At 63.2% G+C, this 57,295-nt stretch carries 50 protein-coding genes (1 of these 50 only partly in view); 29 read left to right on the forward strand and 21 right to left on the reverse strand.

Annotated elements, in window-relative coordinates; translation table 11 throughout:
* Positions 1 to 155: 155 nt before the first annotated feature.
* From NKJ08_RS06195 to ppa, 5 genes are all read left to right on the forward strand, one after another.
* Complete coding sequence (locus NKJ08_RS06195) at positions 156 to 947, forward strand: TPM domain-containing protein (RefSeq protein WP_352523069.1); 792 nt, start codon at positions 156 to 158, stop codon at positions 945 to 947.
* Positions 948 to 999: 52 nt separating this feature from the next.
* Entirely contained in the window at positions 1,000 to 1,842 is an 843-nt protein-coding gene (locus NKJ08_RS06200) for a TPM domain-containing protein (protein WP_352523068.1), read from the forward strand.
* A 10-nt stretch (positions 1,843 to 1,852) separates the two neighbouring features.
* Entirely contained in the window at positions 1,853 to 2,491 is a 639-nt protein-coding gene (locus tag NKJ08_RS06205) for a TPM domain-containing protein (RefSeq protein WP_352522990.1), read from the forward strand.
* 117 nt (positions 2,492 to 2,608) lie between these two features.
* Positions 2,609 to 3,115, forward strand: coding sequence for a GNAT family N-acetyltransferase (locus tag NKJ08_RS06210; protein ID WP_352522989.1), 507 nt, complete (start codon positions 2,609 to 2,611; stop codon positions 3,113 to 3,115).
* Between the two features lie 115 nt (positions 3,116 to 3,230).
* Entirely contained in the window at positions 3,231 to 3,761 is a 531-nt protein-coding gene (gene ppa, locus NKJ08_RS06215) for an inorganic diphosphatase (RefSeq protein ID WP_352522988.1), read from the forward strand.
* 17 nt (positions 3,762 to 3,778) lie between these two features.
* Here ppa and NKJ08_RS06220 read toward each other — a convergent pair whose 3' ends face one another.
* Both NKJ08_RS06220 and NKJ08_RS06225 read right to left on the reverse strand, forming a co-directional pair.
* On the reverse strand, positions 3,779 to 4,372 hold the full coding sequence (locus NKJ08_RS06220) for a hypothetical protein (protein WP_352781534.1): 594 nt from the start codon (positions 4,370 to 4,372) through the stop codon (positions 3,779 to 3,781).
* A 529-nt stretch (positions 4,373 to 4,901) separates the two neighbouring features.
* A complete protein-coding gene (locus NKJ08_RS06225) occupies positions 4,902 to 5,507 on the reverse strand; it encodes a TetR/AcrR family transcriptional regulator (protein WP_352781535.1) in 606 nt (201 codons plus the stop codon).
* A gap of 82 nt (positions 5,508 to 5,589) precedes the next feature.
* On the opposite strand from NKJ08_RS06225, the gene NKJ08_RS06230 reads away from it, so the two are divergent.
* Both NKJ08_RS06230 and NKJ08_RS06235 read left to right on the forward strand, forming a co-directional pair.
* On the forward strand, positions 5,590 to 6,873 hold the full coding sequence (locus NKJ08_RS06230; protein ID WP_352781536.1) for an MFS transporter: 1,284 nt from the start codon (positions 5,590 to 5,592) through the stop codon (positions 6,871 to 6,873).
* Between the two features lie 176 nt (positions 6,874 to 7,049).
* Positions 7,050 to 8,624 (forward strand): alkaline phosphatase D family protein, encoded by a 1,575-nt coding sequence (locus NKJ08_RS06235; RefSeq protein WP_352522984.1) that lies wholly within the window; start codon positions 7,050 to 7,052, stop codon positions 8,622 to 8,624.
* A gap of 57 nt (positions 8,625 to 8,681) precedes the next feature.
* Here NKJ08_RS06235 and NKJ08_RS06240 read toward each other — a convergent pair whose 3' ends face one another.
* Positions 8,682 to 8,963, reverse strand: a complete 282-nt coding sequence (locus tag NKJ08_RS06240) for a hypothetical protein (protein WP_352775159.1) — start codon at positions 8,961 to 8,963, stop codon at positions 8,682 to 8,684.
* A 198-nt stretch (positions 8,964 to 9,161) separates the two neighbouring features.
* Here NKJ08_RS06240 and typA point away from each other — a divergent pair, with 198 nt between their 5' ends.
* Both typA and NKJ08_RS06250 read left to right on the forward strand, forming a co-directional pair.
* Positions 9,162 to 10,991, forward strand: a complete 1,830-nt coding sequence (gene typA, locus NKJ08_RS06245; RefSeq protein ID WP_352522982.1) for a translational GTPase TypA — start codon at positions 9,162 to 9,164, stop codon at positions 10,989 to 10,991.
* 16 nt (positions 10,992 to 11,007) lie between these two features.
* Complete coding sequence (locus tag NKJ08_RS06250) at positions 11,008 to 11,217, forward strand: hypothetical protein (RefSeq protein WP_352522981.1); 210 nt, start codon at positions 11,008 to 11,010, stop codon at positions 11,215 to 11,217.
* Positions 11,218 to 11,263: 46 nt separating this feature from the next.
* Here the strand turns inward: NKJ08_RS06250 and NKJ08_RS06255 are convergent, their stop codons facing one another.
* The gene (locus tag NKJ08_RS06255) at positions 11,264 to 11,935 is read right to left on the reverse strand and encodes a DUF1062 domain-containing protein (protein WP_352781566.1); all 672 of its coding nucleotides are present in this window, start codon (positions 11,933 to 11,935) and stop codon (positions 11,264 to 11,266) included.
* A 350-nt stretch (positions 11,936 to 12,285) separates the two neighbouring features.
* Here NKJ08_RS06255 and NKJ08_RS06260 point away from each other — a divergent pair, with 350 nt between their 5' ends.
* Positions 12,286 to 12,900, forward strand: coding sequence for a LysE family translocator (locus tag NKJ08_RS06260; RefSeq protein WP_352522979.1), 615 nt, complete (start codon positions 12,286 to 12,288; stop codon positions 12,898 to 12,900).
* A gap of 9 nt (positions 12,901 to 12,909) precedes the next feature.
* Here the strand turns inward: NKJ08_RS06260 and NKJ08_RS06265 are convergent, their stop codons facing one another.
* Complete coding sequence (locus NKJ08_RS06265; protein ID WP_352522978.1) at positions 12,910 to 13,233, reverse strand: YciI family protein; 324 nt, start codon at positions 13,231 to 13,233, stop codon at positions 12,910 to 12,912.
* A gap of 137 nt (positions 13,234 to 13,370) precedes the next feature.
* Positions 13,371 to 13,934 carry a peroxidase-related enzyme gene (locus NKJ08_RS06270; RefSeq protein WP_352781537.1) on the reverse strand — a complete coding sequence of 188 codons (564 nt, stop codon included), beginning with the start codon at positions 13,932 to 13,934 and terminating at the stop codon, positions 13,371 to 13,373.
* A gap of 134 nt (positions 13,935 to 14,068) precedes the next feature.
* On the opposite strand from NKJ08_RS06270, the gene NKJ08_RS06275 reads away from it, so the two are divergent.
* Both NKJ08_RS06275 and NKJ08_RS06280 read left to right on the forward strand, forming a co-directional pair.
* Positions 14,069 to 18,853, forward strand: coding sequence for an NAD-glutamate dehydrogenase (locus tag NKJ08_RS06275; RefSeq protein ID WP_352781538.1), 4,785 nt, complete (start codon positions 14,069 to 14,071; stop codon positions 18,851 to 18,853).
* Positions 18,854 to 19,034: 181 nt separating this feature from the next.
* Positions 19,035 to 20,411 (forward strand): MFS transporter, encoded by a 1,377-nt coding sequence (locus tag NKJ08_RS06280; protein ID WP_352522975.1) that lies wholly within the window; start codon positions 19,035 to 19,037, stop codon positions 20,409 to 20,411.
* A 27-nt stretch (positions 20,412 to 20,438) separates the two neighbouring features.
* Here the strand turns inward: NKJ08_RS06280 and purH are convergent, their stop codons facing one another.
* The 5 genes from purH to htpX all read right to left on the reverse strand — a co-directional run bounded on the left by purH (position 20,439) and on the right by htpX (position 26,719).
* Positions 20,439 to 22,055: a bifunctional phosphoribosylaminoimidazolecarboxamide formyltransferase/IMP cyclohydrolase gene (gene purH, locus NKJ08_RS06285; RefSeq protein WP_352522974.1), complete on the reverse strand. Its 1,617-nt coding sequence runs from the start codon at positions 22,053 to 22,055 to the stop codon at positions 20,439 to 20,441.
* An 84-nt stretch (positions 22,056 to 22,139) separates the two neighbouring features.
* Positions 22,140 to 23,888, reverse strand: a complete 1,749-nt coding sequence (locus NKJ08_RS06290; protein WP_352522973.1) for a heparinase II/III family protein — start codon at positions 23,886 to 23,888, stop codon at positions 22,140 to 22,142.
* A gap of 148 nt (positions 23,889 to 24,036) precedes the next feature.
* A complete protein-coding gene (locus NKJ08_RS06295) occupies positions 24,037 to 25,383 on the reverse strand; it encodes an RsmB/NOP family class I SAM-dependent RNA methyltransferase (protein WP_352522972.1) in 1,347 nt (448 codons plus the stop codon).
* The gene (locus NKJ08_RS06300; RefSeq protein WP_352455023.1) at positions 25,380 to 25,676 is read right to left on the reverse strand and encodes a hypothetical protein; all 297 of its coding nucleotides are present in this window, start codon (positions 25,674 to 25,676) and stop codon (positions 25,380 to 25,382) included. Before NKJ08_RS06300 ends, NKJ08_RS06295 begins: the two co-directional genes overlap by 4 nt.
* Positions 25,677 to 25,702: 26 nt before the next feature.
* Positions 25,703 to 26,719 (reverse strand): zinc metalloprotease HtpX, encoded by a 1,017-nt coding sequence (gene htpX, locus NKJ08_RS06305; protein WP_352522970.1) that lies wholly within the window; start codon positions 26,717 to 26,719, stop codon positions 25,703 to 25,705.
* A 117-nt stretch (positions 26,720 to 26,836) separates the two neighbouring features.
* Between htpX and NKJ08_RS06310 the strand changes: the two genes are divergently transcribed.
* Positions 26,837 to 27,049 (forward strand): DUF1674 domain-containing protein, encoded by a 213-nt coding sequence (locus tag NKJ08_RS06310; protein WP_352522969.1) that lies wholly within the window; start codon positions 26,837 to 26,839, stop codon positions 27,047 to 27,049.
* Positions 27,050 to 27,066: 17 nt separating this feature from the next.
* On the opposite strand, the gene NKJ08_RS06315 is transcribed toward NKJ08_RS06310, so the two are convergent.
* A complete protein-coding gene (locus NKJ08_RS06315) occupies positions 27,067 to 27,738 on the reverse strand; it encodes an HAD-IA family hydrolase (RefSeq protein ID WP_352781539.1) in 672 nt (223 codons plus the stop codon).
* Between the two features lie 179 nt (positions 27,739 to 27,917).
* Between NKJ08_RS06315 and NKJ08_RS06320 the strand changes: the two genes are divergently transcribed.
* The 3 genes from NKJ08_RS06320 (at position 27,918) to NKJ08_RS06330 (ending at position 32,124) form a co-directional block, all read left to right on the forward strand.
* Entirely contained in the window at positions 27,918 to 28,787 is an 870-nt protein-coding gene (locus NKJ08_RS06320) for a transglutaminase-like domain-containing protein (RefSeq protein ID WP_352522967.1), read from the forward strand.
* Positions 28,788 to 29,106: 319 nt separating this feature from the next.
* On the forward strand, positions 29,107 to 30,468 hold the full coding sequence (locus NKJ08_RS06325; RefSeq protein ID WP_352522966.1) for a pilus assembly protein TadG-related protein: 1,362 nt from the start codon (positions 29,107 to 29,109) through the stop codon (positions 30,466 to 30,468).
* Between the two features lie 387 nt (positions 30,469 to 30,855).
* Positions 30,856 to 32,124, forward strand: coding sequence for a class I SAM-dependent methyltransferase (locus tag NKJ08_RS06330; protein ID WP_352775183.1), 1,269 nt, complete (start codon positions 30,856 to 30,858; stop codon positions 32,122 to 32,124).
* Between the two features lies 1 nt (position 32,125).
* Here NKJ08_RS06330 and NKJ08_RS06335 read toward each other — a convergent pair whose 3' ends face one another.
* Together NKJ08_RS06335 and acs are read right to left on the reverse strand one after the other, a co-directional pair.
* Positions 32,126 to 32,869: an MOSC domain-containing protein gene (locus NKJ08_RS06335; protein ID WP_352522964.1), complete on the reverse strand. Its 744-nt coding sequence runs from the start codon at positions 32,867 to 32,869 to the stop codon at positions 32,126 to 32,128.
* Positions 32,869 to 34,824 carry an acetate--CoA ligase gene (acs, locus tag NKJ08_RS06340; RefSeq protein WP_352781540.1) on the reverse strand — a complete coding sequence of 652 codons (1,956 nt, stop codon included), beginning with the start codon at positions 34,822 to 34,824 and terminating at the stop codon, positions 32,869 to 32,871. The genes NKJ08_RS06335 and acs overlap by 1 nt, the downstream gene beginning before the upstream one ends.
* A 304-nt stretch (positions 34,825 to 35,128) precedes the next feature.
* Here acs and NKJ08_RS06345 point away from each other — a divergent pair, with 304 nt between their 5' ends.
* The gene (locus NKJ08_RS06345) at positions 35,129 to 35,401 is read left to right on the forward strand and encodes an usg protein (RefSeq protein WP_352522962.1); all 273 of its coding nucleotides are present in this window, start codon (positions 35,129 to 35,131) and stop codon (positions 35,399 to 35,401) included.
* 47 nt (positions 35,402 to 35,448) lie between these two features.
* Here NKJ08_RS06345 and NKJ08_RS06350 read toward each other — a convergent pair whose 3' ends face one another.
* A complete protein-coding gene (locus NKJ08_RS06350) occupies positions 35,449 to 36,483 on the reverse strand; it encodes an aldo/keto reductase (protein ID WP_352522961.1) in 1,035 nt (344 codons plus the stop codon).
* Between the two features lie 51 nt (positions 36,484 to 36,534).
* Positions 36,535 to 37,716, reverse strand: a complete 1,182-nt coding sequence (locus NKJ08_RS06355) for an MFS transporter (RefSeq protein ID WP_352522960.1) — start codon at positions 37,714 to 37,716, stop codon at positions 36,535 to 36,537.
* A gap of 137 nt (positions 37,717 to 37,853) precedes the next feature.
* Here NKJ08_RS06355 and NKJ08_RS06360 point away from each other — a divergent pair, with 137 nt between their 5' ends.
* Complete coding sequence (locus NKJ08_RS06360) at positions 37,854 to 38,762, forward strand: LysR family transcriptional regulator (protein ID WP_352522959.1); 909 nt, start codon at positions 37,854 to 37,856, stop codon at positions 38,760 to 38,762.
* 68 nt (positions 38,763 to 38,830) lie between these two features.
* Here NKJ08_RS06360 and NKJ08_RS06365 read toward each other — a convergent pair whose 3' ends face one another.
* Together NKJ08_RS06365 and NKJ08_RS06375 are read right to left on the reverse strand one after the other, a co-directional pair.
* Positions 38,831 to 39,880, reverse strand: a complete 1,050-nt coding sequence (locus tag NKJ08_RS06365) for an aldo/keto reductase (protein WP_352522958.1) — start codon at positions 39,878 to 39,880, stop codon at positions 38,831 to 38,833.
* A gap of 258 nt (positions 39,881 to 40,138) precedes the next feature.
* Positions 40,139 to 40,801 carry a YggS family pyridoxal phosphate-dependent enzyme gene (locus NKJ08_RS06375; RefSeq protein ID WP_352522957.1) on the reverse strand — a complete coding sequence of 221 codons (663 nt, stop codon included), beginning with the start codon at positions 40,799 to 40,801 and terminating at the stop codon, positions 40,139 to 40,141.
* Positions 40,802 to 40,947: 146 nt separating this feature from the next.
* On the opposite strand from NKJ08_RS06375, the gene leuS reads away from it, so the two are divergent.
* Together leuS and NKJ08_RS06385 are read left to right on the forward strand one after the other, a co-directional pair.
* On the forward strand, positions 40,948 to 43,572 hold the full coding sequence (leuS, locus tag NKJ08_RS06380) for a leucine--tRNA ligase (protein WP_352522956.1): 2,625 nt from the start codon (positions 40,948 to 40,950) through the stop codon (positions 43,570 to 43,572).
* Positions 43,559 to 44,140: an LPS assembly lipoprotein LptE gene (locus NKJ08_RS06385; RefSeq protein ID WP_352522955.1), complete on the forward strand. Its 582-nt coding sequence runs from the start codon at positions 43,559 to 43,561 to the stop codon at positions 44,138 to 44,140. Before leuS ends, NKJ08_RS06385 begins: the two co-directional genes overlap by 14 nt.
* 101 nt (positions 44,141 to 44,241) lie before the next feature.
* Here the strand turns inward: NKJ08_RS06385 and fsa are convergent, their stop codons facing one another.
* A complete protein-coding gene (fsa, locus tag NKJ08_RS06390; protein ID WP_352522954.1) occupies positions 44,242 to 44,895 on the reverse strand; it encodes a fructose-6-phosphate aldolase in 654 nt (217 codons plus the stop codon).
* Positions 44,896 to 44,985: 90 nt separating this feature from the next.
* Between fsa and NKJ08_RS06395 the strand changes: the two genes are divergently transcribed.
* The 8 genes from NKJ08_RS06395 to lepB all read left to right on the forward strand — a co-directional run bounded on the left by NKJ08_RS06395 (position 44,986) and on the right by lepB (position 54,160).
* Positions 44,986 to 47,169: a primosomal protein N' gene (locus tag NKJ08_RS06395; RefSeq protein WP_352781541.1), complete on the forward strand. Its 2,184-nt coding sequence runs from the start codon at positions 44,986 to 44,988 to the stop codon at positions 47,167 to 47,169.
* A 107-nt stretch (positions 47,170 to 47,276) separates the two neighbouring features.
* Complete coding sequence (locus NKJ08_RS06400; protein ID WP_352522952.1) at positions 47,277 to 47,675, forward strand: AGROH133_08824 family phage infection protein; 399 nt, start codon at positions 47,277 to 47,279, stop codon at positions 47,673 to 47,675.
* A 246-nt stretch (positions 47,676 to 47,921) separates the two neighbouring features.
* On the forward strand, positions 47,922 to 48,482 hold the full coding sequence (locus NKJ08_RS06405) for a F0F1 ATP synthase subunit delta (protein WP_352522951.1): 561 nt from the start codon (positions 47,922 to 47,924) through the stop codon (positions 48,480 to 48,482).
* Entirely contained in the window at positions 48,482 to 50,011 is a 1,530-nt protein-coding gene (gene atpA, locus NKJ08_RS06410) for a F0F1 ATP synthase subunit alpha (protein ID WP_352522950.1), read from the forward strand. Before NKJ08_RS06405 ends, atpA begins: the two co-directional genes overlap by 1 nt.
* Positions 50,012 to 50,044: 33 nt before the next feature.
* Complete coding sequence (locus tag NKJ08_RS06415; protein WP_352522949.1) at positions 50,045 to 50,929, forward strand: F0F1 ATP synthase subunit gamma; 885 nt, start codon at positions 50,045 to 50,047, stop codon at positions 50,927 to 50,929.
* Positions 50,930 to 50,996: 67 nt separating this feature from the next.
* Positions 50,997 to 52,565, forward strand: a complete 1,569-nt coding sequence (atpD, locus tag NKJ08_RS06420; protein ID WP_352522948.1) for a F0F1 ATP synthase subunit beta — start codon at positions 50,997 to 50,999, stop codon at positions 52,563 to 52,565.
* Positions 52,566 to 52,676: 111 nt separating this feature from the next.
* A complete protein-coding gene (locus NKJ08_RS06425; protein ID WP_352522947.1) occupies positions 52,677 to 53,084 on the forward strand; it encodes a F0F1 ATP synthase subunit epsilon in 408 nt (135 codons plus the stop codon).
* A 98-nt stretch (positions 53,085 to 53,182) separates the two neighbouring features.
* Positions 53,183 to 54,160, forward strand: a complete 978-nt coding sequence (lepB, locus tag NKJ08_RS06430; RefSeq protein WP_502900635.1) for a signal peptidase I — start codon at positions 53,183 to 53,185, stop codon at positions 54,158 to 54,160.
* 2 nt (positions 54,161 to 54,162) lie between these two features.
* On the opposite strand, the gene uxuA is transcribed toward lepB, so the two are convergent.
* Positions 54,163 to 55,341, reverse strand: a complete 1,179-nt coding sequence (gene uxuA, locus NKJ08_RS06435) for a mannonate dehydratase (RefSeq protein ID WP_352522946.1) — start codon at positions 55,339 to 55,341, stop codon at positions 54,163 to 54,165.
* Positions 55,338 to 56,810, reverse strand: a complete 1,473-nt coding sequence (locus NKJ08_RS06440) for a mannitol dehydrogenase family protein (protein WP_352781542.1) — start codon at positions 56,808 to 56,810, stop codon at positions 55,338 to 55,340. The genes uxuA and NKJ08_RS06440 overlap by 4 nt, the downstream gene beginning before the upstream one ends.
* A gap of 175 nt (positions 56,811 to 56,985) precedes the next feature.
* Here NKJ08_RS06440 and uxaC point away from each other — a divergent pair, with 175 nt between their 5' ends.
* Positions 56,986 to 57,295: the beginning of a glucuronate isomerase gene (gene uxaC, locus NKJ08_RS06445; RefSeq protein ID WP_352522944.1), read on the forward strand. Its footprint extends 1,100 nt past the window's final position; the window shows 310 of its 1,410 coding nt (coding positions 1–310); it begins with the start codon at positions 56,986 to 56,988; its stop codon lies beyond the right edge, outside the window.

A 57,295-nucleotide genomic window follows, 5' to 3' on the forward strand; every position in this document is an offset into this window, starting at 1 on the left:
CGGACATCTCCCCCACAAGGGGGGAGATTGGCAGTTCTTGCGAAGGCGGCCAATCACCACCTTTGAGAGTTGGCGAAAGCGGTCGTAACGGGCGATCTCCCCCCTCGTGGGGGAGATGTCCGGCAGGACAGAGGGGGGCGCGACGGAGTGCCAGCCTGGCATTTCTACTCGCCATTTTAAGCCTCCTCTTCCTCCCACTCAGCGCGTTGGCCGCCGAATTGCCGGCGCTGACCGGACGGGTCGTCGACAATGCCGGCATCATCGATGCCGCGACCAAGGCGGCGCTGACGCAGAAGCTTGCCGATTTCGAGGCAAAAGGTTCGGACCAAATCGTCGTCGCAACCATTCCCAGCCTCGACGGCGAGGAGATCGAGCCCTACGCCAACCGGCTGTTCCGCGCCTGGAAACTCGGCCAGGCGAAAGAGAACAACGGCGTCCTGCTTCTGGTGGCACCGAACGACCGCAAGATGCGCATCGAGGTCGGCTATGGGCTGGAAGGCACGCTGACCGACCTGCACACCAAGCTGATCATCGAAAACGACATGGTGCCGGCCTTCCGTGCCGGCGATTTCTCCGGCGGCATCAGCAAGGCCGTCGATGACATGATCATGGTGCTGGAAGGCAATCCCGAAGAGCTGGAGGCGCGCGGCGAACGCAACCAGCAGCCGCCGTTCAACAGCGACGATCTGTTCTTCACCATCTTCATCGGCATCTGGGCAATCATCTTTTTCGGCGGCCTCGCTGCCTCCATCCTGCCGCCGATCTTCGGACAGAAGATCGGTCCCGGCCGCTATCGTTGGCTCGGCATGACCTTCGAACCCAGCCGGCGGTCTTCCGGCGGCTGGTCGGGCGGCTCCGGCGGGGGATGGTCGTCGGGTTCAAGTGGTGGCGGGTTTTCCGGTGGCGGCGGTTCGTCCGGTGGCGGCGGCTCCTCGGGAAGCTGGTGACGAAATGACAAGACACGCCGTCAGCCTGAAGAGACCCGGCTGCTCCATCAGAATGATCGGCACTGCGTTGACGGCCATGGCGGTGCTGCTGGTCGGCTTCGCGGCCTTCGCCGCCGAACTGCCGGCGCTGACCGGACAGGTCGTCGACAATGCCGGCATCATCGATGCGGCGACCAAGACGGCGCTGACGCAGAAGCTCGCCGATTTCGAGACCAAAGGTTCGGACCAGATCGTCGTCGCGACCATCCCCAGCCTCGACGGTGAGGAGATCGAGCCCTACGCCAACCGGCTGTTCCGCGCCTGGAAGCTCGGCCAGGCGAAGGAGAACAACGGCGTCCTGCTTCTGGTGGCGCCGAACGACCGCAAGATGCGCATCGAGGTCGGCTATGGGCTGGAAGGCACGCTGACCGACCTGCACACCAAGCTGATCATCGAAAACGACATGGTGCCGGCCTTCCGCGCCGGCAATTTCTCGGGCGGCATCAGCAAGGCCGTCGACGACATGATCATGGTGCTGGAAGGCAACCCGGAGGAGCTGGAGGCGCGCGGCAAGCGCAATCCGGCGAATGACAATCCTGTCGATCCCATCTTCATGCTGTTTATCGTCCTGTGGGCGACGATGTTCTTCGGCGGCTTGGCAATGGCGTTCCTGCCGCCGATCTTTGGCACGAAAGTGTCGCCGGGCGTGTACAAATGGCTGGGCATGACGTTCCGCTACGGCCGCGGGCCAGGTTCGTCATCCTCCGGTGGTGGTGTCTGGACGTCCGGGACCTCGTCCGGCAGTGGCTGGTCGTCGGGAAGTTCCGGCAGCGGTTGGTCTTCTGGAAGTTCCGGCGGCGGGTTTTCAGGCGGCGGCGGTTCGTCCGGCGGCGGCGGTTCTTCAGGAAGCTGGTGAGACATCAATCATGGCAACACGACCGATCAGCCCCGAGGATCACGAGCGCATCGCCGCGGCGATCCGCGTTGCCGAATCAAAGACCGACGGCGAGATCTACTGCGTCGTGGCGCATGCCAGCGACGGCTATTTCTTCCCGGCTGCTTTCATGTCGATGCTCGGCATGCTCGTCGTCAGCCTCGCCGTCGGTTACGGGCTGGAAGCCTGGTGGCTGTCGATCCGCTTGCCGCATTTCGTCATCGCCGAGCTTCTAGCGCTTGCCAGTGTGCTTATCCTGTTGTGGGCATTGCCCGCATTGCGCATCCACCTGGTGCCGAGGCGGCTGCGCTACCAGGCCGCCCACGCCAATGCGATGAAGCAGTTCCTCGCCCGCAACGTCCATCGCACCACGGCGCGCACCGGCGTGCTGGTGTTCGTCTCGATCGCCGAGCGCTATGCCGAGGTGGTCGCCGACAGCGGCATTAATTCTCGTGTCGGCCAGCATGTCTGGGACGGCGTCGTCCGCGACCTTACGGCGCATGCCGGCGACGATCGGCTTGCCGACGGCTTCGTCAAGGCGATCGAATCGGTCGGTGCCGTACTGGCCGAGCATTTTCCGGTCTCGACCGGCGACAGCAACGAGCTGGACGACCATCTGGTCGAGATTTGATCTCGCTAAATGCGGTTTTGCAGCGTCTCAAGGACGCACCGTTCGGCTGTGCGAAAGCATCGCGGCGGCTGACCGGACTCTTGCAATCGGGCGCTGCGGGTTTATGGTTAACCAATCATGAATACGCTGAGCATCGACATCAGGAAAGCCGAACCGCGCGATGCAGCCGCTATCGCCGACGTGCATCTTGAGGCTTGGCGCGGCGCCTATGCCGGTATTATCCCGCACCGCACGCTGACATCGATGATCAACCGCCGCGGTCCTGACTGGTGGGCGAACGCCATTCGTCGTGCTGCCACCGTCCTGGTCGTCGAAATCGGCGGCAAAATTGCCGGCTATGCGACGATCGGCAAGAACCGCGCCCGCGAACTCAGGCAGCAGGGCGAGATCTACGAGCTTTACCTGCGGCCGGAATATCAAGGCATCGGGCTCGGCAGCCGGCTTTTCTCGGCCGCACGGGCACGGCTGGCCGACCATGGCCTGAAAGGCATGGTGGTGTGGGCGCTGGAAGACAATCAGAACGCACTTGCCTTCTATGCCGGCGCCGGTGGCCGCGATGTTGCCGAGGGCGTCGAGATCTTCGAGCAGAAGGCGCTGAAGAAGGTCGCTTTCGTCTGGGAATGACGGCCAGCGCATGATCCGACCGGTTTCGGTTCGGACGATCTCCCCAGTACCATTCGCCGCATTGCACCATGCGCCGTCGCCCGCTATCGATCTTCAATCGAGAGAGGGATAAACGATGCGTATCGAAGCGATTGCCAGCGGAAAGAACCCGCCCGAGGACGTCAACGTCATTATCGAGGTGCCGATCGGCGGCGAACCGATCAAGTACGAGATGGACAAGGAGGCCGGCACGCTGTTCGTCGACCGCTTCCTGCACACTTCAATGCGCTATCCCGGCAATTACGGTTTCGTGCCGCACACGCTGTCGGGCGACGGCGACCCGATCGATGTGCTGGTCTGCAACACGCGCGCGCTGGTGCCGGGCTGTGTCATCAATGTGCGGCCGATCGGCGTGCTGGTGATGGAGGACAATGCCGGCCAGGACGAGAAGGTTATTGCCGTGCCTTCGCCCAAGCTGACGCTGCGCTACGAGAACGTCACCGAGTACACGCAACTGCCTGATATCACCCGCCAGCAGGTGCAGCACTTTTTCGAGCACTACAAGGATCTCGAACCCGGCAAGTGGGTCAAGATCGAGGGCTGGTACGACGCTGCCTACGCCAAGAAGATGATCGTCGAGGCAATCGAGCGCGCCAAGCGCAAGTAATTACCGGGCGCAAATAATCAGTTGTCGACGCGGCCGAAATCGGGCGCGTTGCCAAGCACCACACGCTTGTCCTTGCCGCAGGCAAATGTCTTCGCCTTCTCGTCGGCAAGCTTGCGCGCCTGATCGTTGGCGGCGGGATTGCCGGTGGCGAGCACGAGAGCGATCGTGCAGCCTTCGTGGGCGTCCGGTTGGGCAACCTTGGCGACGATCAGCACTTCCGTCGACTTGTTCTCGCCCTCGGTATCGCTGATCGAGCGACGATGGATGACTGCGAAAGGAACGGCAGTTTTGCCGTTGGCTTCGATACGCCACTCGACTTTGGGTCCAGCCGAATTGAGGCCGGAAAAGCTTTCCCAGACCGTGGTCATGTTGCTAGGCGGAAAGCCGTAGAACAGCGATTCCCGCGCGTCATCGTAGGAAACCAGCACCGGGTAGCCGCCATAGCCCGAACAGGCGAGGTCGGCCCAGTCGCCGTCGCCTTCTTCCGCCTGCGCATAGGTCACGCAGTCCTTCTCCCAGACGAGATCGGTATAGACGCTGGATATATCGCCGGCCCGGGCTGCCTGGCAGAGACCGGCGAGGACAAGCGGAACAAGCAGCAGGGCACGCATGGTGGAGAATCCCCTCTGAACCCTATCTCGACCTAAGCCTTGCAAAAAAATACAGGGCGTACAACGCGGAAAAAGAAGCAGATATAACGAACGTTTGGTAGTCCATCCAACAAATTGCGAGTAGCGACGCGCAAGCTGTAAACAGGGTTAGGGGGACAGCGACGCCCAAGTATAAGAAGATCAAAGCCAACGCCGATATTGAGATGGTCAGCGCGCTCGCTGTCTGGCTAAAGTCAGGCGCCCTGAAGAAGAAATATGCCAAGGTCGATGAAATGAGTATGAGGAACGCAACTCTGCGCAGCACGGCTTCCTTGACCGTATATTCATTCAGACTAAGGACCGTCCTGATGTCTCTCTTTTCTTGGTCGCTGATAAAAACCGAATTTCCCTGCCTCACGTAGTGAAGCAGGAACATCTTTTGAAGATCGTCCAAAATCGTTCGAGCAATCGATTTCAAGTCGTTACGTGCAATGTGAGGCCAAAAGCGGAGCAATCATATTGCTCCCGACCGGCACAGACAGCAAGAGAGCTATTTCTTCAAGCTCGCTTCGATCAGAAGATCGGCGTTACGGGCCACCGACTGCGCCGGTCCGCCGACACCGAACAGCTGGCCGCTGATATAGGCGCCCTCGATCAGGAGCAGCAGCCCGTCGCCCAGCGTGTCGGCGTCGCCGGCGCCCATCTCTGCCGCCATGGCACGCAGGCGGCGGCGCAATTCCTGCTTGTTGGCCTCGCTCACCACGCGGGCCGGATGGCCGTGTTCGGGATATTCGACCGCGGCATTGGTCATGCCGCAGCCGCGATAGTCGGGCCTTTGCGTACGCTTGCCGACACGCGTCAGGAAAGCGACGATCTGCGCGCGCGGATCGCCGGGATGGGCATTCACCGCCTCGTCGAAGCGCTCCCAAAATTCGAGGTCATAGTGCCGGAGATAGGATGCGGCCAACTCATCTTTGGACGGAAAGCTGCGGTAGAGGCTGGGCTTGGTGACGCCGGCACGCCGCACGATCTCGTCGACGCCGATCGCCCTGATACCGTGCCGGTAAAACAGGTCGCGCGCCACCTGGAGAATCCTTACGGCGGCGCGAGGCGGCGGTGCGTCATTCGTTTTGATCGTTGGTTCAATGCTTTTCATGTCTGGTGTGCCGATTAGCTGGTTGACAATGTTACCGGTCGGTACGTATGTTTCGCGCTCCTGCAACGTACCGGTCAGTAACATGATAGCTCAATCCCGTCCGTTTGGCCAGCGCTACGCTTTCGTCGTGGTCGCCGTCATCTTCCTCTGCCTGCTGATCGCAGCCGGCCTGCGTTCGGCGCCGGCGGTCATGATGCTGCCGCTGGAGAACAGTTTCGGCTGGCGGCGCGACGTCGTCTCGCTGGCCGCGGCCACCGGCATCTTCCTCTATGGCCTGACCGGGCCGTTTGCCGCGGCGCTGATGGAGCGGATCGGGCTTCGCCGCACCTTGCTTGCCGCGCTGCTTTTGATGTCGGGATCGACCGCGCTCAGCCTGCTGATGACCAAGCCGTGGCATCTGCTCCTCACCTGGGGCGTGTTTTCCAGCATCAGCTCGGGCGCCGTCGCTACCGTGCTCGGCGCAACCATCGTCAACCGCTGGTTCAAGACCAATCGCGGCCTGGTGATGGGACTGATGTCGGCGTCGAGCGCCACCGGGCTGCTGGTCTTCCTGCCGCTACTCGCCTCGCTTGCCCAGTCGGGCGGCTGGAAGCCGGTCGCCATTGCCATTGCCGTGGCCACCGCCGCCTTGGTGCCGCTGGTTTATATGCTGGTGCCGGAGCGCCCGGCCTCGATCGGCATGGTGCGTTACGGTGCCGAGGCCGACGACGTGCCGCCGGTGCCGCCAGCCTCGCAAGGCAATTTCCTCACCCAGACGCTGAGCACGCTGCGCCGCGCCGCCGGCACGCGCGTGTTCTGGTACCTGTTCGCCACCTTCTTCGTTTGCGGTTTCACCACCAACGGGTTGGTCGGCACGCATCTGATCGCCTTTTGCGGCGACATGGGCATCGGCGAAGTGCAGGCCGCAGGCCTGCTGTCGATGATGGGCATCTTCGACCTTATCGGCACGACACTGTCGGGCTGGCTCACCGACCGTTTCGACCCGCGCAAGCTGCTCGGCGTCTATTATGGCATTCGCGGCCTGTCGCTGATCTATCTGCCCTATTCCGGCTTCTCGGCGACCAGCCTGATCATCTTCGCGGTGTTTTACGGACTGGACTGGATCGCCACGGTGCCGCCGACGCTCAGGCTCTCCAACGAGGCGTTCGGCGACCGCAGCGGGCCGATCGTCTTCGGCTGGATCGTCGCCGGCCATCAGGTTGGCGCCGCAACGGCCGCCTTTTTCGGCGGCACCATGCGCGAGCTGCAAGGCAATTACGAGCTTGCCTTCCTGATCGCCGGCATGACTGCAATAGCCGCCGCCTGCATCTCGCTGCTGATCAACACCAGCCGCCCGGCGTTCGACCCGGAACCACAGGCGGCATAGGCGCATTCGTCGCAGGAGAGGTGCCGTCGGGCTAAACTGCCGATCTCCCCCACAAGGAGGGCGATCGGCAGTTCGCCCGTTGTTGGTTGTAACGAAACCTTCATCGTTTCGAAATGTGCATGAAACATTGAGGCTGGACCTTGGCGGCGACATTCAACGCCATCCAGGAGACAGCCATGAACAAGATTTCGATGACGCGGCGCGCTTTCGTCACGTCGGCCAGCGCCATTGGCCTGGTCGGCGCGTCGGGCCTCGCCCTTCCTTATTATTCGCGCGCCAATCAGCGCCCGGCCTTCACCCATGGCATCCAGTCCGGCGACGTCGACGCCACCAGCGGCATGGTCTGGACGCGTACGGACCGGCCGTCGCGCGTCATGTTCGAAGTGTCGTCGACGGAGAACTTCGCCAATGCCGTCCGCCTGGCGCCGCTCGATACGTCGCCGGCCAGCGACTATACGGTGAAGCGGCTGCTTACCGATCTCGCCTCCGACCAGGACATCTTCTACCGTATGGTCGCGGCCGATCTTGCCGACATCAACGCCGTTTCAGAGCCGATCGTCGGCCGTTTCCGCACAGCACCTGCCTCGAAGCGCGACATTCGTTTCGCCTGGTCGGGCGACACCGCCGGCCAGGGCTGGGGCATCGACGACACCGGCATGAAGACCTATGCCACGATCGGGAAGCATACGCCCGACTTCTTCCTGCATTCGGGCGACACGATCTATGCAGACGGCGCGATGAAGGACGAGGTTGACCTGCCCGGCGGCGGCAAGTGGAAGAACACCGTGCTCATCGATGAAAAGCGCAAGGTTGCCGAGACGCTGGACGAATACCGGGGTCAGTGGAAATACAATTTGATGGACAGGAACGTGCTCGCACTGAACGCCATCTGCCCGACGTTCTACCAGTGGGACGATCATGAGGTGCTGAACAACTGGTCGGATTCGAAGGATCTGACCGCCGACGACCGCTACACCGAAAAATCCATCCATGTGCTGGCGGCACGCGCTGCACGCGCCTTCCACGAAATGACGACGATCCGCTACGAGCCGTCGGAGCCCGGCCGCGTCTATCGCAAGATCGCCTATGGGCCGCTGCTCGACGTGTTCTTTCTCGACATGCGTTCCTATCGCGGTCCCAATGGTCCGAATATGCAGGAGACGATGACGCCGCAATCGCGCATCCTTGGCGAACAGCAGACGAAATGGCTGAAGCGCGGACTGGCGAATTCCAAGGCAACCTGGAAAATCATCGCCGCCGACATGCCGCTCGGCCTCGTCGTCTGGAACGACGGCACCAAGAAGGTCGGGGCTGAGGCAGTCAGCAATGGCGACAATGGGCTGGCCAAGGGGCGCGAGCTGGAAATTGCCGACCTCCTTCGCTATATAAAGAACGCGGGCATCAGTAATACCGTCTGGCTCACCGCAGACGTGCATTACACAGCCGCGCATTACTACAATCCGGACAAGGCGCAGTTCCAGGACTTCAATCCGTTCTGGGAATTCGTTTCGGGTCCGATCCATTCCGGCACGTTCGGACCTAATGATTTCGACATGACCTTCGGCCCGGAGCTGAAGTTCATCAAGGCGCCGACTGCCGAACAGGGTCAGAACCTGCCGCCGTCGGCCGGCCTGCAGTTCTTCGGCCTCGTCGACATCGATGGCGCCACTGAGCAGTTGACGGTGCGGCTGATGGATCGCGACGACAGCGAACTCTACAAGGTCACGCTCGATCCGGTGCGGTCGGCGTGAGAAGCCTGGACCGCTACCCTCGGTCCAGCCCAAGGGCAGGCTCCGGGGAGACGTGCATCAATCGGGATAGCAGACGACGGGAATCTTGGGCCATACGGCTTGGTCGCATCCGGCGTTTTGCTGCCGCTGCTTGAAGGCGGTGCTGACCGGCCCGGTCACCATCGGGTCGACCCCATCGGGGGCATCGGCAAAAAGCTGCTCCGCCGAACGCTTGTCGGACGGCAGGGCAGTCTGCGTCTCCTTGAACGACGCGGCCGATTGCGCCGCGCCTGCCGCGAGGAGGACGGCGAGTGCGGTACATGCCAAAATCGGCCGGAGTCTGATGCCTGCGTCGATCATGAAATTCGAACTGCCCGGACCATGAAAGGTTCCGCCTTGGTTAATAATTCCACTTCACACCAAGACATTTAAGATTTGGTGACTTTATTTGGTGGCTCGCCTCCTCTTTCGCAATTGCGAAAAACCCTGTATGAGCCGCCCAACCGAAAGAGGCAGCGCCTTTTGGCCTGCTGCCTGCAACGCTCCCGAGACCGAAACATGAAAATCCGCAATATCGCGATCATCGCGCACGTCGACCATGGAAAAACCACCCTCGTCGACCAGCTTCTGAAACAGTCCGGCTCGTTCCGCGACAATCAGCGCGTCGCCGAGCGCGCCATGGATTCGAACGATCTCGAAAAAGAACGCGGCATCACCATCCTGGCCAAGGCGACCTCGGTCGACTGGAAGGACACCCGCGTCAACATCGTCGATACGCCCGGCCACGCCGATTTCGGCGGCGAGGTCGAGCGCATCCTTTCGATGGTGGATTCGGCCATCGTGCTGGTCGACGCCGCCGAGGGGCCGATGCCGCAGACCAAGTTCGTCGTCGGCAAGGCACTTAAGGTGGGCTTGAAGCCGATTGTCGTCATCAACAAGATCGACCGGCCGGATGCCCGCCACGTCGAAGTGGTCAACGAGGTGTTCGACCTTTTTGCAGCACTTGACGCCACCGACGAGCAACTCGACTTTCCGATCCTTTACGGTTCAGGCCGCGACGGCTGGGTCTCGGAAAACCCTGAAGGCCCGAAGGACCAGGGGCTGGCGCCGCTATTCGACCTCGTCATCAAGCACGTGCCGGCGCCGACCGTTCATCCCGGCCCGTTCCGCATGATCGGCACCATTCTGGAAGCCAATCCGTTCCTCGGCCGCATCATCACCGGCCGTATCGAATCCGGCACGCTGAAATCCAACCAGGCGGTCAAGGTGCTGGACCATGACGGCACCCAGGTCGAAACCGGCCGCATCTCGAAGATCCTTGCTTTCCGCGGGCTCGAGCGCCAGCCGATCGAGGAAGCGCAGGCGGGCGACATCGTCGCCATCGCCGGCTTGTCGAAAGGCACTGTCGCCGACACGTTCTGCGACCTGTCGGTGACCGAGCCGCTGCACGCGCAGCCGATCGATCCGCCGACCGTGACGATGTCGTTCCTCGTCAACGATTCACCGCTGGCCGGCACAGAAGGCGACAAGGTGACCAGCCGCGTCATCCGCGACCGCCTGCTGCGCGAGGCCGAAGGCAATGTCGCGCTGAAGATCGAGGAATCGCCGGATAAGGATTCGTTCTTCGTCTCCGGACGCGGCGAATTGCAGCTGGCCGTGCTGATCGAGACTATGCGCCGCGAAGGTTTTGAGATCGCCGTGTCGCGGCCGCGCGTCGTCATGCAGAAAGGCGAGAACGGCGAATTGCTGGAGCCGGTCGAGGAAGTCGTCATCGACGTCGACGAGGAGCATGCCGGCGTCGTCGTGCAGAAGATGTCGGAGCGCAAGGCCGAAATGGTCGAGCTGCGCCCTTCGGGCGGCAACCGCCAGCGCATCGTCTTCCACGCGCCGACGCGCGGCCTGATCGGCTACCAGTCGGAGCTGCTGACCGACACGCGCGGCACCGCCGTGATGAACCGCCTGTTCCATGCCTACGAGCCCTATAAGGGCGAGTTGCCGGGCCGTACCAATGGCGTGCTGATCTCCAATGAACAGGGTGAATCGGTAGCTTACGCCATGTGGAACCTGGAAGACCGCGGCCCGATGGTCATCGACCCCGGCGTCAAGGTCTATCAGGGCATGATCATCGGCATCCATTCCAGGGACAACGACCTCGAAGTGAACGTGCTGAAGGGCAAGAAGCTGACCAACATCCGCGCCGCCGGCAAGGACGAGGCGGTGAAGCTGACGCCGCCGATCCGCATGACGCTGGAGCGCGCGCTGGCCTGGATCCAGGACGACGAGCTGGTCGAAGTGACGCCGAAAACCATCCGCCTGCGCAAGCTCTATCTCGACCCGAACGAGCGCAAGCGGTTTGAGAAGTCGGCGAAAGTGGTCGGCGCGGCGTAAAGGGCAATACCGCGCAATGAGCGGCAAACTCGTCACGGCTGTCATATACGACAATCGACCCGAGGCCGAAGTTTGCGTGTCGATGCTCGACGCGTATGGAATTTATGCTCTCGCGAATTACCTTCTCGACACGGGCAGGCTCGGCTTGATCCATGTGCAAGTCGCCGACAGCGATCTCGATGCGGCCAAGGGTTTGATTGGCTCGGTCCCCGAAGCGGGCGACTGAGCCTTGGCCGCAATTGTCTCTGATTGCGCATGCCCTCGCCGTTGCCTTATCCACCTGCAGCCGAAATGATATCGTCCCGGTCTGGTTCGCCAGACAGGTGGACGCGGATCGCCGTTCCCGCCCGAGCCGGCCTGCGCAAGGCTTTGGCACCGTCCGGACCGACGGCCAGCAATCGCTTCTCTTCCCAAACCTGAAGCCGCGATCGCGAGATACCGAGTTCGTTGGCCAGCAACCGGTCGAGCCGCAGCGCTGTCGGCATCTCGAGCCTGAGATGGAGTTCGAGAGCGGTGGTGTTTTCCGGCCTGTCCCCGAGCACCTCCTTATGAACGACGGCTTCAGGAAACTCCTCGACGCGCCCGATCCTGCTTCGCAGTGCGACAACATCGAAGGCATGGCGACGCGCCAATGCCGAGTCGTTGCTTTCGAATGCCTGCAGCAGGGCCGGCTCTATGTCGCGGCGGCTGCATCGCTCCAGAACGCCGAAATTCCAAGAGTTGTCGCAATAGATGCATCGGTAGATCAGCCACGCATCGATGCGTTTGCCGTTGGCGTTGACGCGGAATTTCCCGCTGCTGTGGTAAGGCTTCAGGCCGCCGCAGCGATTTGCAGTTGAGGTGAGGTCGAGGTGCGATCTTGGGCGTGATCGCCCAGCGGATGCGCAGTATCGAAGACATGCCGAAAAGCCCCTTCCCGTCGGGAAGTTCGTCAGATCGGCGATGTCGAGTTGCCCATGCGGGCACGGCGTGGCGAGAGGCTGCGGTGGTCGGAATCAGGTGTCGCGGGTAATCGTGCGCGACAGCGGTTCAGCAGTGCCAAACCGGTCTCGAACCGCCACCCTGAAGAACAGATGATGTGAAAACAGGCACCGCGACTGCGACGCCCTGCTCTGTGTCGGGGGAGTTGACGAGACCGGCGGTTACGTAGGCAAAGTGAAGCTCGAAAAGGATTTCGGGACGACATTTCTAGCCGCGAGGTGCCTGGCCGACAAGCCCTCTTTCTGTGGACGCTACCGTCGCCGGAACGGTTGGGTTACATTGAACAATCCAACATCTCAAAGAGATCCGGGTCATGCATTTCACGTCGCTTCTGATTTTTGCCGCTGCCCTTTTCGTCGCCGCCGGCTCGCCCGGCCCGTCGATCGCCGCGCTTGTGGCGCGGGTCATCTCAAAAGGTTTTCGCGACGTGTTTCCGTTCCTGCTTGCCATGTGGATCGGCGAAGCGATCTGGCTGTCACTGGCGGTGTTCGGCCTGGCCGTCGTGGCGCAGACGTTCCATTTTGCCTTTGTCGTCGTGAAGTGGGTCGGCGTCGCTTATCTCGCCTGGCTTGCCTGGAAGATGTGGACGGCACCGGTCGAGGCAAAAGAAGGTTCGTTGCCGCGCGAAGATTCGCCCGCCAAGCTGTTCTTTGCCGGCATGGCGGTGACGCTTGGCAACCCCAAGATCATGATGTTCTATCTGGCGCTGCTGCCGACCATCATCGACCTCGGTTCGGTCAGCATGATCGGCTGGGTCGAGCTGACGGCGACCATGGCCGTGGTGCTGGTCGCCATCGATCTGGCCTGGGTGCTCGCCGCAGCGCAGGCGCGCAAACTGCTCAAAAGCAAGCGCGCGATGAAGATCGCCAACCGCGTCAGCGCCGGCACCATGGCCGGCGCTGCGGCGGCGATCGCTGCTCGGTCCTGAGCCGGCGCGTCAACCCATTTCGATTATCGGCGCGATCTCGACGCTGAAACCCGGGTCCGTCAGGATAGGACAATCCTTGGCTTTGCCGACGGCATCGTCGATGTCTTTCGCTTGGATGATTGTGTAACCGGCGGTCGGATTGCTGCCTCCATTGTTCTCGACCTTGCCGCCAGGCAGCAGGGTCTTCGACATGCCGACCGGATTGCCCCCATCGATCACGGCCGAGCCAAGCTTGCCGTACCATCCGTTCCAGGCATCCATCGCTGCTTTCCGTTCGGCCTCATCGGTCGGCATCTTGCCAGAGCCGTGATAGATGTAGAGAAATTTTGCCATGCTCTCCTCCTCTGATCGGCGGCGTCGAACCGGCATGCGGTCACGCCGCATGCTGATCATCGGACCAAACCGGCAAACAAGCAACGAGAATGCGAAGCAGCTAATATAACGTGCGGTTGACTCGCAGCCGCGGTGCCCTATCGCGCCATCGAGTGGTATTCATCGTTCGGCCGCATGTCGATTGCCGATGCCAGGCGGTTCGACATGTTGAAGAAGGCGGCGGTCGAGGCGATGTCCCAGATGTCGCGGTCGGAAAAGCCGACTTGCCGCAGCGCCGCCCGGTCGGCCTCGACCATCTTTGCCGGCTGCTCGGTCAGCTTCACCGCGAATTCGAGCATTGCGCGCTGCCTGTCCGACAGCTCGGCGGCGCGAAAATTCATCGCCCTCATCTCGCCGAAGGCCGGATCGCCGGAAAGCTGGCGCACCGCCGCGCCATGCGCGGCCAGGCAATAGTAGCAATGGTTTATGGAGGAGACGGCCACCGCGATCATCTCGCGTTCGAGTTTCGACAGGCCGGATTCACCCAGCATCAAATCATTGTACATGTCGGTGAAGGCGCGCAGCTTCTTCTCGTCGAAGGCATAGGCGAGCAGCACATTGGGAACGAGGCCGAGTTTCTCCTCGCATTTGGCGAAATAGGACTTGGTCGCGTCGCTCAGCTCCGCCGGCGCAAGGTCAAGCGCGGTGATTTTGTCCGTCATGGCGGATTTCTCCTCGTTTTTCGCCAGCCTGCCGGTGAATTCCGACATTTCGTCGCAAGCCGTCAAACCTTTGTCGCCAAATACCGGTCATCTGCTACCATAGTTGTAAAAACACGACGGGAGGGAATTAGCTCATGGCCGGCCTGAAATCCGCAAGCCAGTTGAAAAAGATGAGTGCGGCCAAGGGCAGCGAAAAGCCCGGCAGGCTTGCCGATTACCTGCTGGCCCGAGCTCCGGCCGAAGATGTCGCCGCTTATGACGTCATCGATCTCGAACGCGCTGCCGAACTCGTCGGCCGCGCCGTCGCCCGGCACAAGAAGGACGACTGCGTCGTTGCCATAGACGTCGATTCCGGTGTCGTCCGCCAGGGCCGGCCGATGACGGTGATCACCGTCGTCAACGACAACATGCCGTTCCTGTTCGATTCCGTCCTCGGCGAAATCACCGAGAGCGCCGGCGAGCCGCTGCTGGTTACCCATCCGGTCATCGTCGTCAGGCACGGCAAGAACGGCGTCGAGGAAATCCTCGGCGATGGCGGCTTTGCCAAGGGCGACCATAGCCATGACCGCCTGAGCGTCATCCACGTCCATATCGGCCGCCTTTCGGCCGAGCAGGCCGAAGGCCTGTCCGCACGCCTGACGAAGCTGTTGGGCCAAGTGCGCGCCGCCGTAACCGACTGGAAGCCGATGCTTGCCCGCCTCGACCAGGCGATCTCGGAATTCCGCTACTCGCCGGTGCCGCTCGACAAGGCCCATGTCACCGAGGCGATCGCCTTCCTCGAATGGCTGCGCGACGACAATTTCACCTTTCTTGGCATGCGCGAATTCAAGTACACCGGCGGCGAGAAGAGCGGTATGCTGGAGCGCGCCGAAAAGCCCGGCCTCGGCATCCTTTCCGATCCCGACGTGCTGGTGCTCAGGCGCGGCACCGAAGCGGTGAGCACGACGCCGGAAATCCGCGCCTTCCTGCATGGGCCGGAACCGCTGATCGTTACCAAGGCCAATGCCAAGTCATCGGTGCACCGCCGCATCTACCTCGACTATATCGGCGTCAAGACCTACACCGGCAAAGGCGTGCTTTCAGGCGAGCTCCGCATCGTCGGCCTGTTCACCTCGACTGCCTATACGCGCTCGGTGATGAAAATCCCCTATCTGCGCTCGAAGGCGGAAACCGTCATTGCCAAATCCGGCTTCAATCCCGGCGACCATTCCGGCAAGGCATTGATCAACGTGCTGGAGAGCTATCCGCGTGACGAGCTGTTTCAGGTTCCGGTGCCTATCCTGCGCAAGCATGCCGAAGCCATCCTGGGCTTGATCGAGCGGCCGCGCGTCAGGGCGCTGGTGCGTGTCGACCAGTTCGACCGCTTCGTCTCGATTCTCGTCTTCGTGCCGCGCGACCGCTACGACAGCGTCGTGCGCGAGAAGATCGGCACCTATCTGAAGACGGTGTTCGAAGGCCGGCTGTCGGCCTATTATCCGGCCTTCCCGGAAGGCGGGCTGGCGCGCGTCCATTTCATCATCGGCCGCTCCGGCGGCAAGACGCCGAAGGTCGAGCAGGCGACGATCGAGGCGGCGATTCGCGACATCGTACGGACCTGGGACGATGCCCTGCGCGAGACCGCGACCGAGACAGGCGCCGACGCGAGACTCACGGCCATCGCCTCGCGCTTTTCGGAAAGCTATCGCGACAGTTTTCCGCCGGCGGTGGCGCTGGCCGACGCCGGGCGCATCGCCAAGCTCGACGCGTCAAATCCGATCGCCATCGACTACTACCGTCATGCCAACCAGAAGCCGCATCAGGCGGCGCTGAAAATCTATCACCACGGCAGCCCGGTGGCGCTGTCGCGGCGTGTGCCGGTGCTGGAAAACATCGGTTTCCGCGTCATCAGCGAGCGCACTTTCGAGGTCGGCGACAATCAATCCGGCATGGTCTTCATCCACGACATGGAACTCGAGAACAGCTACGGCAGGCCGATCGACCTCGACAATGGCGGCGCGCTGTTCGAGGATGCGTTCTTGTCCGTCTGGCGCGGCAACGTCGACAATGACGGCTATAACGGCCTCGCCCAGACCGCAGGCCTGTGGTCGGGCGAGATCACCGTCCTGCGCGCCTATGGCCGCTATCTGCAGCAGGCCGGTATCCCGCAGAGCCAGGATTTCATCGCCGCCGCGCTGAACCGCTTTCCCGAGATCGCCCGCGGCCTGCATGCGCTGTTCGTCGCCCGCCTCGGGCCGACGGCGGAAACGGAAGGCGTCGTTCAGGCCAAACATCTGAAGGCCAAGATCACGGATGCGCTGGAAGACGTTCCCAACATCGACGACGACACCATCATCCGCCGTTATCTGAACCTGATCGAAGCCTCGCTGCGCACCAATCATTTCGTTGCCGATACGAAAGAGAAAGGCCAATCACTGGCGATCAAGCTCGATTCGCAATCGGTCGACGGCTTGCCGGCGCCGCGGCCATGGCGGGAGATCTTCGTCTACGGCTCCGAGGTCGAGGGCGTGCATCTGCGCTTCGGCCCGGTCGCACGCGGCGGCCTGCGCTGGTCGGACCGCGCCCAGGACTACCGCACCGAGGTGCTCGGCCTGGTCAAGGCGCAGCAGGTCAAGAATGCGGTGATCGTGCCGGTCGGCGCCAAGGGCGGCTTCTATCCGAAGAAGTTGCCGATGAGCGCCGGTCGCGACGCCATTTTCGAGGCCGGCACGGCCGCCTACAAGAACTACGTCTCCAGCCTGTTGTCGATCACCGACAATATCGGACTGGACGGCGTCATCCCGCCGGCCGGCGTGGTGCGGCGCGACCAGGACGATCCCTATTTCGTCGTCGCCGCCGACAAGGGCACGGCGACCTTCTCGGACACTGCCAACGCCATCAGTGAAAAGCACGGCTTCTGGCTCGACGACGCTTTCGCCAGCGGCGGTTCGGCAGGTTACGACCACAAGAAGATGGGCATCACCGCCAAGGGTGCCTGGGAAGCGGTCAAGCGGCATTTCCGCGAGATGAACCGCGACATCCAGACCACGCCCTTCACCGTCGTTGGCGTCGGCGACATGTCGGGCGACGTGTTCGGCAACGGCATGCTGCTGTCGGGGCAGACCCGGCTGATCGCCGCCTTCGACCATCGCGACATCGTCATCGATCCCGATCCCGACATGGCGGCTTCGATGGCCGAGCGCAGGCGCGTGTTCGCGCTGCCGCGCTCAAGCTGGCAGGATTACGACAAGACGAAGCTGTCCGAGGGCGGCATCATCGTTTCGCGCAGCCAGAAGTCGATCACCCTGCCGGCGGCCGCGGCCGCGGCGATCGGCCTAGGCAAGTCAACGGCCACGCCGGTCGAGATCATGAGTGCCATTCTCAAGGCGCCGGCAGACCTTTTGTGGTTCGGCGGTATCGGCACATATGTCAGGGCGTCGAGCGAGACCAACCAGGATGTCGGCGACCGTGCCAATGACGCGATCCGCATCACCGCGCTCGACCTGCGCGCCAAGGTCATCGGCGAAGGCGCCAATCTCGGCGTCACGCAGCGGGCGCGCATCGAGTTCGGGATGAATGGCGGCCGCTGCAATTCGGATGCCATCGACAATTCGGGCGGCGTCAACTGCTCCGACGTGGAGGTCAACATCAAGATCGCGCTGGCTTCCGCCATGCGCAAAGGATCGTTGACCCGGCCGGCGCGTAACAAATTGCTGGCCGAGATGACCGACGAGGTCAGCGGCCTGGTGCTGTCCAACAATTACGAGCAGACGCTGGCGCTGTCCCTTGCCCGCAAGCGCGGCCTTGCCGACATCGCCCATCAGAGTCGTTTCATGGCGGCGCTCGAGGCGCGCGGGCTGCTCGACCGTGCCGTCGAGACGCTGCCGTCGCCGGCGGCCCTTGCCGAGCGCGAGACGCGCGGCGAGCCGCTGACCCGGGCTGAACTCGGCGTGCTGCTCGCCTATGCCAAGATCGTGCTGTTTTCCGACATCGTCGCCAGCGACGTGCCGGACGATCCGCATTTCGACCGCGACCTGATGGGTTACTTTCCCGACCGCATGGCGAAGAAATATGCGGCAGAAATCCACGGCCATCGCCTGCGCCGCGAGATCATCGCCCGTGTAGTCGCCAACGATCTGGTCAATCGCGGCGGCCCGTCCTTCGTCAACAGGCTGCAGGAAGCGACTGGCCGCAGTGCCGCCGATGTCGTGCGCACCTTCGCCGTGGTGCGGGATGGTTTTGCGCTGCCGGCGCTCTATCGCCAGATCGACGCGCTCGACAACCAGATCGACGGACAGATCCAGCTCGACCTCTATCAGGCGGTCAGCCGGCTGATCTTTGTGACCAGCGGCTGGTATCTGAAGAACGATGCCGGCACCGCACCGCTCGGGCAGCGGATCGCCGAGTTGCAGGATGCGCGCAGGGCGTTGGAGCCGAAGCTCGTCTCGCTGCTGCCCGCTTTCTCGCGCGAGCGGATCGAGGAGCGGCGGCATAGCCTGTCAAAGGGCGGTGCGCCGGAGAGCCTTGCCGAACAGCTGGCGCTGACCGATGTGGCGGAACTTGTCCCCGACATCGCGCTGACGGCGCGGATGGCGAATGCCGATATCGTCGCTGCCGCCAAGGCGTTTTTCGCGGTCAGCGACGTCTTCCGCATCCCGCGCGTCGAGGACGCGGCGCGCTCGATCACGCCCTCGGATTATTACGATCAACTGGCGCTTTCCCGCGCCACCGACACGATCGGCGCGGCGAGGCGTGGCATCGCGGTGGCGGCACTGACCAGCCATGCCGAGGCGGCGGATCCGGTGGCGACATGGCTGGAAGCCGGCGGCGAACGGGTCGGGCGCATCCGCGAGCGGCTGCAGGCGCTGACCGAGGGCGGCGACATCACCGTATCGCGGCTGTCCGTCGCGTCCGGCCTGATGAGCGATCTGACGGCGCTGTGAGCAGCCTTCCACATCGCGCGGGATTGCCGGAAAGAACTGCGCTATAGAACGAACGGCGCCCTGCTTTGGGGCGCTGGGGCATGATCCCGAACGTGACGATCGGCTTTGGGATCATGCTCAAAGAAAAGACGGAGCGTCATTCCGACTCGATCGGAATCTAGCAAGCTCCAGCGGAGGGGACATGGTTGAGATGGCAATGCAGCGGGCGTCGGGACGCGGCATCTGGGGATGGATGCTGTTCGACTGGGCGGCACAGCCGTTCTTCACGGTCGTCACCACCTTCATCTTCGGTCCTTATTTCGTCTCGCGCATGGCCAGCAATCCGGAGACGGGGCAAGCGGCGTGGGGCTACGGCATTGCCGCCGCCGGCCTCGTCATCGCCGTCTTGTCACCGATCCTCGGTTCGATCGCCGATCAAACCGGACCACGCAAACCGTGGATCGCCTTCTTCGCCGCGGTCAAGATCACCAGTCTCACGCTGCTGTGGTTCGCCGCGCCCGGCTCTAATCTTTTTCTGGTCGTGGCGGTGTTCTCGCTGGCGTCGGTCGCGGCGGAATTCTCGACCGTGTTCAATGATTCGATGATGCCGCGCCTGGTGCCGAAGAGCGACATCGGCAGGATCTCGAACATGGCCTGGGGCCTCGGCTATCTCGGCGGCATGATCGCGCTGATCTTCGTCGTTACCGTCATGGCCGGCTCGCCTGAAACCGGCAAGACCGTCGTCGGGCTCGACCCGATCTTCGGCCTTGACCCCAGGCTCGGCGAGGACGCGCGCGCCACCGGACCGTTGTCGGCGGCCTGGTATTTCCTGTTCATCCTGCCGATGTTCTTCTTCACGCCTGACGCGATCAAAGGCATGCCAATCGGGCCGGCGGTGCGCGAGGGATTGTCGGAACTGAAGTCGACGCTGGCCGAAGTGCGCAAGCGCAGTGGCATTTTTCGCTTTCTCGTCGCCCGCATGATCTATCAGGACGGCGTCAACGCGCTGCTGGCGCTGGGCGGAACGTTTGCGGCGGCGATGTTCCATTGGTCGATTACCGAGATCGGCCTGTTCGGCATCATACTCAACGTCGTCGCCATAATCGGATGCCTGGTTGCCGCACGCCTCGACGCAGCACTGGGTTCCAAGATCATAGTGATGATTTCGCTTGTCATGCTGAGCATTGCCACGATCGGCATCGTCTCAACCGGCCCGGGCTATACGCTGTTCGGCGCCTGGATAATGCCCGGACTGGATGGCGGCGGATTGTTCGGCACGGCGGCGGAAAAAGCCTACATTTTCTACGGCCTGCTGATCGGGCTTGCCTTCGGGCCGGTGCAGGCATCGTCGCGCTCCTACATGGCACGCAGCGTCACCGCAGCCGAATCGGGCCGCTATTTCGGCATCTATGCGCTGGCCGGTCGGGCAACCAGTTTTGCCGCACCATTCATGGTGGCCACGATCACCCTGGCCAGCGGCTCGGCGCGGCTCGGCATGGCGGCGATCGTGCTGTTCCTCGGCGTCGGCATCGCGATCCTGATCGGCACGCCTTACCCCGCGGATCGGCCGGCTGAGTAGCTTCCCCACAAGGAGAGGGACGGGCGCTCAATGCCGGAAGTGCCTCACTCCGGTGAAGACCATGGCGATGCCGTGAGCGTCGGCGGCGGCGATGACATCGTCGTCGCGCATCGAGCCGCCCGGCTGGATGACGGCGGTGGCCCCGGCTTCGATTGCCGACAAAAGCCCATCCGCGAACGGGAAAAAGGCATCCGAGGCGACGACCGAGCCCTTGGTCAAAGGCTCCGTCAGACCGGCAGCCTCGGCCGCGTCGAGCGCCTTGCGCGCGGCGATACGCGAGGAATCGACCCGGCTCATCTGACCGGCGCCGATGCCGACGGTGGCACCATCCCTGGCGTAGACGATGGCGTTCGACTTGACGTGCTTTGCCACGCGAAAGGCGAATTTCAGATCGGCCAATTCGGCCGGCGTCGGGGCGCGCCGGGTCACCACTTTCAGCTCGAGGTCATCCACCACCGCATTGTCGCGGCCCTGGACGAGCAAGCCGCCAGCAACCGATTTTAAGCCGAAACCCGCCGCGCGCGGGTCGGGCAGGCCGCCGGTGACCAGCAGGCGTAAATTCTTCTTGGCGGCGACGACGCGGATCGCTTCGTCCGAGGCGTCCGGCGCGATGATGACCTCGGTGAAGGTTTTGACGATCTCTTCGGCAGCCTCGGCATCGAGGATTAGGTTCATGGCGACGATGCCGCCGTAGGCCGAGACCGGGTCGCAGGCCAGCGCCCTGGCATAGGCCGCTTGCAGTGAAGCGCCTTCGGCGACGCCGCACGGATTGGCGTGCTTGATGATGGCAACCGCGGCGGAGCGGGCCGGATCGAACTCGCCGACCAGTTCGAAGGCGGCGTCGGTATCGTTGATGTTGTTGTAGGAAAGCTGCTTGCCCTGAAGCTGGCGCGCCGTAGCGACGCCCGGTCGCCTGTCGCCATTGACATAGAAGCTGGCGCCCTGATGCGGGTTTTCGCCATAGCGCATCACCGATTGCAGCTTGCCGCCGAAGGCGCGCCATGTCGGATGCTCGATCTCCAGCGCCTCGGCGAACCATCCCGAGATCGCCGCATCGTAGCTGGCGGTGCGGGCAAAGGCCTTGGCTGCCAGCTTCTTGCGGAAATCCAGCGACAGCGAGCCGAAATTCATCTCCAGCGCGTTGAGCACCGAGGCATAGTCGTCAGGGTCGGTGACGATGCCGACATAAGCGTGGTTCTTGGCCGAGGCACGGATCATCGCCGGGCCGCCGATGTCGATATTTTCGACGATCGCCGCGTAGTCGGCGCCGGAGCGGCGCACCTCTTCGAACGGATAAAGATTGGAGACGACGAGATCGATCGGCTCGATGCCGTGGTCGCGCATCGCCGCGGCGTGCTCGGGATCGTCGCGAACACCGAGCAGTGCGCCATGCACCGACGGGTGCAGCGTCTTGACGCGCCCGTCCATGATCTCGGGAAAGCCGGTGAGCTCGGATACGTCGCGCACGACCATGCCGGCCTCGGCAAGGGCCTTCGCCGTGCCGCCGGTCGAGACCAGCTCGACGCCGGCCGAAGCCAGCGCCCTGGCGAAATCGATCAGGCCGGTCTTGTCAAAGACGGAAAGCAGCGCGCGGCGGATGGGAACGAGATCGGGCGCTGGAATATTCTTGGCGGCGACGGCCATAGGCTGGCGGCCTTTCGACTTCTGGTTGGAGAGCGTCCGCGGGCCGTAGCATATGAGGCCCGGAAATCAAGCCGCAAGGCTTGATCAGCGTCTGCCGTTGCCACTGGCTTCAGCTTTTTCCGGATGGCCGCCGACAATGGTCCGCGTCAATTGCCAGTGGACCTCGGAAATCTCCGAGGCTTTGAACGCAAGCACGATCTGGCGGCTGCGGCGCGGGCCGCCGAGCCCGGCGAAATAGATCGATTCCTCGACCTCGGGCGTCACTTCGGTGGAGGTAAACACCCAGGTGTCGGCATGGTCGGCGGTCAGCACCAGGCGGTCATGCTCATCCTGGAGCAGGTTTATGTCGGGATGGACATGGAAACGCACCGTAACGAAATCACGGCCATTGTTGCGGATAGAAGCGCCGCCCGGCCGCAGGAAGCGGTCCCTGCCTGCAAGCACATTGCCCTCGGTCGACAATTTCAGCTCGCGCTCATGCAGGAACCCGAAACGCGCCACGTAGCCGTCATGGCGGGCGATGAAGCCCTGGCTGCCCTTCTGGTCGGTACGCTTGCAAGGCACATGCTGCGGCCCGCCGATCAAAGGCGTGCCGAGCAGGTCGTTGACCCGCAAGGAGTGGTTGAAGCGCGCCGATGACGTATCGTTGATGGTGGCGGTCGAGTGGGCGGCGGTGGCGCGGGCAAGCGGCCGGAATTCGGCGGCGCCATAGGTGTCTATGCCGGCATTGACGATATAATGCTGGCGGCCCGACGACAATTCGAAGGCGAGGCATCCGGCGTGAGCGGCATTGGACACGTCGACGGGCGGCGGCGGGCCGGTATCGGCGATCACCGTGACACCACCCATCGACAGGCGCTCATAACCCGAATGCGGCGCGTGCAGCAATGGTGCGCCGGCGGTGTCGTCGTGATGCAGGATGGTGGCGATACGGTCGTGAATGGTGGCGCCCATGCCGTTGAAGCGAGCAAGGCTGCCATCCTGATGGCGAAAGAAGCGCAGCGCCGGCAGCATCCGGTCGATGGCGCCGATCAGGGCGGCCGGCGGTGTCTCGGCCTGATTGGCATACGTCTGGCGCAACGGCAGAAGGTCGGCGAGGATTTCAAGCACGGCCATCGGATTGCGGGAGATATGGCCGCCGTCAGGCAGAATCTGGCGATCGAGCTCCTCAGCGAGAGTACGGGTGGCACCGCGTAGCGCCGAGGCGGGCGCCGGCAGCGACAAAGCGGCAAACGCCAGCGCAATGCGCGCGCGCAGCCTGTCCTTGCCGTCCGGCATCTCGCGCGCCATGGCGCGCAAATAGCGGATCTGGACGGCGAGCGATTTCAGGAACGCGCGGTAGAACGGAAATTCGGCGCCCTGCAACACGATCGAGGAATGCTGCAGCCAGGCAATGACGCGCTTGGCCGTCGTGCCGGGCTCCCAGGCAACGCCGGAAATATGGCTGCCATGGATTGCAATCCAGTCGGAAACCAATGCTCGCGCGTTGGCGGCGGCGAGCTCGGTGCCCGCGGCACGCATATGGCGCAGCCAGCGAAAGCCGTGCAGCGTCCTTTGCCAGCCGGGATTGGGCACGTCGATCTGGAAGGGCGATTTGCCACCGGTCTCGACCAGATGCCCCGAAAGCGGATAGCGGCCGTAATAGATCTCGAGCGCGATCTGAGGATCGGCGAGGCGCAGGTCCGGCGGGGCGATCAGGACGCGCTCCGGCGTGCGGCCGGAGTAGCGCCAGCGATAGAGTGGCCCGGCACGCAAGCGCCGGCGCGTCTTGCGCCAGAACTCCCTCGCGACAAGCGTCCATAGTCGCGTCGTGTTACCGGCAACGATTGCCAAAACCCCTCCTGATCGTCCTCGCCCAAGCACAAGTTTATATGATTCAAGAACTTGTGCGAAGGCGAATTCCGCGACAGCGTGGCCGTTCAGCCTGTTTTCCGTGCCTCCTCGCCCCAAAAAGGTCGGACTGCGCTTCGAGATCTACCCCTTAGCCGACTCTGCGCATGCGGGCGGCGAAGAAGCCGTCCAGCCCGGAACGGGCCGGCGAACCTAGCTCCAGATCGGCAGGCGTGGTGCGCAACGTGCCTTGCGGCGTCAGGAACGGGTCGATGCCGGCGATCTCACGCAGCCGAAGCGGGTCGTCGACGATTTCCGCATTGCCGGCGAGAAAGTTGCGATAGAGCTCTTCGCCTTCGAGCGGATCGAGCGAACAGTTGGAAAAGACGATGCGTCCGCCAGGTTCGACCAGGGTGACGGCGCGGGCGAGCAGCTTCCGCTGCAGGTCGGCCAGTTTTTCGACGTCGGCCGCCGTCTTCGTCCAGGGCACGTCGGGGTGCCGCCGCACCGTGCCGGTCGAAGAGCAAGGTGCGTCGAGGAGGACGGCGTCGAAGAGGTCCTTCGGCTCGTATTTGAGCAGATCGGCTTGCACGATCTCTGCCGAAAGGCCTAGCCTTTCGAGGTTCTGCGCCAGCCGCGCCAACCGGTTTCGGGACATGTCGAGCGCGGTGACGCGGGCGCCGGCAAGGATCAGCTGGGCGGTCTTGCCGCCGGGGGCGGCACAGAGGTCAGCGATGTGAAGCCCCTTGACGTCGCCGAACAATCGAGCCGGCAGGCTGGCCGCAGCATCCTGAACCCACCAGGCGCCTTCCCCAAAGCCGGGCAGTTCGGTGACGGAAGCGCTGAGCTTTTCGACCCGCACCGTGCCGGTCGGCAAGACGAAGCCGCCGAGCCGTTCTGCCCACAGCGCCGGATCCGACTTGACCGAGAAATCGACCGGCGCTTCATGGCGATGGGCGAGCAGAATCTGCCTGGCCTTGTCGGGTCCGTAGACAGTTTTCAAGCGGTCGGAAAACCATCTCGGCGCCTCGTCGGTGGCGGCAAGTGCCGCCGCCAGCTCGTCCTGCTTGGCCCGCGCCAGGGTGCGAAGCACGCCATTGACGAGGCCGGAAAAGCGCGTGGTGCGCGGATCGGATTTGGCGTGGGTCACGGCGAGGTCGACGGCGGCGCTGTCGGGAATGTCGAGGAACAGGATCTGCGCCGCCGCCACATGCAAGATGTGCGAAAGTGCTGTGGCGTTGGGCGGCAGCGGCTTTTCCAGGCGGCGGGCCAGCAGGCTCGATATGGTCATGCGGTAGCGCAGGGCGGTGACCAGAATGGCGCGCACCAGGGCACGGTCGCGCAGGTCGAGCGCCTTGTATTGCGGATGGCCGTTCTCATGGTCGGTCAGCCCGTCGAGCGGCGTTCTCGCATCGATGACGGCGGCAAGCAGGCGGGCGGCTGCCTTTCGCGCGGCGAGGCCGGGCGCTTCCGAAGGTTGTCTTGGAAGCGGCGTCATCGTGCGGGTGATCGCTTGGCTAATGCGAAGACGGCGTTGAGAAAATCATCTTTGCTACCCGCGGGGGAAGACAGCCCCAGGTATTCATTCTCCACCTTGCCGAGATAGTCGGAGATTTGCCTGGGATCTGCGCCGTCGACCACGAGACGCATAATCTGCAGCAGATAGTTGTCATACTCATCTGCAGGAAGCGGACGGAATCCAGGTTCTCTGGATGTCGCTGTACTCTCCATAGGTATTCCAATCGGGTTCCAGTGCTTAGCGCACAGGATACGCATCTCCTCAAGTTGCATAGGCCCCTTCCCGCCCGCGGCTGCGCTCACGACCACGGACCTTTGGGCCCGGTTGGATTGCGTCCCCAGGGATTGGGTTTCGGCCTGGCCGGCTCAGCCGGCCTCTCGGGCCGCGCGGCCCTGTCCCACGGACCCGACGGCTGCTGCCCGGTCTCTTCCGGCGTCGGCCTTGGCGTCGCGGCCGCTTCGGGTGCGCCGGCCATCTCGCTTGCCATCCTCTGCAATGCGGCGATGCGGTTTTCTGTGCTCGGGTGAGTGGAAAACAAACTGTCCATGCGCTCGCCGGAAAGGGGATTGATGATGAAGAGATGGGCGGTTGCCGGACTGCGCTCGGCATCCGGGTTGCGGATGCGTTCGGCGCCACGCGCGATCTTGTCAAGTGCCGAGGCGAGCCACAGCGGGTGTCCACAGATTTCGGCACCGCGCCGGTCGGCCTCGTATTCGCGGGTGCGGCTCACCGCCATCTGCACGATCATGGCGGCCAGGGGCGCCACGATCATCGCCACCAGCACGCCGACGATGCCGAAGGGATTGTTGTTGTCGCGGTTGCCGCCGAAGAAGAAGGCGAAATTGCCGAGCATCGAGATTGCGCCGGCAAGGGTGGCGACAATTGTCATGGTCAGCGTGTCGCGATGCTGCACATGGGCAAGCTCGTGCGCCATCACCGCCGCGACTTCTTCATGTGACAGTTGCTGCAGCAGGCCGGTGCTGGCGGCGACAGCGGCATTTTGCGGATTGCGGCCGGTGGCGAAGGCATTGGGCTGCGGATTGTCGATGAGATAGGTTCTCGGCATCGGCAGGCCGGCACGCTGGGCGAGACCCTGCACGATGGCGTAATATTCAGGCGCGTTGCTTTCGTCGACCTCGACGGCGCGGTGCATCGACAGCACCATCTTGTCGGCGTTCCAATAGCTGAACAGATTGGTGCCGGCGGCGATCAGCAAGGCGATCATCATGCCGCCGGATCCGCCGATGAGATAGCCGACGCCCATGAACAGGGCCGTCATTGCGGCCAAAAGCATGGCGGTGCGAAGGGTGTTCATCGTCTGCTCCGTTCTGGCCCAACAAAGGGGTCGATCCTTGTGGACCCATCGCTATATGATGGGAAACAGCGGTTCCCGTTTCAATCGGGGGCCTGTTTCAATCTACCGGAAGATCGCATGATCGACAAAACCAGCAAAACGCGTGCTAACGGCGAGCCGCAAAAGCCGCTGGCGCCGGCAGCCCGGCGCGCCTTGGCGGAGGCCGAGGCGCGGCGGGAGAAATATCGCGCGAAGGAAGCCACACTGCCGAGGGAGATCGGCGGGCGCGGCGGCAAGGAGCCCGGCCGCTACGGCGACTGGGAGGTCAAGGGCCTGACCAGCGACTTTTAGCCCAAACAGGGTGCTAGCTAAGCAGGCTGCGAGGCCCGCTCCGCTTCGATGGTGATCCAGCCGCTGGCATCGACGGCAATGCCGATCGCGTCATAGCCGGCGACGGCGGCATGCGGCGTCTCCAACGGATGCCGGTGCGTGGCGCTGATCACCACGACCGCGGCGCCCGCGGCCTCGGCTGCCGCTATGCCGGCGGGTGCGTCCTCGAAGACGAGGCAGTCGCGCACATCGACGCCGAGCCGTTCGGCCGCCAGCCGGAAGCAGTCGGGCGCCGGCTTGCCGCGGGACACGTCCTCTGCGGCAACGATTACGGCGGGAGCCGGAATGCCGGCGGCCTGCAGGCGCAGCAAGGCAAGTTCGCGGGGCGCTGAGGTGGCGATCGCCCAGCTCGCGGGCGGCAGCGACGCCAGGAACGCCGCAGCGCCGGCAATCGGGCGACTGCCCTCGACATCGGCCGCCTCGGCCTGCAAAAGCGCATCGGCTTCGCGGGCAGGGTCGATGCCCGGAAGTGCCAGCCGGCCGATGGTCTCGATCGCCCGAACGCCGTGGATGGTCGGCAGGAATGCGGCGACGTCAAGACCTTGCCGATGCGCCCAAGCTGCCCAGACCCTTTCCGCCGCGGCAATCGAATTGAGAATCGTGCCATCCATATCGAACAGGAAGGCCGCAAATTTTCTGCCTGCAAACATCGGTTTTTCCGGAGTCATTTTGGAGGGATTATTTCGAAGGAAGCATGTCGATCGACCGTAACGTTGCCGCGTCCGTATGGGAAGCCGCGCGGCGTCGTTTTCGGCCTCTCCACGGAACCGCTGCGCATGTCCCCGCGTTGATCGGAGCTATCTTTCACGACGATCGATGGGGGAGGACGATGCTGATTCGGCTCGGCTATGAAATTGCCATTGAATGCGTTGCAGCCACGCCGGTCGTTTCGTTGCTCGATATCCACAAGGATCGTCAGGCCAACATCAAGCGGCAGACGCGCGTGCTGACGTCGCCGTCCGTGCCGACCAGGGTCTACCACGATGTCTTCGGCAATAGCTGCCGCCGCTTCACGGCGCCGGCCGGAAATTTTCGCATCCTCTACGATGCGGTGGTCGAAGACAGTGGCGAGACGGACGAGGTCAACACGCTGGCCAGGCAAGTCCCGGTCGAGGAATTGCCGGATGAGGTGCTCGGCTATCTGCTCGGCAGCCGCTACTGCGAGACCGATCATCTCAGCGATCTGGCCTGGCAACTCTTCGGCCAGCTTCCGCCGGGCTGGGCGCGGGTGCAGGCGATCGTCGACTATGTCCACAACCGCCTTTCCTTCGGCTACGGCTATGCGCGCTCGACCCGCACGGCGGCGCAGGCGCATGAGGAACGCGTCGGCGTCTGCCGCGACTTTGCCCATCTGGCAATCACGCTCTGCCGCTGCATGAACATCCCGGCCCGCTACGTGAACGGCTATCTCGGCGACATCGGCGTGCCCGCCGATCCGGCGCCGATGGACTTCTCGGCCTGGATGGAAGTGTTCCTCGACGGCAAGTGGTACATCTTCGATCCCCGCCACAATTTGCGGAGAATCGGCCGCGTCGTCATTGCGCGCGGCCGCGACGCCACCGACGTGCCGCTGCTGCACAGTTTCGGCCCGCACCGGCTCAGCCTGTTCAAGGTCTGGACCTACGAGCAGGAAGGCAATCTGTTCAAGCCGCCCTATCGCGGCGTCGACAGGACGGTCAGCGCACGGATGCTGGCCTAGTCGTGTCGGACACATTCATCGTCGATATTTCCATCTCCCGCCACCGCTGATCCGGTTCGATACATCTCGGCTGTGCCGGATCGGGACGCGGTCCGGCCGTCCCGAATTGTAAGCCGGATCGTGGTAAGCGCTTCGTGAACAAAGTCGCGCCGGTGTGCATTCATTTACCGGTTGTTTACTGTATTGCGGCTCGAAACCGTTTGGAAACAATGGTCTGATGGGGAGCTGCTCGCTTTCGCCCGCCTGGCGGAGCGATCCGGCCGGAATCCTGCAATGCGCCTTCGGACAGCTACAGGCTGTAGCGAATGGAGGCGGAAGGATGCGGCGTTTCGGGGGTCTTGTTCAGACGATCGGCGGCTTTGCCGCGGATCGCAGCGGAAATTTCGCGGTGCTGTTTGGCGTAATCGGTTCAATGCTGGCGCTGAGCGTTGGCTTTGCCATCAACGTCTCCCAACTCTATAATGTGAAATCGAGCCTGCAGGGCGTGGTCGATGCGGCGGTCACCTCGACGGCCCGCGACCTGACGACCGGCGTCATCAGCGAGGCCGACGCGAACAAATCGGTGCAGGCCTTTCTCGATGCCAACAGCACGGCGGGTATCCTGCAGGACAACGAGATCGTTCTCGACAATCTGGCGATCGACAGGACCGCCAAGACCGTCCAGGCGGACGTCCATGTCAACGTCAGCTACTATTTCCCGTTTTTCAGCACGGGTGGCATGCAGCGCGTTCCAGCATCGACGACGGCGCTCTATTCGGACAAGGAGATCGAAGTCGCGATGATGCTCGACGTGACCGGGTCGATGGCCGGCCAGAAAATCATCGATCTGCGGGCGGCTGCGGCGAATGCGGTCGACAGTTTCCTGGGCGGCCAGGACCCCTCCAAGCCGCGAGTGCGGGTTGCCATCGTGCCTTACGCCAATTCGGTGAATGCCGGTACGCTTGCCTCCAGCAGCGTCTATGTGGAAACCACCGCCAGCCAACGCAAACAGGCGCCGGCCAATGACGCCGTGCAGTATGTCACGGGCTTCATCCGTCCGGACAATTGCGCCACCGAACGCAAGGGGACCTATCAATATTCGGACGCAGGCCCTGACGCCAGCATGGTCAACCGCGACTACCTGCTGTCGTCCTTCGCTTGGCAAACCGGCACCGCCGCCTGCCCGGCCGCCACGCTGATGCCGCTGACGGCGGATGCGACGGCGCTCAAGACGGTCATCAAGAATTTCGTCGCCTCCGGCGGCACCGCCGGCCATATCGGCGTGCAGTGGACCTGGTACATGCTGTCGGAAAACTGGGGGAGCATAATGAGGACTTCGCAACGGCCGGCCAAGATGGATCCAAAAAAGGTCGCCAAAATCGCGATCCTAATGACCGACGGCGAGTTCAACCTATCCTACTTCGATGCGAGCACCGTCGGCGACGTCTACAATGACGCCGGCAAGGAGCCGACCCGCACGGCGGCCAAGAAACTTTGCGCTGCCATGCGCGACAAGGGCATCGAGATCTTCACTATTGGGTTTGACCTAAACGAAACGAATGCCAAGGCGACGCTCCAGGATTGCGCGAGCCCGGACACCGCCAAGATCAAGCACTTCTACCAAGCGGCCAATGGAACCGAACTCAACCAGGCTTTCCAGGATATAGCGCGCAACGTCGAGATGTTGAGCGTAACCAAATAGGGGACAACAGCCCAAAAAGAAAAGGCCGCCGCTTCTCGCGAAGCCGGCGGCCTTCCGTGTTTCCGTCCATGGCGCGGCTCCGGGCGGCGACGGTTGGTCGCCAGCCGCGCATCTCGCGCCTTAACGGGAAGACTGCTTCCCGAAAGTGCAATCCGCTGAGGCCACGTTCTGGAAAACGAAATCACTCGACATCGGATCACCTCCTTTCGATTTGTTGAACACTCCCTCATGATGGGGTGTCACCCGGCAAATGGCAAGGCGCGGCACCCGAAAATCCTGAACAAGCGTGCTTGCGCACCCAGGCGGCTTGCGGCCGGCCGATCGGGCAGGCAAGATCGCGCTGCTATTGTTCCGGGCCACTATTGTTCCGGGTAAGGGAGGACGGGGATGGATCCAGCCGATAGGGCAGCCCGGATCGTTCGAACGGTTATCGAAACGCTGAAGCCGGGCTTTGCGGTGAGGTTGTGGACGGGCGAGCGGATCGGCCCGGCTGCCGGCCCGGTGCTCACCATTAACGACCAGGACATCGTCTGGCAGATCGTACGCCGCCCCTCCTTCTCGACGCTGATCGAGATGTGGATTTCCAAGGCAGTCGACGTCGAAGACGGATCGCTGTTCGATTTCTACGCCTTGCCCACGCAAGGCAAACTCCGGACGAAGCTCAAGTCATTGCCGAAGCTGGCGATCCTGCGCGACCTGCCGGCCGTGCTGCTTTCGCGAAAACAGATGACGACGCGCACCGACCTTTCCGGCCGCAATCCTTTCGTCAGCGGTTCGAGCAAGGAGGCGATCCAGCACCATTACGATATTTCCAACGCCTTCTATCGGCTCTTCCTCGACGAGCGGATGGTCTATAGCTGCGGCTACTTCAAGGATTTCGCCAACGATATCGACCAGGCGCAGAAAGACAAGCTCGACCATATCTGCCGCAAGCTTCGGCTGAAGCCCGGCGAAAAACTGCTCGACATCGGCTGCGGCTGGGGAGCGATGCTCATTCACGCGGTGAAGAACTATGGCGTCGTCGGCCACGGCGTTTCGTTGTCGGAGGCACAGACCGAACTCGCCCGCGAACGCATCCGTGCCGAAGGGCTGGAGGACCGCATCACCATCGAGATAAAATCCTATGGCGAGCTCTCCGGCTCCTTCGACAAGATCTCGTCGATCGGCATGTTCGAGCATCTGGGGCTTGCCAACCATGCGGCCTATTTCTCGACGATCCATCGCCTGCTCAAACCCGGCGGCATCTATCTGCACCATGCCATCACCCGGCGCGACAAGGGCAGCCTGAAGAAGACGCTGCGCAAGGGGCCGGAATTCAAGGCGTTGATCAAATACATCTTCCCGGGCGGCGAACTCGACACGATCGGCATGACGCTCGGCAATCTCGAGGCGCATGGCTTGCTCGTCTATGATGTCGAAAACTTGCGCGAGCATTATGCGCGCACCTGCAGGCTATGGGCCGAACGTCTCCATGCACGCTTCGACGAGGCGATCGCCGAAGTCGGCGAAGCCAAGGCGCGGCTCTGGCTGCTTTATCTCACCGGCTGCTCGATCACCTTCGAACGCGCCTCGGCGCAGATTTTCCAGACCGTCGCCACCAGGCGGGCGCGCGGCCCCAGCGGCCTGCCGCCGACGCGTGCGGATTTGTATCGATAGCCTACAGGAAGCGCATCGTCGCGCCGATCTCGATCCGGCCGGGCCGGTCGACCGTGCAGTAGACGCCGAGATTGTGGGCGTTGTGGCGGACCAGGCTGCGCAGGATTGCCGGATCGTGGTCGAAGCCGTCCTGGGCAATGATGGTGAAGCCGCATCGGCGGCACGGCTCGGAGACGGTCAGGAGCAGGTCGCCGATCGCCAGCTTGCGCCCGATCCATTCCGTCTCGGGAAACGACCCCTCGACCTCAGGCATGTCGACGACGATGTTGGGCCGGAAGCGGCGCGGGTCGGCGACGCCTTCCGGATGCAGCGCCTTCAAACGCGCCAGCGAAGCGGTGGTCAGCAGATGAATGGGGGCCTTGACGTAGCGCTCCGCCAGCAGGGGACCGGCGTAATCCGGCGCGGCATTCTCCCGGCGAAACGGCCGGATAGAAGCCGCAAAGCCGAGATAGGCGGAAACGGCGCGGTCGCTGTCAGCGCCGGGTGCGGCCAGCCAGTCGCCGTCGGGGACGGCGATCTCCAGTCCGCCGGCCGGCGACAGCCGGGTACGGATGCGCGGCACCTTGTGCCATTTCGCTTCGCGATCGGGCCGTGCAATTTCGTTGTTCGAAGCATCGACGAGACCGAACAGGCGGTCGCCTTCAACGGTGTGCCAACCGACCGAGATCACCTCTTGGCGCTCGCCGGCGAGCGAGCTCGCGGGGTAGCGCCAAAGCTCGGTGACAGCACCCAACGAGGCTTGCATCAGCTCTTCTTGTTTTGCCGATTGGCGATCAGGTCGTCGACGACTGCTGGATCGGCCAGCGTCGAGGTGTCGCCAAGCGCAGCAAAATCGTCCTCCGCGATCTTGCGCAGGATGCGCCGCATGATCTTGCCGGAGCGCGTCTTCGGCAGGCCCGGCGCGAACTGGATCTTGTCGGGCGAGGCAATGGCGCCGATCTCCTTGCGGACATGGGCGACGAGTTCATTGCGGAGCTCCTCGCTCGGCTTCTCGCCGGCCATCAGGGTGACGTAGCAGTAGATGCCCTGGCCCTTGATGTCATGGGGATAGCCGACCACCGCGGCTTCGGAGACTTTCTCGTGTGAGACCAGCGCCGATTCGACCTCGGCGGTGCCCATGCGATGGCCGGAGACGTTGATGACGTCGTCGACGCGGCCGGTGATCCAGTAGTAACCGTCAGCATCGCGGCGGCAGCCATCGCCGGTGAAGTACTTGCCCTTGTAGGTCGAGAAATAGGTCTGCACGAAGCGCTCGTGATCGCCATAGACGGTGCGCATCTGCCCGGGCCACGAATCGGCGATGCAAAGATTGCCGCTGGCTTCACTTTCCAGCACCCTGCCGTCACCGTCGACCAGCTGCGGCTTGACGCCGAAGAACGGCCGCGTTGCCGAACCCGCCTTGAGGTCGGTGGCGCCGGGCAGCGGCGTTATCAGGATGCCACCGGTCTCGGTCTGCCACCATGTGTCGACGATCGGCACCTTGCCGTTGCCGACGACGTTGAAATACCACTCCCAGGCTTCGGGATTGATCGGCTCGCCGACCGAGCCCAGCACACGCAGCGAGTTGCGCGACGTTTTGGTGACGTGCGCATCGCCGGCACCCATCAGCGCGCGCAGCGCCGTCGGGGCGGTGTAGAAGATGTTGACCTTGTGCTTGTCGATGACGTCCCAGAAGCGCGATTGCGACGGGTAATTCGGCACGCCTTCGAACATCAGCGTGGTGGCGCCGTTGGCGAGCGGCCCGTAGAGAATATAGCTGTGGCCGGTGACCCAGCCGACATCGGCGGTGCACCAGTAGATGTCGCCGTCATGATAGTCGAAGACATATTGGTGGGTCATCGAGACGTAGACGAGATAACCGGCGGTGGTGTGCAGCACACCTTTCGGCTTGCCGGTCGAGCCCGACGTATAGAGGATGAACAGCGGGTCCTCGGCCTTCATCTTCTCCGGCTTGCATTCGGCCTTAACCGTCGCGACCTCGTCATGGTACCAGACGTCGCGCCCGGCGATCCAGCCGGTCTTGCCGCCGGTGCGGCGCACGACGACGACCTTTTCGACCTGGGTTCCGGCCTTTGCGGCGATCTCGATTGCCTTGTCGGTGTTCTCCTTCAGCGGGATCGGCTTGCCGCCGCGCAGGCCTTCGTCGGCGGTGATGACAAAAGTCGACTTGCAGTCGTCGATGCGGCCGGCCAGCGCGTCCGGCGAAAAGCCGCCGAAGACGACCGAATGGATGGCGCCGATCCGCGTGCAGGCAAGCATCGCATAGGCGGCTTCCGGGATCATCGGCATGTAGATGGTGACGCGGTCGCCCTTCTTGACGCCGTGCTTCTTCATCACATTGGCGAGCCGGCAGACGTGCGCATAAAGCTCGTTATAGGTGATCTTCCTGTCGTCGTAGGGATTGTCGCCTTCCCAGATGATGGCGGTCTGGTCGCCGCGCTTTTTCAGATGCCGGTCGATACAGTTCCAGGAAACATTGGTCTGGCCGTCCTCGAACCATTTGATCGAGACCTTGCCGTCGAAGGAGGTGTTCTTGACCTTGCTGAAAGGCTTGAACCAGTCGATGCGCTTGCCGTGCTTGCCCCAGAACTTGTCCGGGTTCTTGACGCTGTCGGCGTACCATTTCAAATAGGTGTCGTTGTCGATCAGCGCGTTCTTCTTCCACGCCGGCTGGACGCGGTGGACATGAACATCGGACATTTCTTAGCTTTCCTCCCGAAACCCAACCCGCCGGGTTGACTGCCAGCGGCATCGCGGCGATGCGGCCGCGAATTCGCGCGCATTATTAACAGTTCGGCGGTGACGGCAACATTAGACGTTGGATTTGCGCGGCGGGATGCCGCAGGCGCTTTGGTCACTGCTGTCAGCACTCGGCGGGATCGCTGCTAACTACATGTTTTTGCGTAGTAAACCCGGTCTACACCACAAAAGATCAATAGACGCTTAAGCAAATAGCGCGCACAATTTCAAATTGGGAGGAAGGAGAATCAACCAGGGGACCGCAATGCGCGACCATTCCGAAATGGACCTGATGCTCAAGGGCTATGGCTTGACCACGGCCAAGATTCTTTATCACTTTCCCGATCATCCGCATCTGCTGCAGAGCTTCATCTGGCAGGACTACGACATCGCCCCGAAATTTCCGGTGCTGATCCGCTTCATCGAGTTCTGGAAGGCCAAGCTCGAAGGCCCGCTGCATTCGGTGAGCTACACGCACCAAAAGCTGATCGCGCCGAATGAGTGGCGCAAGGTCGATGGCGAGTTCTTGCTGCATTAGAGCGCCGCGCGGGCGGCAGTCTGGGAGCCGCCGTCAGCCCTGGAGCGTCAGACCGCGGGCGGGCTCAGCCGAGCAAAACCCTCCTGGCGGCGATAGGGAAAATACGGGTAGGGTGCGGTGACTTCGCTTGCCGCGTCGAGCTTCTTCATCTGGTCGGCCGTCAATGACCAGCCGACGGCGCCAAGATTCTGGCGTAGTTGTTCCTCGTTGCGCGCACCGATGATAACGGAGGCGACGGTTGGCCGTTGCAGCAGCCAATTGATGGCGATCTGCGGCACGGTCTTGCCGGTTTCCTTGGCCACGATGTCAAGCGCCTCGACCACCCGATAGAGATGCTCGTTCTCGACTGGCGGTCCGAAGCTTGCCGTATCGTGCAACCGGCTTTTTTCCGGCAGCTTCTCGCCGCGGCGGATCTTGCCGGTCAGGCGGCCCCAGCCGAGCGGGCTCCACACCAGCGCACTGAGGCCCTGGTCGAGGCCGAGCGGCATCAACTCCCATTCATAGTCGCGCCCGACCAGCGAGTAATAGACCTGATGGGCGACGTATCGGGGATAGCCGTATCTATCCGCCAGGCCGAGCGACTTCATCACTTGCCAGCCGGAAAAGTTGGAAACGCCGATATAGCGCAGCTTGCCGGCGCGCACGAGGCTGTCCAGCGTCGACAGCACCTCCTCGATCGGTGTTGCGGCGTCGAAGGCGTGCAGTTGCAAAAGGTCGATGTAATCGGTGCCGAGCCGGCTGAGCGCATCGTCTACTGCCCTGATCAGGCGCGAACGCGACGAGCCGGCGTCGTTCGGCCCGTCGCCCATCGGCAGCGATGTCTTGGTCGAGATCAGCACGGCGTCGCGGCGGCCCTTGATCGCTTGGCCGAGCACCTGTTCGGAGGCGCCGTTCGAATAGACGTCGGCGGTGTCGAAGAGGTTGACGCCAGCCTCAAGGCAGATGTCGACCAGCCGTCGCGCTTCCGTCGCATCGCTGTTGCCCCAGGCGCCGAATAGCGGTCCCGAGCCGCCGAAGGTTCCGGCGCCGAACGAAAGCGCGGGAACCTTCAGGCCCGAGGCGCCAAGACGTCGATAATCCATGGTTTTGCTCCTTGTTGTTTTCGAAAAACGATCTGGGTTTGCCCGGCACCGCTACGATCGGGCGGATACCGGCAGGGCGAGCGCTGCGCCACGGTCGAAGCGCAGCGCCAGCGCCGCCACGCCAAGCGCCGAAAGCGGTAGCAGGGCGGCGACCCAGGTGACGGCGCCGAGGCCGGGACCATGGGCGATGACCACGCCGCCGAGCCAGGCGCCGGCGGCATTGCCGAGATTGAAGGCGGCGATGTTGACGGACGAGGCAAGGCTCTGACCGGCGTCTTGCGCCTTTTCCAGCACCCACATCTGCAGCGGCGCCACGGTGGCGAAGGCGGCGGCGCCGAGCAGGCCGACATAGATGACGGCCATAACTTGGCTGTGCAGTGCGAATGTCATCGTACCGAGCACCAGCGCCAGCACGACAAGGCTGCCGAGAACGGAAGGCATCAGCCAGCGGTCGGCGAACCTGCCGCCGGCGAGATTGCCGGCGATGAGGCCGCCGCCGAAGACCAACAGAATCGGCGATACGGCTGCTTCCTGAAAACCGGTGATCTCGGTCAGCAAGGGGGCGATATAGGTGAAGACGGCGAAGACGCCGGCGTAGCCAAGCACAGTGGTGGCAAAGCCAAGCAGCACCGGCGCGCGGCCGAGCACGGCGAGATCGCCGCGCAAATTGCTCTTCTCAGGCTCTGCCTGGCTGCGCGGCACCAGCAGTAGGATGATGGCGAAGGCGACGATGCCGACCAGGGTTACCGCCGAGAAGGTCGCGCGCCAGCCGAAGGCCTGGCCGAGCCAGGTGCCGAAGGGCACGCCGAGGATGTTGGCGATGGTCAGGCCGGTGAACATCAGGGCGATCGCCGAAGCCTTCTTGTTGGGTGCCACCAGCCCGGTCGCCACGACCGAGCCGACGCCGAAGAAGGTGCCGTGGGCGAAGGCGGTGAGTACGCGGGCACCCATCAGAGTCCAGTAGTCGGGGGCTAGCGCACAGGCGAGGTTGCCCAGCGTGAAGATCGCCATCAGTGCCAAAAGCACGGTCTTGCGCGGCCAACGGGCGGTGACGATGGTCAGCAGCGGCGCGCCGATGACGACGCCCAGCGCATAGCCGGAAATCAGCTGGCCGGCAGCCGAGATCGAGACGCCGAGGTCGGTGCTGACGTCGAGCAGCAGGCCCATGATGACGAATTCGGTGACGCCGATGCCGAAGGCACCGGCGGCAAGAGCGTAGAGAGCAAGAGGCATGGCGGTTCCCACTTCGATGGCGACCAGTTTTGACGACGGGCGCCGTGTCCTCCCACGCCCCGGCCTGAAAGATCGTGCTGCACCGGACTGTGAACCAGCCTTGCCTAGGGCACATTGTCTGTGAAATAGATTCACCAATGGCCAGGCCCGACATCAACCGCTCCGGCGAGATCGAAGTGTTCGTCCGCGTCGTCGAGGCGGGCAGCTTTTCGGCCGCGGCACGTGCGCTGCGCATGACGCCGTCGGCGGTGAGCAAGCTGATCGCGCGGCTGGAGACACGGCTTGGGGCGCGGCTGGTCAGCCGTTCGACCCGCAAGCTGCAACTGACGCCGGAGGGGGCGGCCTTCTTCGACAGCGGCGTGCGCATCCTCGCGGACATGGCGGCAGCCGAGCGCGAGGCAGCAGCGGGCGCCGCGCCGCGTGGACGGCTGCGCGTCAACAGTTACGTGCCTTTCGGGCAGCACCGGCTGATCCCGCTGTTGCCGCGTTTTCTACAACGCTACCCCGAAATCTCGGTCGATCTGGTGTTGACCGACAGTGTTATCGACCTGATGGAGGAGCGCGCCGATGTCGCCATCCGCGCCGGGCCGCTCGGCGAATCACGGCTGGTGGCGCGCAAGCTCGGGCAAAGCCGGGTGGTCGTCGTTGCGGCGCCATCGTATCTCGAAGCGCATGGCACACCCAAGACGCCGGTGGATCTCGATCGTCACAACCAGATGGGCTTCTGCTTCGTGCGCCACGTCGACGGCTGGCCTTTCGTCGACGCGGCCGGCAAGGCAACCACCATACCGATCATCGGAAACACGCTGGTCAGCGACGGCGAAGCGATGCGGCTGATGGCGCTCTCAGGGGCGGGCATCGCCCGGCTCGCGCACTGGCACGTGGAGGCCGACATTGCCGCCGGGCGGCTGCTGCCGCTGCTGGAAGAGTTCAACCCCGGCGACGAGGAACTCACCCATGCGGTCTATGTCGGCCAAGGTAAGCATTTGCCGGCGCGGGTGCGGGCCTTTTTGGATTTCCTGGCCGAGACCGTGCGGCTGGACTGAAGCGGAAAAGCAATTGGGAGCCTACTTGGTTCCCGAATTTGGTTCCCGAAAATCAGGGCGAGAGGGCGCTACTTCTTCGGCGTAAACGGCGCCGGACGCCGGCCGGCTGCCTGACGTTCGAGCATCCAGCCGGGGTACTCGGCAGGCAAGGCACTCACTTCGTCAAGCCTGGCAAGATCGTCGGTATCGAGCCTCAACTCGGTGGCGGCAAGGTTCTGTTCGAGCTGTTCCATGCGGCTGGCGCCGATGATGACGCTCATCACGAACGGCTTGGCCAGGACATAGCCGAGCGCCACCGTGGCGACGCTGACGCCGTGCTTGGCGGCGATCTCGCGCATGACGGCGACCGCTGCCCAGGCGCGGTCTTCGTTGACCGGCGGGAAATTGAAGCTGGCGCGGCGGCCCTCGCCATTGCCGGGGGCGCCGGGGCCGTATTTGCCCGAGAGCAGGCCGCCCGCCATCGGCGACCAGACCATCAGACCAAGCTTTTCTTCGTTGAGCAACGGCACGATCTCGCGCTCCAGGTCGCGGCCGGCGATCGAATAGTAGGACTGGACGGTCTCGAAACGGGCAAAGTCCTTGCGATCGGCAATGCCCAGTGCCTTGGCGATGCGCCAAGCCTGCCAGTTCGAGACGCCGACATAGCGGACCTTGCCGGCGGTGACCAGATCGTCGAGCGCCCGCAGCGTCTCGTCGATCGGCGTGACGGTGTCGGTGCCGTGCAGTTGGTAGAGATCGATGTGGTCCAATTGCAGACGTTCGAGGCTGCCTTCGACCGAATCCATGATGTGGCCGCGCGAAGAACCGCGCTGGTTCGGGCCATTGCCCGTGGCGCCGTGGACCTTAGTGGCGATGATCACGTCCTGCCGGCTGACGTCAAGATTCCTGAGCGACTGGCCGAGAAGCCGTTCCGATGTGCCGAAGGAATAGACATCCGCCGTGTCGAAGAAATTGACGCCGGCGGCGAGCGAGCGGGCGACGATCTCGTCGACACCCTTCTGGTCGAGGCTGGCGATCAGGCCCCATTGGGCATTTTCGCCCGCGGCGCCAAAGGTCATCGTGCCGAGGCAAAGTTCGGAGATAAACATCCCCGTGTTTCCAAGTTGATTGTAGCGCATGGTGGCTCCAGAGGGATTGGTAATGACCCAACCCATATAGGAACGATACGTTTCGTTTCCAGTCGCTGGTATAGCGACCTAGCGGTTCTGAGCCAACCTCCGCAGTAGTGGAGGTCAGAAGTCCCAAGGATTGAGAACCGTCACCCCGATATCGTCGAAATCGGCGACGTTGCGCGTAACCAGGATGAAGTCGTGGACGAGTGCTGTCACGGCGGGCATCAAGGCTGGACGCCAAACAGTCGCTAAACGAAATGTCTGCTAGCGGCTGCCGAAAATCGCCGACCCAACCCTAACGCTGGTCGCGCCGAACGCGATCGCCGTTTCGTAGTCGCCGGACATGCCCATCGAGAGCTTTTCGACGCCGGTCTCAAGCCTAAGCTTTTCCAACAGCGCGAAATGCGGACCGGGATTCTCGTCGGCCGGGGGAATGCACATGAGGCCTTCGATGGCGAGGCCATGAACCGTGCGGCAGCGAGCGACGAAGGCGACGGCCTCGCGCGGTTCGATGCCGGCCTTTTGCGGCTCCGAGCCGGTGTTGACCTGGACATAGAGCCTTGGTGACCGGCCCTGCCTGGCAATTTCCTTGGCCAGTTCTGCGGCGATCTTCTCGCGATCGACCGTCTCGATGACATCGAACAGTGCCACTGCTTCCTTTGCCTTATTCGATTGCAACGGACCGATCAGATGCAGTTCGATCTCGGGGAAGGCTTCCCTCAGCGCTGGCCATTTTCCTTGTGCTTCCTGCACGCGGTTTTCGCCGAAGACACGCTGGCCGGCCTCGATGACCGGGCGGATATCGGCCGCATCGAAGGTTTTCGAGACGGCGACCAGCCTCACCGCTCCGGCGTCGCGTCCGGCCTCGCGCTCGGCGGCAGCTATTCTCGCCTTGACCGTGAAGAACTGTTCGACGGCGCTCGCCATGCCTATATCCTGCCTGTGTTTCGTTTTCGCCGGATCGCCGCAGTTGACGGGTCCGGCAATCCATGGTGAACACCGCGACGACATTTCCTGAGCCGCCCGGGGCATTGTCCGGCAGTTCGCGCATGCTTTTAAGTGAAAAACATCCGATGGCAACCGAACGATATAATCCGCGCGCGTCAGAGCCCAAATGGCAGAAGGCCTGGGACGCCAAGAAGCTGTTCGAGGCCGACAACGGCGACCCGCGCCTGAAATACTACGTGCTGGAGATGTTCCCTTATCCGTCGGGGCGCATCCATATCGGCCATACCCGCAACTACACGATGGGCGACGTGGTGGCGCGCTACAAGCGGGCCAAGGGTTTCAACGTGCTCCACCCGATGGGCTGGGACGCCTTCGGCATGCCGGCCGAGAACGCGGCGATGCAGAACAAGGTCCATCCCAAGGACTGGACCTATCAGAACATCGCCGCCATGCGCGAGCAGCTCAAGGTCATGGGCCTGTCGCTCGATTGGGCACGCGAGTTCGCTACCTGCGACGTCGACTACTACCACCGCCAGCAGATGCTGTTCCTCGATTTCGTCGAGAAGGGGCTGGTGACGCGCAAATCCTCCAAGGTCAACTGGGATCCGGAGGACATGACGGTGCTTGCCAACGAGCAGGTCATCGACGGCCGCGGTTGGCGCTCGGGCGCGCTGGTGGAACAGCGAGAGCTGACGCAGTGGTTCTTCAAGATCACCGACTATGCGCAGGACCTGCTGGATTCGCTCGATCAGCTCGACGAGTGGCCGGAAAAAGTGAAGCTGATGCAGGCGAACTGGATCGGCCGTTCGGAAGGTCTGCTGATCCGCTGGCCGCTGGCCAAGCCAGCAGCCGGCGAGCATGAGCTCGAAGTCTATACGACAAGGCCCGACACCATCTTCGGCGCCTCCTTCATGGCGATTGCCGCCGACCATCCGCTGGCCAAAAAGGCCGCCGAAGACAATCCGGCGCTGGCAAAGTTCATCGACGAGGTCCGCCATATGGGCACCTCGGTGGCGGCCCTGGAGACGGCCGAGAAGAAGGGCTTCGATACCGGCATTCGCGTCGTCCATCCGTTCGACGAGAAGTGGACGCTGCCCGTCTACGTCGCCAATTTCGTGCTGATGGACTACGGCACCGGCGCGATCTTCGGCTGCCCGGCACACGACCAGCGCGACCTCGACTTCGCCAACAGATACGGCCTGCCGGTCATTCCGGTGGTGATGCCGGAAGGCGAGAATCAAGGAAGTTTCCAGGTCATCGATGAGGCTTATGTCGATGGCGGCGCAATGATCAATTCGCGCTTCCTCGACGGCATGAAGCCGGATCAGGCATTCGACGAGGTGGCGAAGCTGCTGGAACAAAAGACCATCGGCAACCGGCCGATGGCCGAGCGCAAGGTGAACTTCCGCCTGCGCGACTGGGGCATTTCGCGCCAGCGCTATTGGGGCTGCCCGATCCCGATGATCCATTGCGAGGATTGCGGCGTGGTGCCGGTGCCGAAGGCCGACCTGCCGGTCAGGCTGCCTGATGACATCGAGTTCGACCGGCCGGGCAATCCGCTCGACCGTCATCCGACATGGCGGCACGTCAAATGCCCGCGCTGCGGCAAGGACGCACGGCGCGAGACCGACACGATGGATACTTTCGTCGATTCGTCGTGGTATTTCGCGCGCTTCACCGCACCCTGGGCCAACGATCCGACCGACCCCAAGGCCGCGACTGAATGGCTGCCGGTCGACCAGTATATTGGCGGCATTGAGCACGCGATCCTGCACCTGCTCTATTCGCGCTTCTTCACCCGCGCCATGCGCGAGACCGGCCATGTCGATCTGGCCGAGCCGTTCAAGGGCCTGTTCACTCAAGGTATGGTGGTGCATGAGACCTACCGGGTCGGCGGCGCCTCGAACGGCCGTTGGCTTGCGCCGAGCGAGGTCAGGCTGGAGGACGCCGACGGCAAACGCCGCGCCTTCGAAATCGCCACCGGCGAGGGGGTGACGATCGGCCCGCTCGAAAAAATGTCGAAGTCGAAGAAGAATACGGTGAGCCCGGAAGAGATCACCGACGGCTACGGCGCCGACACGGCGCGCTGGTTCATGCTGTCGGACTCGCCGCCCGAGCGCGATGTCGAATGGACCGACGAGGGTGCCGCCGGCGCGCACCGCTTTATCCAGCGTATCTGGCGGCTGGTGTCGACGGCTGCCGAATCGCTCGCCGGGATCCAGCCGGCAGCGGCGAAGGACGGCGAGGCAGGGACAATGTCCAAGGCCGCGCACAAGATCCTGAAATCAGTCGGCGAGGATATCGAAAAGCTCGCCTTCAACCGTGCCATCGCCCGCATCTACGAACTTGCCAATGCGTTGACCGTGCCGCTCAACGAGGCGGCAGAAGGCAAAGCTGATCCGGCGCTCAAGGCTGCCTGCCGTGAGGCCGTCGAGATCCTGGTGCACCTGATCGCGCCGGTCATGCCGCATCTGGCCGAAGAGTGCTGGCAGACGCTCGGAGGCACTGATCTTGTCGCCGAACGGCCCTGGCCGGTCTACGATCCGGCGCTTGTCGTCGACGCCGAGATCGTGCTGCCGGTCCAGGTCAACGGCAAGAAGCGCGGCGATTTGACAATTGCCCGCGACGCGGACCAAGGTGCGGTCGAAAAAGCGGTTCTGGCCCTCGACTTCGTGCAGAAAGCGCTCGAAGGTAAGGCGCCGCGCAAGGTGATCATCGTGCCGCAGAGGATCGTCAATGTCGTTGCCTGATCCGAAAAAGGCGGAGCTGACGCTGCGCCGTGTCGTGCTTTGCGGGCTGCTCGCCTCGGTGGCGCTGGTTTCCGCCTGTACGGTGCGTCCGCTCTATTCGAGCGCGCCGCTGGTTGCCGGTTCGCAAGTCGGCGCTGCCGCCGAACTGGCATCGATCTCGGTCAAGCCGGTCAAGACCCGCTATGCCCAGCAGGTCCGCAACAATCTGATCTTCGCGCTCGGCCAGGGCGCCGGCGAGCCGGCTTCGCCGGTCTATTCGCTCGATCTCGGTGTCTCCGAACTCGTCGAATCGGCGGCCATTGAGCAGGTCACGACCGACGAGGACGAGCCGACCGCCGGCACCGTGACGCTGACCGCGAATTATGTGCTGAGCGATGCAAAGACGGGCACGGTCATAGCCAGGGGAAAGCGCTCGATCCCGTCCTCATACGACAGGCCCCGCCAGGAATTCGCGTCGTACCGGGCCCAGATCGACGCCGAGAACCGCGCGGCGCGCGAGCTGGCGGATATCCTGCGGCTGTCGATCGCCCAGGATCTGATAAAGCACGGCAAGCCGGCGGCAAGCTAGGTCTTTCCAGCCTGGGATTGAAGCGCCCTGTCTGTGGCGGAGTGCGCTATCTGCAAAAAAGGCCGATTGCTCGGCCTTTTTTTCGACGTAGGATATTCGCTTCAGCCGATCGTCTGGCCGGTCTTTGCCCAGTCGGCGAGGAACTGCTCCAGGCCCTTGTCGGTCAGCGGGTGTTTGACCAGCGCCTTGAGCGTCGCCGGCGGCGCGGTGATGACGTCGGCGCCGATCAATGCCGCCTGCTTGACATGGTTCACCGTGCGCACCGAAGCGGTCAGGATCTCGGTCTGGAAATCATAATTGTCGTAGATGGTGCGGATATCGGCAATCAGCTCCATGCCGTCCCAGCCGCTGTCGTCGATGCGGCCGACGAAGGGCGAGATGAAGGAGGCGCCGGCCTTGGCGGCGAGCAACGCCTGGGTGGCCGAAAAGCACAGCGTGACGTTGACCATGCGGCCGTCCGACCGAATGTCCTTGCAGGCTCTCAGGCCGTCGAGCGTCAGCGGCACCTTGATGCAGACATTGTCGGCGATCCTGGCCAGGATCTTGGCCTCCGCCATCATGTCCTTGTATTCGGTGGCGATGACTTCGGCCGAGACCGGGCCCTTGACGATCTCGCAGATCTCTCTTGTGACGTCGGCGATCTTGCCGCCGGATTTCAGGATCAGCGACGGATTGGTGGTTACGCCGTCGAGCAGCCCCAAATCGTTCAGCTCACGGATTTCCTTGACATCGGCGGTGTCGACAAAAAATTTCATGGCGGTCTCCTGAAGATTTTTCATGTGCATGTCATGCACATTTGGGGTCGGACTTTGATCTAGACCAAAGTCGGGGCAAGGTCACGCCTCATGATCGAAGATTCGCCCTTTGTCGCGGCCGCACCGGTCCTGGTGCCGATGCCCGCCGAGCGCCCCTACACCTATGCCGTGCCGGCTGGCATGCGCGTCGTGCCGGGTTCGATCGTGCGCGTTCCGCTTGGGCCCCGCCAAGTCGCTGGCATCGTCTGGGACGGCGCCGTCGAAAAGGTCGACGCGAAGAAATTGCGGCCGATCGAGCAGGTTTTCGACTGCCCGCCGATCGACCACGCGATGCGGCGTTTTGCCGATTGGGTGGCGCAGTACACGCTGTCGCCGCCCGGCATGGTGGCGCGCATGCTGCTCAGGGCGCCGGAGGCGTTCGATCCGGAACCGTGGATCGAAGGGCTGCAGCGCACCTTCGCCAAGCCCGACCGAATGACGGAGCCGAGGATGCGCGTGCTGGAGACAGCCGAAGGCGGGCTCGCCTGGACGCGGTCCGGCCTGGCGCATGCGGCAGGCGTATCGTCGTCGGTGGTGGACGGGCTGAGGGCGCAGGGCGTATTCGAGACGGTGATGATCCCGCCGCGGCCGGTGGTCGCAGCACCCGATCCCGGCTACGCCATGCCGACACTGATGCCTGACCAGAGCGATGCCGCCGAGATGCTGCGCGCCAATGTCGCGGCCGGCATATTCGGTGTCACCCTGCTCGACGGTGTAACCGGATCCGGCAAGACGGAGGTCTATTTCGAGGCGGTCGCGGCCGCGCTCGATCGTGGCACGCAGGTGTTGATCCTGCTGCCGGAAATTGCGCTGACCCACGCCTTCCTCGAACGCTTTCAGGAGCGGTTCGGCGCCAAGCCGGCGGAATGGCACTCGGACCTGCCGCCAAGGATGCGCGAACGGGTCTGGCGCCAAGTGGCGGAAGGCGGCGTGCGGGTCGTCGCCGGCGCGCGCTCGGCGCTGTTCCTGCCGTGCAGAGAGCTTGGACTGATCGTCGTCGACGAAGAGCACGACCCCGCCTACAAGCAGGAGGATCGCGTCTTCTACAACGCGCGCGACATGGCCGTGGTGCGCGGCCATATCGGCGGCTTTCCGGTCGTGCTCGCCTCGGCGACACCGTCAGTCGAAAGCCGGGTCAATGCCAGCCAGGGCCGCTACAGCAGGGCGGTGCTTTCGGCGCGCTTCGCTGAGGCAGCACTTCCCGATCTCAAGACGATCGACATGCGTCGCGCGCCGCCGGCACGCGGCGGTTTCCTGTCGCCGGTGTTGCTTGGACAAATGCGGCAGACATTGGAGAAACATGAACAGTCGCTGCTGTTTCTCAACCGGCGCGGCTATGCGCCGCTGACGCTCTGCCGGGTCTGCGGCCACCGCTTTGGCTGTCCGGTTTGCTCGGCCTGGCTGGTCGAGCATCGCTTTCGCGGCCAGCTCGTCTGCCACCATTGCGGGCACAATGAGCGCCGTCCCGAGGCCTGCCCGGAATGCGGCACGCTCGACCATCTGGTCGCCTGCGGGCCGGGTGTCGAGCGCATCGCCGAGGAGGTCGTCGCGCATTTCCCCGATGCCCGCACCATCGTCTTGTCGTCGGACCTGATGGGCGGCGTGCGGCGGCTGCGGCTCGAGCTTGAAGCCATCGCCAATGGCGAGGCCGACATCGTCATCGGCACGCAACTCGTCGCCAAGGGCCATAATTTCCCCAACATGACCCTGGTCGGTGTGGTCGATGCTGATCTCGGCCTTGCCAATGGCGACCCGCGTGCCGCCGAGCGCACCTTCCAACTGCTCAGCCAGGTGACCGGCCGCGCCGGCCGTACCGGCAAGAGGAGCCTGGGCTTGCTGCAGACCTTCCAGCCCGACCACCCTGTGATGCGGGCGATCGTCTCCGGCGATGCCGAGGCCTTTTACGAACGCGAGATCGCCGAGCGCGAGCGGGCGGGGCTGCCGCCCTTCGGCCGGCTGGCCGGCGTCATCGTCAGCGCGGCGGCGCGCGCCGAAGCCGAGGGTCATGCGCGCGGCCTGCGCCGTGCCGCGCCGCAGTCTTCCGACCTGTTCGTGCTCGGCCCGGCCGAGGCGCCGCTGTCGCTGATCGGCGGCCGCCACCGCTTTCGCCTGCTGATCCAGGGCGAGCGGCGCGCCGACATGCAAGGATTCATCCGCACCATGCTGGCCGAAGGACCGAAGATACGGGGCTCGGTGCGCGTCCAGGTCGACATCGACCCGCAGAGCTTTTTGTGAAGGGGCTCAGAGGACAGGCTTCCGTAAATTGCCGATGCCCATCTGGCGTATGTCTCTTGCTTCGTTAGAATGCCCGAAATTTTGAATATGCATTTACGAGGGACAACATGGAATTTGCGTTTCCGTGGCCGATGAGCCAGGGCGAGTGGCTGGCATGGTCGAGCGCCGTGATGACCTTGCTGTTCGGCCTGCTGCTGTTCCTGGCGCCAGGGTTGGCCTTCCGCATCCTGCGGCTGCAGGTCAAGCCCGAGAAGGCGGCGGCGATCGCCGAAGGTCGCGGCAGGATGTCGGGCTTCTATCTCGGCGTCAGTCTGTGCTGCATCCTGCTTACACCCCAGCCTTTCCTCTATATGGCACTCGGCTTCTCCTGGCTGTTCACCGCCTTCGGCAGGCTGCTGTCGATGATGTCGGACGGCGCCAACACGCCGTTCAACTGGGCTTCCATCGTCGTCGAGCTGGTGCTGGCGGCGCTGCCGCTTGCCTTCGCCTTCGACTTTTTGCCCTGAATCAGGGACCAATCCGGGGTTGGTTGCTGAACTCGGCCACCGGATGCGACAATAGTGCCTGAAAACCATGCCGGACGACGCATTGCGGTCTGAAAATGCCTGTGCTAGACGGCAATCGACTTTCGACCGGGGATAGCGGAAGCCGCGCCTCCGTGCTTGGAAAAATGCAGTAAGGTCAAAGATTTAGCCAGAGTTTTCGCTCGCGCCAACAATCTGCGGCCTGTCAGACAAGAGAAAAGACGGTCCGTGGCCCAATCGTCATCGCCAATCTCAGGTGTCGCAGAACGCTATGCGGGTTCGCTGTTCGAACTCGCGCTGCAGGCCAATTCGGTCGCCAGCGTCGAGGCCGACCTCAACAGTTTCGAAGCGATGCTCGAAGGCAGCGCTGACCTTTCGCGGCTGATCAGGAGCCCGGTCTTCTCCAGCGAGGACCAGGCCAAGGCGATCGCCGCGATCGCCGACAGAGCAGGGATCACCGGCCTCACCGGCAACTTCCTGCGCGTCGTTGCCCAGAACCGCCGGCTGTTCGCCGTGCCCGGCATGATCAAGGCGTTCCGCCAGATTGCCGCCGAACACCGCGGCGAGACCGCCGCCGAGGTTACCTCGGCGCATGCGCTGACGCCTGCCCAGGAAACCGAGCTGAAAGCGGCGCTGAAAAGCGTCGCCGGCAAGGATGTGGCGATCACGGTCACCGTCGACCCGTCGTTGCTCGGCGGACTGGTGGTCAAAATCGGCTCGCGCCAGATAGATACGTCGCTCAAAACCAAACTCAATTCGCTCAAGCTTGCACTGAAAGAGGTCGGCTGATGGACATCCGCGCCGCGGAAATTTCCGCAATTCTGAAAGACCAGATCAAGAATTTCGGCAAGGAGGCCGAGGTCTCCGAAGTCGGCCAGGTGCTGTCCGTCGGTGACGGCATCGCCCGCGTCTACGGCCTCGACAATGTCCAGGCCGGCGAGATGGTCGAGTTCCCCGGCGGCATCCGCGGCATGGCGCTCAACCTCGAAGCCGACAATGTCGGCGTCGTCATCTTCGGCGCCGACCGCGACATCAAGGAAGGCGATACCGTCAAGCGCACCGGCGCCATCGTCGACGCGCCTGTCGGCATGGGCCTGCTCGGTCGCGTCGTAGACGCGCTCGGCAACCCGATCGACGGCAAGGGCCCGATCCAGGCGACCGAACGCAAGCGCGTCGATGTCAAGGCGCCCGGCATTATCCCACGCAAATCGGTGAACGAGCCGATGTCGACCGGCCTCAAGGCCATCGATGCGCTCATCCCGGTCGGTCGCGGCCAGCGCGAGCTGGTCATCGGCGACCGCCAGACCGGCAAGACCGCGATCATCCTCGACACCATGCTCAACCAGAAATCGGTGCACGACAACGGCCCGGAGAAGGAAAAGCTGTACTGCGTCTACGTCGCCGTCGGCCAGAAGCGCTCGACCGTCGCGCAGTTCGTCAAGGTGCTGGAAGAGCGCGGCGCGCTCGACTATTCGATCATCGTCGCCGCCACCGCGTCCGATCCGGCGCCAATGCAGTTCCTGGCGCCGTTCACCGCATGCACCATGGGCGAATATTTCCGCGACAACGGCATGCACGCGCTGATCAGCTACGACGATCTGTCGAAGCAGGCCGTCGCCTATCGCCAGATGTCGCTGCTGCTGCGCCGTCCCCCGGGCCGCGAGGCCTATCCTGGCGACGTCTTCTACCTGCACTCGCGCCTGCTCGAGCGCGCCGCCAAGCTCAACGACGACAATGGCGGCGGCTCGCTGACGGCGCTGCCGATCATCGAAACGCAGGCCAACGACGTGTCGGCTTACATCCCCACCAACGTCATCTCGATCACCGACGGCCAGATCTTCCTGGAAACCAATCTGTTCTTCCAGGGCGTCCGCCCGGCGGTCAATGTCGGTCTTTCGGTGTCGCGTGTCGGCTCTTCGGCGCAGATCAAGGCGATGAAGCAGGTCGCCGGCTCGATCAAGGGCGAGTTGGCGCAGTATCGCGAAATGGCTGCTTTCGCCCAGTTCGGCTCCGATCTCGACGCCGCCACGCAGCGCCTGCTCAACCGCGGCGCGCGCCTGACCGAGCTGTTGAAGCAGCCGCAATTCTCGCCGCTGAAGGTCGAGGAACAGGTCGCGGTGATCTTCGCCGGCGTCAACGGTTACCTCGACAAACTGGCGGTCAATCAGGTCGGCAAGTTCGAGCATGGCCTGTTGTCGCATATGCGCTCGGCCGGCAAGGATGTGCTCGACGGCATCCGCAAGGAGAAGGCGCTGTCGGACGATCTGCGCGCCAGGCTAAAGGCGGAGATCGATGCCTTCGCTAAGACCTTTGCTTGAACGAAGCCGGACGGACGGGATCAGGTTTGAAGCATGCCTTCATTAAAAGACCTTCGTAACCGTATCGCCTCGGTCAAGGCGACGCAGAAGATCACCAAGGCGATGCAGATGGTCGCCGCGGCGAAGCTGCGTCGCGCGCAGGAAGCAGCGGAAGCGGCGCGTCCCTATTCCGAGCGGATGGGCGCGGTGCTGGCCAATATCACTCAGGCGATCGGCGGCGGCGGCGATGCCCCGACGCTGATGACCGGCACCGGCAAGGACGACGTGCATCTGCTTGTCGTCTGCACGGCCGAACGTGGCCTGTGCGGCGGTTTCAATTCGCAGATCGCTCGTCTTGCCCGGGAGCATATCCGCAAGCTTCTGGCCGACGGCAAGCAGGTCAAGATCATCTGCGTCGGCAAGAAGGGATTTGACATCCTGCGCCGCGACTACGGGGCGCTGATCCTCGATCGTGTCGATCTGCGCGAGGTCAAGACGCTGGGCTTCGTCAATGCCGATGCCATCGCCAGAAAGGTCATCCACCTGTTCAACGAGGGCGGTTTCGATATCTGCACGCTGTTCTATTCGCAGTTCAAGTCGGTGATCAGCCAGATCCCGACGACGCAGCAGATCATTCCGGCGGGCGTGCCTTCGGCTGCCGCTGAAGCGACGGATGGCGGTAGCGCCGTCTACGAATATGAGCCGGAGCCGGGCGAAATCCTCTCCGACCTCATCCCGCGCAACATTTCCGTGCAGGTTTTTCGCGCGCTGCTTGAAAATGCGGCCGGCGAGATGGGCGCCAAGATGAGCGCCATGGACAATGCGACGCGCAACGCCGGCGACATGATCAACAAATTGTCGATCACCTACAACCGCCAGCGGCAGGCGCAGATCACCAAGGAATTGATCGAAATCATTTCGGGCGCCGAGGCGCTCTAGGCACGCTCCCAAGACGGTCATCGACCGCGAGCGTGTGAGAAACAAAGAGACGAAAAGGGTAAAGACGATGGCGAAAGCAGCGACCCCCCAGAAGGCGGCTCCGAAGACCGCGGCACCAGCGAAGGCTCCGGCAGCAGCAAAGGCCGCTCCGGCCAAGAAAGTGGCGGCACCCGCCAAGGCTGCCGCGGCGAATACGCCGGCCGTTACCATCAAGAGGACTGGCTTGGCGGGCAAGGTTCGCCAGGTCATCGGCGCTGTTGTCGACGTGCAGTTCGGCGAACATCTGCCGGCGATTCTGAACGCGATTGAGACGATCAATGTCGGCAATCGCCTGGTGCTCGAAGTGGCCCAGCATCTCGGTGAGAACACCGTGCGCTGCATCGCCATGGACTCGACCGAAGGTCTGGTTCGCGGCCAGGACGTCTATGACACCGGCGCGCCGATCACCGTGCCGGTCGGCCCCGGCATGCTCGGCCGCATCATCAACGTCATCGGCGAACCGGTCGATGAGGCAGGTCCGGTCGACGGCATCGAGATGCGCTCGATCCACCAGCCGGCTCCAACCTATGTCGAGCAGTCGACGGAAGCACAGATCCTGGTCACCGGCATCAAGGTTCTCGACCTGCTTGCGCCCTATGCCCGCGGCGGCAAGATCGGCCTGTTCGGCGGCGCCGGCGTCGGCAAGACGGTGCTGATCCAGGAACTGATCAACAACGTCGCCAAGGCACATGGCGGCTTCTCGGTGTTCGCCGGCGTCGGCGAGCGCACCCGCGAAGGCAACGACCTCTATCACGAGTTCATCGAGTCCGGCGTCAACAAGAAGGGCGGCGGCGAAGGCTCCAAGGCCGCACTCGTCTATGGGCAGATGAACGAGCCGCCGGGCGCGCGCGCCCGCGTCGGCCTGACCGGCCTGACGGTTGCCGAATATTTCCGCGACCAGGGCCAGGACGTGCTGTTCTTCGTCGATAACATCTTCCGCTTCACGCAGGCGGGCTCTGAAGTGTCGGCTCTGCTCGGCCGTATTCCGTCGGCCGTCGGCTATCAGCCGACGCTGGCCACCGACATGGGCGCTCTGCAGGAGCGCATCACGACGACGACCAAGGGCTCGATTACTTCGGTGCAGGCGATCTACGTGCCTGCCGACGATCTGACCGACCCGGCGCCGGCGACTTCGTTCGCCCACCTCGACGCGACGACCGTGCTCAACCGCGCGATCTCGGAAAAGGGCATCTATCCGGCGGTCGATCCCCTCGATTCGACCTCGCGCATGCTCGACCCGATGGTTGTCGGCGAGGAGCACTACCAGGTCGCGCGCCAGGTGCAGTCGATCCTCCAGCGCTACAAATCGCTGCAGGACATTATCGCCATCCTGGGCATGGACGAGCTGTCGGAAGAGGACAAGCAGACGGTGGCCCGCGCCCGCAAGATCGAGCGCTTCCTGTCGCAGCCCTTCTTCGTCGCCGAAGTGTTCACCGGCGCGCCGGGCAAGCTGGTCGACCTCGCCGACACCATCAAGGGCTTCAAGGGCCTCTGCAACGGCGACTACGACCACCTGCCGGAGGCCGCCTTCTACATGGTCGGCGGCATCGAAGAAGCGGTCGAGAAGGCACAGCGCCTGGCGGCTGAAGCGGCTTGATGGTGAATGGTCAATAGTGAATTGTGAATAGGGAGTAGCGGACAGGAAATCGGGGCTGAGTGAAGGGCATTCTTTCTCACCATTCACCATTCACCATTCGCTAAATTGATCATGCCTGAAGCTTTCAAATTTGAACTGGTCTCGCCGGAGCGCCTGCTGGTTTCCGAGCAGGTCGAGTCCGTCGTCATTCCGGGTGTCGAAGGCGAGATGACCGTGATGGCGCATCACGCACCGGTCATGACCACGATCAAGCCCGGCGTCGTCACGCTGAAGACCGCTTCCGGCAAGGAAGAGCGCTATGTGGTGTTCGGCGGCTTTGCCGACATCGTTCCGGCCGGCTGTACGCTGCTCGCAGAATCGGCTGTAGCGGTCGGCGATATCGACCGCGCCGATCTTGCCCGCCGCATCCAGGAGGCGAGGGAAGACGCCGCCGACGCCAGGGACGATCAGACCCGCAGCAAGGCCGAGCAGTTCCTTAACCAGCTCACGACGCTGGAAGGTGCCATCCTGCCGGCTTGAAGCGAAGATCAGTTCGGCTTTTGAGAAAGCGAGGCTTGCCTCGCTTTTTTATTTGATGGACAGTCCGGCTGCCTGCGCATTGGCATTGAGGGGTGGCCGTGACGGAAGAAACAGCGCGACGAGAAACAGCCTCGCGATCCCTGTGGTCGACGGCCCTGGTGTCAGCCTTTGGCGGTCCGTTCGGCGGCTTTCTGTGGATCGGCAGTGGCAAACTGGCGGTCGCCAGCGTGGTGGTGATCAGCGCCGTCGTTTTCGCGCTTATTTACATCGGCTTTCCGGTATTGCCTGGCGTCGATCCTGCTTGGTGGGCCAATTTTTCAGGGATCGGTTTGATGGCCCTGTGGGCAGCGATCGTTGTTCCCTTCGCGCACCGGTTCAAGCCGGACAGATGGTACGCGCATGGGCTTTCGGTGCTGGTGCTCGTCTTTCTGACCTCGTATCCGGCTGCATTCGCAATACGCGCGTTCCTGTTCCAGCCTTTTTCGATTCCCTCCAGCAGCATGGTGCCGACGTTGCAGGAAGGCGACTATCTCTTCGTCTCCAAAATGGCATACGGCTACAGCCGCTACAGCGTGCCGTTCAACCTGCTTCCCGTTGATGGACGTTTATTCGGCGCGGAACCCAAAAGGGGAGATGTGGCTGTATTCAAGTTCCCGCCCGATCCGAGCGTGGACTACATCCAGCGGATCGTCGGCCTTCCGGACGAAAAGATCCAGATCATCGACGGGGTGCTTCACATCAACGATGTCGCGGTGGGACTCGACAATATCGGTACTTTTTCGTCCGACGAATTCTCGAGAGCCAAACTCCAAAGCGAAACCTTGCCGGGGGGTGTCACCCATTCCGTTCTCAACCTCACCGACAACTCGATCGGCGACAATACGCGCGTGTTTGAGGTGCCCGAAGGCCACTACTTCGTGCTTGGTGACAATCGCGACAATGCCTCCGACAGCCGGTTCAGTGTCGGGTTTGTTCCCTATGAAAATCTGGTCGGCAAGGCTGTGCGGCTATTCTGGAATTCCAAAAGTACCGATTATTCGTCTCGACAGACGCCGAACGGCCAGGCGAGCAAATAGCCTTACACGGTCAGCGCCTCCACCGCGCGCATGACGCCGCGCAGTTCGGCGAGGCCCTTCAGCCGGCCGATGCAGGAATAGCCGGGGTTCACCTTCTTGCCGATGTCGTCGACGATGGCATGGCCATGGTCGGGACGCATCGGGATCTGCCAGTCCGCCCTGCCTGCCGCCTTGCGTCGCCGTTCTTCGCCAATCAGCGCCGACACGACCGCCACCATGTCGGTGTCGCCGTCGAGGTGCTCGGCTTCATGGAAGGAGCCGTCGGGCTCCTTGGTGACGTTACGCAGATGGGCGAAATGGATGTTTTCGGCGAAAGCCTTGGCCATTGCCGGCAGATCGTTCTGGGCGCCCGCGCCATAGGAGCCGGTGCACAGCGTCAGTCCGTTAGCCGGTGAAGCGACGGCGTCAAGCAGCGCGCGGGCATCGGCTGCCTTGGAAACGATGCGCGGCAGGCCGAACAGCGAAAAGGGCGGATCGTCCGGATGGATCGCCATCCTGACGCCGGCCTCTTCGGCCACCGGCACGATCTCGCGCAGGAAGGCAAACAGGTTTTCACGCAGTCCTTCGGTGGAGACGTCCTTGTAGAGGTCGAGCGCGCGGCGGAAACTTGCCCGATCGAAGATGAATTCGCGCGCCGGCACCCAGCCGATCAGGTTGCGCTCCAGCCTTGCCTTGTCGCTTTCGCTCATGCCTTGCAGCCGAGCACGCGCGGCTTCGATACGGGCCGGCGGGTGATCGGCCTCGGCCCCTTTTCGCTCGAGGATGAAGACGTCATAGGCGCAGAGTTCGACGACATCGAAGCGCAGCGCCGTGCCGCCATGCGGCATCGGATAATCGAGGTCGGTGCGCGTCCAGTCGGTGATCGCCATGAAATTATAGCAGACGGTGTTGATGCCGGCGGCGGCGACGGCGCGGATCGAGGCCTTATAATTGTCGATCAGGGCGCGCCAGTCGCCGCTGCGGGTCTTGATGTCCTCATGGACGACGATGCTCTCGACCACGTCCCAGGTCAGGCCTGCTGCCTCGATCTCGGCCTTACGCCTGGCGATCTCGCCCGCCGGCCAGGCGCGCCCGTCGTTGAGGTGGTGCAGCGCGCTGACGATGCCGACGGCACCGGCCTGACGAACATGGGCAAGCGTCACCGGATCGTCGGGGCCGAACCAGCGCCAGGTCTGTCTCATGGCTTCTCACTCCCTATGCCAAGTGCCGCGAAAGCAGCGGCAGGCCCGCCCCGCCGCAGGCGTTCGAGATGGGCTGCCGTCAGGTCGATCAGTGTCATGCGCTGTGAATGGTCCTTGGCGAAGCCAGCCAGATCGAACACCGCCGCCACAGTTTCCACCCGGCTGCCGAGCGCAGTGAGTCGAGTATCGAGCGGGTCGGTGAAATGGGCTTCCGGCAGGGTTTTGCCGCGCGCCTCGCAAGCGGCGATCCAGGCGGCCACCACCAGCATCAGATGCGCGGGCGGGTCACCAGCGCTCAGCCGCTCGACGGCCGAGGCGACGATGCGCTGCGGCAGCTTCTGGCTGCCGTCATTGGCGATCTGTGCCGTCCGATGGGCCAGCGCCGTGTTCGAGTAGCGTTCCGCGAGCTGGGCGGTGTAGCCGGCCGTATCGAGCCCGGCGTCCTGCGGCAGCGTCGGGATGGCCTCGGCCCACAGTCCGTCGACGAATTGCCTGATCGCCGGATCGGCGAAGGCGCGGTCGACCGTTTCATAGCCGCTGAGCAAGCCGAGATAGGCGATTGCCGAATGCGAGCCGTTGAGCAGCCGCAGCTTCATGTCTTCGAACGGCCCGACATCGCCTACCATGGTGACGCCGAACTTTTCCCATGCCGGCCTGCCCGCCGGGAAATCGTCCTCGACCACCCATTGGCAGAACGGCTCGGTCATCACCGGCCAGGCATCCTCGACGCCGAGCTCGACGGCGATACGCGCCCGGTCGACGTCGGTGGTTGCCGGCACGATGCGATCAACCATGCTCGACGGAAAGGCGACGCCGTCGGCGATGTGGCCGGCGAGGCCGGGATCGCGCAGTGCGGCGAATTCGACCAGCAGGCGGTGCAGCGTGGCGCCGTTGGCCGGAAGGTTGTCGCAGCAGAGCACGGTGAAAGGCTGGATGCCGGCGGCACGGCGGCGCGAGAGCGCTTCGGCCAGGAAACCATGCGCCGTCCGGGGCATTTGCGGGTTAGCCAGATCGTGGACGATGTCGGGATGTGTGCTGACCAGACCGCCGCCGGCGGCTCTCAAATAGGCCTTTTCGGTGATCGTCAGCGTGACGATGCGCGTGCGCGGATCGGTTAGAACGGCGAGTACCGCAGCCGGATCTTCCGGCGCCACCAGCAGCGACCGGATCGAGCCGACGACGCGCAGCTCTTCACTGCCGCTGCCCCTGATCGCAAGCGTGTAGAGCCCATCTTGTGGCGCCAGCGCGTCGCGCGTGTCTGGACTGCGCAAGGAGACGCCGACAATACCCCAATCCGCCTCTCCTGCCGCCAGGCAGTCGTCGACATAGGCAGCCTGATGAGCGCGATGGAATGCGCCGACGCCGAGATGGACGATGCCCGGCGCGATGCCGCCGCGGTCGTAGCGGGGAACCGCGACCGAAGCCGGCAGTGCCTTCAGCGTGCTGTTGGAAAGGCGTCTATTGGTCATTGCGCGGCGTGTCTTATCGAGATTGTTTGGTCACTGTTGGCAGGCGAGGTAACACCCGTTGCCGTCCCGCACAATGGGCAATGGGCGTCGAAAAGTCATCATACAACAACCCAATTTTTGTATGTTGACATTATTTCTTCCCGACCCTACCGATGTCCGGATTGGGAGGATTTACGTGGCGGCATTGACGGATCCGGATTTGCTATTTGCCGCCGAGGCGCGCCCGCTTTCGCTGGCTCGCGATCTCTATGCCGCGGTCAAGGACCTGCCGATCGTCAGCCCGCACGGCCACACCGATCCGCGCTGGTACGCGCTGAACGAGGCGTTTCCCGACCCAGCGCAATTGCTGATCGTGCCGGACCACTACATTTTCCGCATGCTGTTCAGCCAGGGCGTTCGGCTTGAGGAGATTGGCGTGCCGACGCTTGACGGCTTGCCGGTCGAGACCGACGGCAGGGCGATCTGGCGGCGCTTCGCCGAGCATT

This window comes from Mesorhizobium sp. M0244, from assembly GCF_040321795.1.
Lineage (GTDB): Bacteria > Pseudomonadota > Alphaproteobacteria > Rhizobiales > Rhizobiaceae > Mesorhizobium.

Coding starts and splice junctions, on each gene's coding strand:
- NKJ08_RS06295 (WP_352522972.1), bottom strand. CDS start 25,383: ATGACGCCGCTTCCAAGACAACCTTCGGAAGCGCCCGGCCTCGCCGCG.
- NKJ08_RS06250 (WP_352522981.1), top strand. CDS start 11,008: ATGAGCGGCAAACTCGTCACGGCTGTCATATACGACAATCGACCCGAG.
- acs (WP_352781540.1), bottom strand. CDS start 34,824: ATGTCCGATGTTCATGTCCACCGCGTCCAGCCGGCGTGGAAGAAGAAC.
- fsa (WP_352522954.1), bottom strand. CDS start 44,895: ATGAAATTTTTTGTCGACACCGCCGATGTCAAGGAAATCCGTGAGCTG.
- NKJ08_RS06330 (WP_352775183.1), top strand. CDS start 30,856: ATGGATCCAGCCGATAGGGCAGCCCGGATCGTTCGAACGGTTATCGAA.
- uxuA (WP_352522946.1), bottom strand. CDS start 55,341: ATGAGACAGACCTGGCGCTGGTTCGGCCCCGACGATCCGGTGACGCTT.
- NKJ08_RS06350 (WP_352522961.1), bottom strand. CDS start 36,483: ATGGATTATCGACGTCTTGGCGCCTCGGGCCTGAAGGTTCCCGCGCTT.
- NKJ08_RS06225 (WP_352781535.1), bottom strand. CDS start 5,507: ATGAAAAGCATTGAACCAACGATCAAAACGAATGACGCACCGCCGCCT.
- NKJ08_RS06260 (WP_352522979.1), top strand. CDS start 12,286: ATGCATTTCACGTCGCTTCTGATTTTTGCCGCTGCCCTTTTCGTCGCC.
- NKJ08_RS06395 (WP_352781541.1), top strand. CDS start 44,986: ATGATCGAAGATTCGCCCTTTGTCGCGGCCGCACCGGTCCTGGTGCCG.
- NKJ08_RS06300 (WP_352455023.1), bottom strand. CDS start 25,676: ATGCAACTTGAGGAGATGCGTATCCTGTGCGCTAAGCACTGGAACCCG.
- NKJ08_RS06365 (WP_352522958.1), bottom strand. CDS start 39,880: ATGCGCTACAATCAACTTGGAAACACGGGGATGTTTATCTCCGAACTT.
- NKJ08_RS06200 (WP_352523068.1), top strand. CDS start 1,000: ATGATCGGCACTGCGTTGACGGCCATGGCGGTGCTGCTGGTCGGCTTC.
- ppa (WP_352522988.1), top strand. CDS start 3,231: ATGCGTATCGAAGCGATTGCCAGCGGAAAGAACCCGCCCGAGGACGTC.
- NKJ08_RS06210 (WP_352522989.1), top strand. CDS start 2,609: ATGAATACGCTGAGCATCGACATCAGGAAAGCCGAACCGCGCGATGCA.
- atpA (WP_352522950.1), top strand. CDS start 48,482: ATGGACATCCGCGCCGCGGAAATTTCCGCAATTCTGAAAGACCAGATC.
- NKJ08_RS06270 (WP_352781537.1), bottom strand. CDS start 13,934: ATGACGGACAAAATCACCGCGCTTGACCTTGCGCCGGCGGAGCTGAGC.
- NKJ08_RS06345 (WP_352522962.1), top strand. CDS start 35,129: ATGCGCGACCATTCCGAAATGGACCTGATGCTCAAGGGCTATGGCTTG.
- NKJ08_RS06235 (WP_352522984.1), top strand. CDS start 7,050: ATGAACAAGATTTCGATGACGCGGCGCGCTTTCGTCACGTCGGCCAGC.
- htpX (WP_352522970.1), bottom strand. CDS start 26,719: ATGAACACCCTTCGCACCGCCATGCTTTTGGCCGCAATGACGGCCCTG.
- NKJ08_RS06375 (WP_352522957.1), bottom strand. CDS start 40,801: ATGGCGAGCGCCGTCGAACAGTTCTTCACGGTCAAGGCGAGAATAGCT.
- NKJ08_RS06425 (WP_352522947.1), top strand. CDS start 52,677: ATGCCTGAAGCTTTCAAATTTGAACTGGTCTCGCCGGAGCGCCTGCTG.
- leuS (WP_352522956.1), top strand. CDS start 40,948: ATGGCAACCGAACGATATAATCCGCGCGCGTCAGAGCCCAAATGGCAG.
- NKJ08_RS06400 (WP_352522952.1), top strand. CDS start 47,277: ATGGAATTTGCGTTTCCGTGGCCGATGAGCCAGGGCGAGTGGCTGGCA.
- purH (WP_352522974.1), bottom strand. CDS start 22,055: ATGGCCGTCGCCGCCAAGAATATTCCAGCGCCCGATCTCGTTCCCATC.
- NKJ08_RS06230 (WP_352781536.1), top strand. CDS start 5,590: ATGATAGCTCAATCCCGTCCGTTTGGCCAGCGCTACGCTTTCGTCGTG.
- NKJ08_RS06440 (WP_352781542.1), bottom strand. CDS start 56,810: ATGACCAATAGACGCCTTTCCAACAGCACGCTGAAGGCACTGCCGGCT.
- NKJ08_RS06265 (WP_352522978.1), bottom strand. CDS start 13,233: ATGGCAAAATTTCTCTACATCTATCACGGCTCTGGCAAGATGCCGACC.
- NKJ08_RS06325 (WP_352522966.1), top strand. CDS start 29,107: ATGCGGCGTTTCGGGGGTCTTGTTCAGACGATCGGCGGCTTTGCCGCG.
- typA (WP_352522982.1), top strand. CDS start 9,162: ATGAAAATCCGCAATATCGCGATCATCGCGCACGTCGACCATGGAAAA.
- NKJ08_RS06205 (WP_352522990.1), top strand. CDS start 1,853: ATGGCAACACGACCGATCAGCCCCGAGGATCACGAGCGCATCGCCGCG.
- NKJ08_RS06275 (WP_352781538.1), top strand. CDS start 14,069: ATGGCCGGCCTGAAATCCGCAAGCCAGTTGAAAAAGATGAGTGCGGCC.
- NKJ08_RS06280 (WP_352522975.1), top strand. CDS start 19,035: ATGGTTGAGATGGCAATGCAGCGGGCGTCGGGACGCGGCATCTGGGGA.
- NKJ08_RS06240 (WP_352775159.1), bottom strand. CDS start 8,963: ATGATCGACGCAGGCATCAGACTCCGGCCGATTTTGGCATGTACCGCA.
- NKJ08_RS06385 (WP_352522955.1), top strand. CDS start 43,559: ATGTCGTTGCCTGATCCGAAAAAGGCGGAGCTGACGCTGCGCCGTGTC.
- NKJ08_RS06360 (WP_352522959.1), top strand. CDS start 37,854: ATGGCCAGGCCCGACATCAACCGCTCCGGCGAGATCGAAGTGTTCGTC.
- NKJ08_RS06415 (WP_352522949.1), top strand. CDS start 50,045: ATGCCTTCATTAAAAGACCTTCGTAACCGTATCGCCTCGGTCAAGGCG.
- NKJ08_RS06320 (WP_352522967.1), top strand. CDS start 27,918: ATGCTGATTCGGCTCGGCTATGAAATTGCCATTGAATGCGTTGCAGCC.
- NKJ08_RS06310 (WP_352522969.1), top strand. CDS start 26,837: ATGATCGACAAAACCAGCAAAACGCGTGCTAACGGCGAGCCGCAAAAG.
- NKJ08_RS06355 (WP_352522960.1), bottom strand. CDS start 37,716: ATGCCTCTTGCTCTCTACGCTCTTGCCGCCGGTGCCTTCGGCATCGGC.
- NKJ08_RS06335 (WP_352522964.1), bottom strand. CDS start 32,869: ATGCAAGCCTCGTTGGGTGCTGTCACCGAGCTTTGGCGCTACCCCGCG.
- NKJ08_RS06220 (WP_352781534.1), bottom strand. CDS start 4,372: ATGCGTGCCCTGCTGCTTGTTCCGCTTGTCCTCGCCGGTCTCTGCCAG.
- NKJ08_RS06315 (WP_352781539.1), bottom strand. CDS start 27,738: ATGTTTGCAGGCAGAAAATTTGCGGCCTTCCTGTTCGATATGGATGGC.
- atpD (WP_352522948.1), top strand. CDS start 50,997: ATGGCGAAAGCAGCGACCCCCCAGAAGGCGGCTCCGAAGACCGCGGCA.